Origin of the sequence: Sphingobium sp. 15-1, assembly GCF_013375535.1 — a bacterium.
GTDB lineage: Bacteria > Pseudomonadota > Alphaproteobacteria > Sphingomonadales > Sphingomonadaceae > Sphingobium > Sphingobium aromaticivastans.
The window spans coordinates 56401-114071 of record NZ_JABXJG010000002.1; the positions used below are offsets into that span (position 1 = coordinate 56401).

Annotated in this window: 45 protein-coding genes, 1 pseudogene and 3 riboswitches (2 of these 49 only partly in view); of the genes and pseudogenes, 23 read left to right on the plus strand and 23 right to left on the minus strand. The window is 66.3% G+C overall.

Annotated elements, in window-relative coordinates; all coding sequences use genetic code 11:
- On the plus strand, nucleotides 1-328 hold the 3' portion of the coding sequence (locus HUK72_RS16640) for a MarR family winged helix-turn-helix transcriptional regulator (protein ID WP_176597939.1). The gene continues 86 nt to the left of window position 1, outside the view; only the last 328 of its 414 coding nucleotides appear in the window; the start codon falls outside the window, past its left edge; the stop codon is at nucleotides 326-328.
- 54 nt (nucleotides 329-382) lie between these two features.
- Here HUK72_RS16640 and HUK72_RS16645 read toward each other — a convergent pair whose 3' ends face one another.
- Complete coding sequence (locus HUK72_RS16645) at nucleotides 383-1699, minus strand: DUF3422 domain-containing protein (protein WP_176597940.1); 1317 nt, start codon at nucleotides 1697-1699, stop codon at nucleotides 383-385.
- 178 nt (nucleotides 1700-1877) lie between these two features.
- Nucleotides 1878-2327 (minus strand): annotated as a pseudogene (locus tag HUK72_RS16650) (MgtC/SapB family protein); the annotation flags it as partial.
- 486 nt (nucleotides 2328-2813) lie between these two features.
- Nucleotides 2814-3006: riboswitch (cobalamin riboswitch) on the plus strand.
- Between the two features lie 191 nt (nucleotides 3007-3197).
- Between HUK72_RS16650 and HUK72_RS16655 the strand changes: the two are divergent.
- Genes HUK72_RS16655 through cobU form a run of 7 tightly spaced genes read left to right on the plus strand, consistent with a single transcriptional unit; the run spans nucleotide 3198 to nucleotide 8311 of the window.
- Entirely contained in the window at nucleotides 3198-3605 is a 408-nt protein-coding gene (locus tag HUK72_RS16655; protein ID WP_176597941.1) for a DUF1636 domain-containing protein, read from the plus strand.
- Nucleotides 3602-4618 carry a nicotinate-nucleotide--dimethylbenzimidazole phosphoribosyltransferase gene (gene cobT / locus HUK72_RS16660; protein WP_176597942.1) on the plus strand — a complete coding sequence of 339 codons (1017 nt, stop codon included), beginning with the start codon at nucleotides 3602-3604 and terminating at the stop codon, nucleotides 4616-4618. The genes HUK72_RS16655 and cobT overlap by 4 nt, the downstream gene beginning before the upstream one ends.
- Nucleotides 4615-5193, plus strand: a complete 579-nt coding sequence (locus HUK72_RS16665) for a histidine phosphatase family protein (RefSeq protein WP_176597943.1) — start codon at nucleotides 4615-4617, stop codon at nucleotides 5191-5193. The genes cobT and HUK72_RS16665 overlap by 4 nt, the downstream gene beginning before the upstream one ends.
- A complete protein-coding gene (locus HUK72_RS16670) occupies nucleotides 5190-5900 on the plus strand; it encodes an adenosylcobinamide-GDP ribazoletransferase (protein WP_176597944.1) in 711 nt (236 codons plus the stop codon). Before HUK72_RS16665 ends, HUK72_RS16670 begins: the two co-directional genes overlap by 4 nt.
- Nucleotides 5897-6874 (plus strand): aminotransferase class I/II-fold pyridoxal phosphate-dependent enzyme, encoded by a 978-nt coding sequence (locus tag HUK72_RS16675; RefSeq protein WP_176597945.1) that lies wholly within the window; start codon nucleotides 5897-5899, stop codon nucleotides 6872-6874. The genes HUK72_RS16670 and HUK72_RS16675 overlap by 4 nt, the downstream gene beginning before the upstream one ends.
- Complete coding sequence (cbiB, locus tag HUK72_RS16680; RefSeq protein WP_176597946.1) at nucleotides 6867-7802, plus strand: adenosylcobinamide-phosphate synthase CbiB; 936 nt, start codon at nucleotides 6867-6869, stop codon at nucleotides 7800-7802. Before HUK72_RS16675 ends, cbiB begins: the two co-directional genes overlap by 8 nt.
- Nucleotides 7799-8311, plus strand: a complete 513-nt coding sequence (cobU, locus tag HUK72_RS16685) for a bifunctional adenosylcobinamide kinase/adenosylcobinamide-phosphate guanylyltransferase (protein ID WP_176597947.1) — start codon at nucleotides 7799-7801, stop codon at nucleotides 8309-8311. Before cbiB ends, cobU begins: the two co-directional genes overlap by 4 nt.
- 172 nt (nucleotides 8312-8483) lie before the next feature.
- On the opposite strand, the gene HUK72_RS16690 is transcribed toward cobU, so the two are convergent.
- From HUK72_RS16690 to HUK72_RS16700, 3 genes are read right to left on the minus strand one after another with little or no spacing between them, the layout of a single operon-like run.
- Nucleotides 8484-9860 carry an efflux transporter outer membrane subunit gene (locus HUK72_RS16690; protein WP_176597948.1) on the minus strand — a complete coding sequence of 459 codons (1377 nt, stop codon included), beginning with the start codon at nucleotides 9858-9860 and terminating at the stop codon, nucleotides 8484-8486.
- On the minus strand, nucleotides 9857-13000 hold the full coding sequence (locus tag HUK72_RS16695) for an efflux RND transporter permease subunit (RefSeq protein WP_176597949.1): 3144 nt from the start codon (nucleotides 12998-13000) through the stop codon (nucleotides 9857-9859). Before HUK72_RS16695 ends, HUK72_RS16690 begins: the two co-directional genes overlap by 4 nt.
- A gap of 12 nt (nucleotides 13001-13012) precedes the next feature.
- On the minus strand, nucleotides 13013-14161 hold the full coding sequence (locus HUK72_RS16700) for an efflux RND transporter periplasmic adaptor subunit (RefSeq protein ID WP_176598840.1): 1149 nt from the start codon (nucleotides 14159-14161) through the stop codon (nucleotides 13013-13015).
- A 242-nt stretch (nucleotides 14162-14403) separates the two neighbouring features.
- On the opposite strand from HUK72_RS16700, the gene HUK72_RS16705 reads away from it, so the two are divergent.
- From HUK72_RS16705 to HUK72_RS16735, 7 genes are all read left to right on the plus strand, one after another.
- On the plus strand, nucleotides 14404-15138 hold the full coding sequence (locus tag HUK72_RS16705; protein WP_176597950.1) for a response regulator: 735 nt from the start codon (nucleotides 14404-14406) through the stop codon (nucleotides 15136-15138).
- Nucleotides 15135-16505, plus strand: a complete 1371-nt coding sequence (locus HUK72_RS16710; protein WP_176597951.1) for an ATP-binding protein — start codon at nucleotides 15135-15137, stop codon at nucleotides 16503-16505. The genes HUK72_RS16705 and HUK72_RS16710 overlap by 4 nt, the downstream gene beginning before the upstream one ends.
- A 175-nt stretch (nucleotides 16506-16680) precedes the next feature.
- Entirely contained in the window at nucleotides 16681-16971 is a 291-nt protein-coding gene (locus HUK72_RS16715) for a hypothetical protein (protein WP_176597952.1), read from the plus strand.
- A complete protein-coding gene (locus HUK72_RS16720; RefSeq protein WP_176597953.1) occupies nucleotides 16958-18901 on the plus strand; it encodes a PrkA family serine protein kinase in 1944 nt (647 codons plus the stop codon). The genes HUK72_RS16715 and HUK72_RS16720 overlap by 14 nt, the downstream gene beginning before the upstream one ends.
- 35 nt (nucleotides 18902-18936) lie before the next feature.
- Nucleotides 18937-20244: a YeaH/YhbH family protein gene (locus tag HUK72_RS16725; RefSeq protein WP_176597954.1), complete on the plus strand. Its 1308-nt coding sequence runs from the start codon at nucleotides 18937-18939 to the stop codon at nucleotides 20242-20244.
- 13 nt (nucleotides 20245-20257) lie between these two features.
- Complete coding sequence (locus tag HUK72_RS16730; protein ID WP_176597955.1) at nucleotides 20258-21799, plus strand: SpoVR family protein; 1542 nt, start codon at nucleotides 20258-20260, stop codon at nucleotides 21797-21799.
- Nucleotides 21800-21963: 164 nt separating this feature from the next.
- Entirely contained in the window at nucleotides 21964-22167 is a 204-nt protein-coding gene (locus tag HUK72_RS16735) for a hypothetical protein (RefSeq protein ID WP_176597956.1), read from the plus strand.
- A 5-nt stretch (nucleotides 22168-22172) separates the two neighbouring features.
- On the opposite strand, the gene cobF is transcribed toward HUK72_RS16735, so the two are convergent.
- The 5 genes from cobF to cbiE are packed head-to-tail and all read right to left on the minus strand — an operon-like array spanning nucleotide 22173 to nucleotide 26590.
- Complete coding sequence (gene cobF, locus HUK72_RS16740) at nucleotides 22173-22928, minus strand: precorrin-6A synthase (deacetylating) (protein ID WP_176597957.1); 756 nt, start codon at nucleotides 22926-22928, stop codon at nucleotides 22173-22175.
- Entirely contained in the window at nucleotides 22925-24244 is a 1320-nt protein-coding gene (locus tag HUK72_RS16745) for a cobyrinate a,c-diamide synthase (RefSeq protein ID WP_176597958.1), read from the minus strand. The genes cobF and HUK72_RS16745 overlap by 4 nt, the downstream gene beginning before the upstream one ends.
- Nucleotides 24241-25023, minus strand: coding sequence for a precorrin-4 C(11)-methyltransferase (gene cobM / locus HUK72_RS16750; protein ID WP_176597959.1), 783 nt, complete (start codon nucleotides 25021-25023; stop codon nucleotides 24241-24243). The genes HUK72_RS16745 and cobM overlap by 4 nt, the downstream gene beginning before the upstream one ends.
- A complete protein-coding gene (locus tag HUK72_RS16755; protein WP_176597960.1) occupies nucleotides 25020-25385 on the minus strand; it encodes a cobalamin biosynthesis protein in 366 nt (121 codons plus the stop codon). Before HUK72_RS16755 ends, cobM begins: the two co-directional genes overlap by 4 nt.
- Complete coding sequence (cbiE, locus tag HUK72_RS16760) at nucleotides 25382-26590, minus strand: precorrin-6y C5,15-methyltransferase (decarboxylating) subunit CbiE (protein ID WP_176597961.1); 1209 nt, start codon at nucleotides 26588-26590, stop codon at nucleotides 25382-25384. Before cbiE ends, HUK72_RS16755 begins: the two co-directional genes overlap by 4 nt.
- Here cbiE and HUK72_RS16765 point away from each other — a divergent pair.
- The gene (locus tag HUK72_RS16765) at nucleotides 26589-27338 is read left to right on the plus strand and encodes a cobalt-precorrin-6A reductase (RefSeq protein WP_176598841.1); all 750 of its coding nucleotides are present in this window, start codon (nucleotides 26589-26591) and stop codon (nucleotides 27336-27338) included. The two genes, cbiE and HUK72_RS16765, sit on opposite strands and share 2 nt — an antisense overlap.
- On the opposite strand, the gene cobJ is transcribed toward HUK72_RS16765, so the two are convergent.
- The 10 genes from cobJ to HUK72_RS16815 all read right to left on the minus strand — a co-directional run bounded on the left by cobJ (nucleotide 27314) and on the right by HUK72_RS16815 (nucleotide 39589).
- Nucleotides 27314-28063, minus strand: coding sequence for a precorrin-3B C(17)-methyltransferase (cobJ, locus tag HUK72_RS16770; RefSeq protein ID WP_176597962.1), 750 nt, complete (start codon nucleotides 28061-28063; stop codon nucleotides 27314-27316). The two genes, HUK72_RS16765 and cobJ, sit on opposite strands and share 25 nt — an antisense overlap.
- Nucleotides 28060-28779 (minus strand): precorrin-2 C(20)-methyltransferase, encoded by a 720-nt coding sequence (cobI, locus tag HUK72_RS16775; protein ID WP_176597963.1) that lies wholly within the window; start codon nucleotides 28777-28779, stop codon nucleotides 28060-28062. The genes cobJ and cobI overlap by 4 nt, the downstream gene beginning before the upstream one ends.
- Entirely contained in the window at nucleotides 28776-29405 is a 630-nt protein-coding gene (locus HUK72_RS16780) for a precorrin-8X methylmutase (RefSeq protein ID WP_176597964.1), read from the minus strand. Before HUK72_RS16780 ends, cobI begins: the two co-directional genes overlap by 4 nt.
- Nucleotides 29405-30469: a cobalamin biosynthesis protein CobG gene (locus HUK72_RS16785; protein ID WP_176598842.1), complete on the minus strand. Its 1065-nt coding sequence runs from the start codon at nucleotides 30467-30469 to the stop codon at nucleotides 29405-29407. The genes HUK72_RS16780 and HUK72_RS16785 overlap by 1 nt, the downstream gene beginning before the upstream one ends.
- 170 nt (nucleotides 30470-30639) lie before the next feature.
- Nucleotides 30640-30852, minus strand: a riboswitch (cobalamin riboswitch).
- Between the two features lie 99 nt (nucleotides 30853-30951).
- Nucleotides 30952-31581 carry a 5,6-dimethylbenzimidazole synthase gene (gene bluB, locus HUK72_RS16790; RefSeq protein WP_218036219.1) on the minus strand — a complete coding sequence of 210 codons (630 nt, stop codon included), beginning with the start codon at nucleotides 31579-31581 and terminating at the stop codon, nucleotides 30952-30954.
- Nucleotides 31578-32183 (minus strand): cob(I)yrinic acid a,c-diamide adenosyltransferase, encoded by a 606-nt coding sequence (gene cobO, locus HUK72_RS16795; RefSeq protein WP_176597965.1) that lies wholly within the window; start codon nucleotides 32181-32183, stop codon nucleotides 31578-31580. Before cobO ends, bluB begins: the two co-directional genes overlap by 4 nt.
- A gap of 1 nt (nucleotide 32184) precedes the next feature.
- A complete protein-coding gene (gene cobN, locus HUK72_RS16800) occupies nucleotides 32185-36039 on the minus strand; it encodes a cobaltochelatase subunit CobN (protein ID WP_176597966.1) in 3855 nt (1284 codons plus the stop codon).
- Nucleotides 36039-37079 carry a cobalamin biosynthesis protein CobW gene (cobW, locus tag HUK72_RS16805; protein WP_176597967.1) on the minus strand — a complete coding sequence of 347 codons (1041 nt, stop codon included), beginning with the start codon at nucleotides 37077-37079 and terminating at the stop codon, nucleotides 36039-36041. The genes cobN and cobW overlap by 1 nt, the downstream gene beginning before the upstream one ends.
- The gene (locus tag HUK72_RS16810; RefSeq protein ID WP_176598844.1) at nucleotides 37076-38107 is read right to left on the minus strand and encodes a HoxN/HupN/NixA family nickel/cobalt transporter; all 1032 of its coding nucleotides are present in this window, start codon (nucleotides 38105-38107) and stop codon (nucleotides 37076-37078) included. Before HUK72_RS16810 ends, cobW begins: the two co-directional genes overlap by 4 nt.
- Before the next feature lie 201 nt (nucleotides 38108-38308).
- Nucleotides 38309-38537: riboswitch (cobalamin riboswitch) on the minus strand.
- 128 nt (nucleotides 38538-38665) lie between these two features.
- Entirely contained in the window at nucleotides 38666-39589 is a 924-nt protein-coding gene (locus tag HUK72_RS16815) for a LysR substrate-binding domain-containing protein (protein ID WP_176597968.1), read from the minus strand.
- A 350-nt stretch (nucleotides 39590-39939) separates the two neighbouring features.
- On the opposite strand from HUK72_RS16815, the gene HUK72_RS16820 reads away from it, so the two are divergent.
- Genes HUK72_RS16820 through HUK72_RS16830 form a run of 3 tightly spaced genes read left to right on the plus strand, consistent with a single transcriptional unit; the run spans nucleotide 39940 to nucleotide 45707 of the window.
- Entirely contained in the window at nucleotides 39940-43134 is a 3195-nt protein-coding gene (locus HUK72_RS16820; RefSeq protein ID WP_176597969.1) for an efflux RND transporter permease subunit, read from the plus strand.
- On the plus strand, nucleotides 43127-44323 hold the full coding sequence (locus HUK72_RS16825) for an efflux RND transporter periplasmic adaptor subunit (protein ID WP_176597970.1): 1197 nt from the start codon (nucleotides 43127-43129) through the stop codon (nucleotides 44321-44323). Before HUK72_RS16820 ends, HUK72_RS16825 begins: the two co-directional genes overlap by 8 nt.
- A complete protein-coding gene (locus tag HUK72_RS16830) occupies nucleotides 44313-45707 on the plus strand; it encodes an efflux transporter outer membrane subunit (protein ID WP_176597971.1) in 1395 nt (464 codons plus the stop codon). Before HUK72_RS16825 ends, HUK72_RS16830 begins: the two co-directional genes overlap by 11 nt.
- A 118-nt stretch (nucleotides 45708-45825) precedes the next feature.
- Here the strand turns inward: HUK72_RS16830 and HUK72_RS16835 are convergent, their stop codons facing one another.
- The 3 genes from HUK72_RS16835 to HUK72_RS16845 all read right to left on the minus strand — a co-directional run bounded on the left by HUK72_RS16835 (nucleotide 45826) and on the right by HUK72_RS16845 (nucleotide 49577).
- Complete coding sequence (locus HUK72_RS16835; RefSeq protein ID WP_176597972.1) at nucleotides 45826-46068, minus strand: hypothetical protein; 243 nt, start codon at nucleotides 46066-46068, stop codon at nucleotides 45826-45828.
- A gap of 21 nt (nucleotides 46069-46089) precedes the next feature.
- A complete protein-coding gene (locus tag HUK72_RS16840; protein WP_176598845.1) occupies nucleotides 46090-47013 on the minus strand; it encodes a formylglycine-generating enzyme family protein in 924 nt (307 codons plus the stop codon).
- Between the two features lie 125 nt (nucleotides 47014-47138).
- Entirely contained in the window at nucleotides 47139-49577 is a 2439-nt protein-coding gene (locus HUK72_RS16845; RefSeq protein ID WP_176597973.1) for a TonB-dependent receptor, read from the minus strand.
- Between the two features lie 367 nt (nucleotides 49578-49944).
- Here HUK72_RS16845 and HUK72_RS16850 point away from each other — a divergent pair, with 367 nt between their 5' ends.
- The 4 genes from HUK72_RS16850 to HUK72_RS16865 all read left to right on the plus strand — a co-directional run.
- On the plus strand, nucleotides 49945-53013 hold the full coding sequence (locus tag HUK72_RS16850; RefSeq protein ID WP_176598846.1) for a CHAT domain-containing protein: 3069 nt from the start codon (nucleotides 49945-49947) through the stop codon (nucleotides 53011-53013).
- Nucleotides 53014-53018: 5 nt separating this feature from the next.
- On the plus strand, nucleotides 53019-55070 hold the full coding sequence (locus HUK72_RS27600) for an adenylate/guanylate cyclase domain-containing protein (RefSeq protein WP_176597974.1): 2052 nt from the start codon (nucleotides 53019-53021) through the stop codon (nucleotides 55068-55070).
- Nucleotides 55057-55806, plus strand: coding sequence for a hypothetical protein (locus tag HUK72_RS16860; protein ID WP_176597975.1), 750 nt, complete (start codon nucleotides 55057-55059; stop codon nucleotides 55804-55806). The genes HUK72_RS27600 and HUK72_RS16860 overlap by 14 nt, the downstream gene beginning before the upstream one ends.
- A gap of 135 nt (nucleotides 55807-55941) precedes the next feature.
- Nucleotides 55942-57671, plus strand: partial view of a ShlB/FhaC/HecB family hemolysin secretion/activation protein gene (locus tag HUK72_RS16865; protein ID WP_176597976.1) — the 5' portion only. It continues 43 nt past the right edge of the window; the window shows 1730 of its 1773 coding nt (coding positions 1-1730); its start codon is at nucleotides 55942-55944; the stop codon falls past the right edge of the window.

Below are 57671 nucleotides of genomic sequence, written 5' to 3' on the forward strand. Positions count from 1 at the left end.
CAGCAGCGAAAGGGCCGCGCAGATGGGGCTGACGCCGCAGCAGCATCAGGCGTTGCTGGCCCTGCGCGCCGCGCCTGCGGAGGATGCGACGGTCGGCTATATTGCGCGGCGCCTGCTGCTGAAACCGCACAGCGCCACGGGCCTGGTGGACCGGCTGGAAAAGCTGGGACTGGTGACGCGCCATGCCAGCGCGGCCGACCGGCGTCGGGCCCAGTTGCAACTGACGCCGAGCGCGCTGGACCTGCTGGCGAAGCTGTCGGCCACGCATCGCGCTGAAATCCGGCGGCTGCGGCCGTTGCTGAACGAGTTGCTGGCCCGTTTCGCCTGAAGGGATGCTGGTTCTGGAGCGCGCCGCGTCAAACCGGGCGCGGGACGCGCGCTCTCATTCTTTGGCGCCGCCACCGGCGGGCGGCTTCTTCGCCTTCCTGATCTGGCGGATGCCCAGGAATACCGCCGCGATCGTCGCCGGAAACAGCAGGATGTCGACCCAGCCGGGCAGATGCAGCCCCTGATGCTCCAATGCTTCCTTGAGATGGTGCCATAGGCCCAGCGCATAATAGCTGATGGCGACGACCGACAATCCCTCCACCGTATGTTGCAGCCGCAATTGTAGTCCGGTCCGCCGGTCCATGGAGGCCAGCAGGTCCCGGTTGCGACGGGCGAGCGCGGTGTCCACGCGGGTGCGCAGCAGGGCGCTGGTCCAGGCGGTGCGCTGCGCCAGGTCTTCCAGCCGCCTGGTGAAGGCGTCGCATGTGCGCATGGCCGGCAGCAGCCGCCGCTCCGTGAAATCGTCGAGCGAGCGATAGCCGCGCACCGGCACGACGGCCAGGCGGCGGATTCGGTCGCGGCAGATTTCCGCATAGGCCTGCGTCGCGCTCATGCGATAGCGGGTGCGGGCGACGATCTCCGCCAGTTCGGCGCTGAGGGCCGAGAGTTGCTCCAGTACCTGATCGGCGTCCGCATCCTTTTGCGCCACCCGGCCGGTGATCGCCGTCAGGCGTTGCTCCAGCGCGGTCAGCAGCGGTGTCGCCTGCTGCGCTTCGGGCAGGCCGAGCAGGGCGATCTTGCGGTAATTGCCCAGTTCCTGAAGCCGCTGGACCAGTTGGGAGCTTTCGCCGCCCTGCAATCCCCTGTCCTGGATGAGCAGGCGGCCGAAGCCGTCGGCATGAAGCCGGAAATCGCTCCAGATCCGGGCATGACCATCCGCCACGTCGGAAATGATGAGATCGTCGGTGGAGAAATATTGGGCGATGGCGGCGGCCGCCGGCTCATTCATGACCATGGAGATATGGGTCGAGCGGATGATGCGGCCGGGCAATCCGGCCAGCCAGCGCGGCACATCGCCAAAGGGGGCAAGATCGAACAGCGTTCCGCCCTTGACCGGGGCGAGGAAGCTGTAGGTCATGAATTCGGTATGCCGCTCCCAGGAAAAATGAAGCTCATCCAGGCGCGCCGTCAGAAAACGGTCGGCCGGTTGCGGGACGGTTCCATGGGGCGCAAGCAGGCCAGCCAACGCCGCCAGACTGTCGCGCGCCTGCTGCTCGTCGACCAGCAGGACGAATTGCATGGCCTGAGCGGGCGCATCGAAGCGGGGCAGGCCGCGTATGTGCATTTCCCGCGACAGCGACGCCCGCAGGGGATGATCGCGCTGGACCAGCCCCCTGAAGGGATTGGTCGAAATGGATGTCCGTTCGTCCATCGGCCGTTTTTTCCGCCTCGCCCAGTTGCCATCCCGCCATGACGGCCATGCCGGGGCCTGGCGTTCGGTTTAGCCTGGCGCGGCGGACGCGTGCAATTGGACCTGTCCGAAAGGATGATCGGTTCCGGCTATCGGGGCGCGGCGATGATGCTTGCGATCATGGCGGTCCAGCCCTTGGTCAGCGCTCGCGGTCCGGGACGGCCGAACCGCGGCGGTTGGGCATGGCGATGCTGTCATCGCCCGGTTCCTCCCGCTTTTCCTTGCGGCCCGCGATATGCTTTTCGAAGACGAGCAGCAGCAGCGCGATGAACGATACGGCAAGGACCAGCACATATTGCCCCGCGCCCGCGGTGATTCCCACGGCGGCCGCCATCCACAGGCTGGCCGCGGTCGTCATGTTGCGGACGTCCCCGCCGCGCACGAAGATCAGGCCGCCCGCGATGAAGCCGATCGCCTGGGCCAGCCCCTGGACCACGCGGATCGGATCGCTGTCGGGATGGATTTCCGCCAGTTCCAGGGCGGACAAGGTCAGCATCGCGGAACTCAGCGACACCAGGCCATGGGTGCGCAGGCCCGCATCATGGCCGTTCCGTTCCCGCTCGAACCCCAAGGCGAGGCCCAGGAGCGTGGCAAGGCAGAGGCGGACGAGGGTGGTTCCTAGAGCGCGCTGCGTTAATTCGGACGCAGGCCGCGCGCTCTAAGCTTTTGTTGTCGCATCGTTTTAAGCGCAAAACCGGTTCCCACTTTTACGCACGATGCTCTAGATCATTGGCCAGCATGGCCATAATAGCCGCGAAAGACGCCGCCGTTCCATCCGGCGTGCCAGGGGTGGGCAGGAGCGTTGAAGCGCTGGCCGTTCAGCGGTCGCTGACGTCCGAGGGGATATGCGCGATCAATCTGTTGACCCGCATGTCGTTTTCCGCCGTGCAGGCGAACAGCCGGCAGAACCAGTCCACACAGCGCGTTAGAATCGCCATGACCCTCTCCCTTATTATGACCGGATAATAGCAGTTCGGAGGGATGAAGAGAAGCGTAACCATGCTGCCCTTTCCCGCGCCTTGGCGCCGGAAAGGCGGTGTTTCCTACCCACTTGCGGTAAAGCGGAACGGCCTTTATCAGCGTCGGCGCGACGGGTTCCCCGCAAGGGGATGAAAAGGGAAGACGGGTGGAATGCCCGCGCTGCCCCTGCAACTGTAAGCGGCGAGCCATCCGGCCATCATGCCATTGGACCCATCAGGTTCCGAGAAGGCGGCTGGAGAGGCATCGACCCGCGAGCCAGGAGACCTGCCTGACGCAGTCGTTCTTCGACCGGACAGGGTGTGCCGGCCGAACGGGGTTTCCCTCGCTGAGCGACAGCCATCGCCTTGCCGGTGCGGCCGTGCAGGGGGACTTCTGTCGCCTGTCCGGCGCCGGCACGTCTTCCTCTGCCCGTTCTCCCGTCAGGGCATTTGCCGTCGGGCGGGAGTATGGGCATGACTGATTTGCGGAGTTGTCGCTGATGTTGCGGGCGGTCGGGCACGGGGCGTCCGTGGTCGTCTGTTCGACCTGCCGGCTGTCGGCGGAGAGCAGGGATGATGAGGCCGGGCGGCGCGGCGGCGCGTTGCTGGCCGAGGCGCTTCACAAGATACGCGACGGCGATCCGGCCTATGCCGGGGTCGCGGTGCAGGACATGCCCTGCCTCTTCGCCTGCCAGCGGCATTGCACGGTGCATATCCGGGGGACCGGCAAGGTCGGCTATGTGCTGGGCGATTTCACGCCGGACGAGCAGGCCGCCCGCGCGATACTGGACTATGCGGTGCGCCATGCCGCGAGCGAGGAAGGCGTGGTGCGCTATGCCGACTGGCCGCAGGGGGTGAAGGGGCATTTCATCGTCCGTACGCCGCCGGAAGGCTTCGTCTGCTCATGATGCGCTTCGACGATCGCGCAGCCTTCGCCGCCGCGCTGGCCGATCTGCCCGTGCGGGACGAAAGCGCCGTCGCAGCGGCGGCGGCGCGGCAGGCGGTGCTGACGAAGCCTGCCGGATCGCTGGGGCGGCTGGAAGAGATCGCCCTGTTCATGGCGGGCTGGCAGGGCCGGGAGCGGCCCCGGGCCGAGCGCATCCGCGCCGCGATCTTCGCGGGCAATCATGGCGTGGCGGCGCGGGGGGTCAGCGCATTCCCAGCGGAGGTCACGGCCCAGATGGTCGCGAATTTCCGCCATGGCGGCGCGGCGATCAATGCCCTGGCGGAAGCCTGCGGCGCAGAGTTGACCGTGGTGGCGCTCGATCTGGAACGGCCGACGGGCGATATTTGCGCCGAAGCGGCGATGAGCGAGGCGGAATGCCTGGCCGCGATCAATGCCGGGGCGGCGGCGGTCGAACCCGGTCTCGACCTGCTGCTGCTGGGGGAGATGGGGATCGCCAACAGCACGCCCGCGGCGGCGCTCTGCGCGCAGGCCTTTGGCGGCGCGGCGGAGCATTGGGTCGGGCGCGGGACGGGCGTGGACAGCCATGGGCTGGCGCGCAAGGCCGATGCGGTGGCGGCGGCGCTGGCCTTGCATGGGGCGCATTGCGGCGACGCCTTCGAGACATTGCGGCGGCTGGGCGGGCGCGAGATCGCGGCGCTGGCGGGCGCGGTGATGGCGGCGCGGAGGCTGCGCGTGCCGTTGATGCTGGACGGCTTCATCGGCTGCGCGGCGGTCGCTCCGCTGGCGAAGGACAATCCGGCGATAGTCGGCCACTGCCTGGCGGCGCATATGTCGGCCGAGGCGGGGCATGCGCGGCTGCTGGCGGCATTGGGACTCGACCCGCTGCTGCGGCTGGACATGCGGCTGGGCGAGGGCAGCGGCGCGGCGGTCGCGGCGCAGATCGTGCGGTCGGCTCTGGCGGCCCATGCGGGCATGGCGACCTTCGCGGAAGCGGCGGTGGCGGGCGCCTTGTGAGGGCTGTCCCGCTCCACCTGATGCGCCATGGCGCGCCGCAGCTTGCCGGGCGGTTGCTGGGCCATCTGGACGCCCCGCCGGAAGCGGATGGGGTCGCGCTCTGCGTCGAGCGGGCGCGGGGACTGGATTTTGCGCGGGTGGTGACGTCCGACCTGTCGCGGGCAAGGGCGCCGGGCGCGGTCATCGCGGCGGAGCGGGGCGTTGGCCATGTTGTCGACGGGCGCTGGCGGGAACTGCATTTCGGGCGTTGGGAAGGGGTTGATCCCGCGACTCTTCCTTCCGCCGATCTGGCCCGCTTCTGGGACGATCCGGACGGCTTTCCGCCGCCGGAGGGGGAAAGCTGGGCAGACCTTTGCGCCCGGATCAGGCAGGGGCTGGGCAACGTTGGCGAACCGGCGCTGGTGATCTGCCATGCCGGGGCGATGCGGGCGGCATTGGCGGTCCTGTGCGGTTTCGACGTGCGGCAGGGCTGGGCGGTGGACCTGCCCTATGGCGCGGTGCTGAGCCTGCGGGTCTGGCCGGGGGAGCAGCCGTCGCAATGGGCGGGCGCGCAGATTACGGGGCTGATCGCATGAAGCGGCTGGCGCTGGCCCTGCAATTGATGACGCGGCTGCCCTTGCCCGCGCTGGAGGTCGATGAAGCGGATTTCGCCGCCGCGATCCGCTGGTTTCCCGCCACCGGACTTGCCGTGGGCCTGATCGTGGCGGGCGGGGCGGGACTTGGCGTCAGGATCGACCCCTGGGCCGGCGCCTTGTTCGGCCTGCTGGCCTGGGTTGCCGTGACCGGCGCGCTGCATCTGGACGGGTTGGGCGACATTGCGGACGCGGCGGGGGCAGCGCATGGCGACCGGACGCGCTTGTCGGCGGTCCTGGCCGATCCGCATATCGGCAGTTTCGGCGTGGTCGCCATCGGCCTGCAATTGCTGGCCAAGCTGGTGCTGCTGCGGCTGTGGGTGGAGCATTTTCCGCCATGGATGCTGGTGCCCGTGCCGATGGTTGCGCGCATCGGGCCGCTGGTCTGGACGCGATGGCTGCCGCCGCTGCATGAAGGGCTGGCGAGCCGGTTCCGGGCTGGCTGGCGCGTTGCTCCGCTCATCCTTTGGGCGATGCTGGGGCTGCTGCTGAGCTTTTGGATGCCGGGCTTATGGGCTGTGGCCGTGCTGATTCCGCTGTGGGGCCTGTGGCTGCGGTCGCGGATCGGCGGCATTTCCGGGGACGGGCATGGCGCGGGGATCGAGCTGCTGGAAAGCGGCTTGCTGGCCGTGATGGTGTTGATGCGATGAGCGGCTTCACCTGGCATGGCGGGCGGCTGGCGGAAGCGCGGGCGGTTTATGGCGGTGCTGACTGGATCGACCTGTCGACCGGGATCAGCCCCATGAGCTGGCCGGGGAGAGACCGCATTGCCGTGGATTGGCGATGCCTGCCCGATCCGCAGGAACTGGCGGCGCTGGAGGCGGCGGCGGCGGCTCATTTCGGGGTCGATCCCGGCCATCTCTGCACCGTGCCGGGCAGCGAGGCGGGTTTGCGGCTGGTCGGCCGGATGCTGGACATGCCCGGCCGCTGGCTGGTGCCGAGCTATCGCACCCATGGCGAGATTTTCGCTTGTGGCCGCGCCATGGCCGCCGGAGAGGCCGCGCCCCGGGAAGCGGTCGCCCTGTTGCTCGCCAATCCGAACAATCCCGATGGCCGCGTCCTGCCGCCCGCCCGCCTGCTGCAATGGCTGGACGGGCTGGAGCGGGCAGGGGGATGGCTGATCGTCGACGAAGCCTATGCCGATGCCATGCCGTCCTGCAGCCTGGCGGGGGAGGTGGGGGATGGGCGGCGGCTCATTCTGTTGCGATCCTTCGGCAAATTCTTCGGGCTGGCGGGGGTGCGGCTGGGCTTTCTCATCGGGCCGCGGGAGATAGTAGCGCAGGCGCGGCGGATGCTGGGGGAATGGCCGGTCTCGGCGGCGGCGATCGCGTTCGGACGGGCGGCCTATGAAGACCGGGCGTGGATCGAAGAGACGGTTGGCGCTTTGGCGGAGCGGGCGGCGCAACTGGATGCGGTGCTGGCCCGGCATGGGCTGGCGGCGCGAGGGGAATGTCCGCTGTTCCGGCTGATCGAGGTGGAGGATGGAGCGGCCCTGTTCGACCGGCTGGCGCGGCGGGCGATCCTGACGCGGCCCTTTGAGGGGGAGCAGCGCTGGCTGCGGCTTGGCCTGCCCGGCGACGCGGCGGCGCTGGCGCGGCTCGACCGGGCCTTGGCCGATGGCTGAGCCGGTGGCGCTGGCGGCGCTGGTGCTGGATGCCGGGCTGGGCTGGCCGGGTTGGCTTTATGCGCGGGTCGAGCATCCGGTGGGCGGCTTTGCGCGGATCATCGGCGCGGTGGAGCGGCGGTGGAACCGGGAAGCCTGGAGCGGCCCGAAGCGGCGAGGGGCTGGCATTGGCCTGTTGTTGCTGTTGCTGGGCGTCGCGGGGGGTTGCGGTCTTGCGCTGGAATGGGCGATCCGCAGGTGGGCCGGAGATATGGCGTGGCTCTGGCTGGCGCTGGCGGCGTGGCCGGCGCTGGCGCAGCGCAGCCTTTATGTGCATGTGGCGCCCGTGGCGCGGGCTCTGGCGAGGGGGGAACTGGATGCCGCAAGACAGGCTGTCGGCCGGATCGTGGGGCGCGACACGGATACGCTGGACGAAGCGGGCGTCGCCAGGGCCGGGATCGAGAGTTTGGCCGAAAGCTTCTGCGATGGAATTGTGGCGCCGCTCTTCTGGCTGCTGTTGCTGGGGTTGCCGGGCATCTGGGCCTATAAGGCCGTGAACACCGCCGACAGCATGGTCGGACACAAGGAGGCGCCCTTCACCGACTTCGGCTGGGCAGCGGCGCGGTTCGACGATCTGCTGAACTGGGCGCCTGCGCGGCTGGCGGCCCTTGTCCTTTGCATCGCGGGCCGGGGAGGATGGGTCGTGATGTGGCGGGACCATGGACGCCATGCCTCGCCCAATGCGGGTTGGCCGGAAGCGGCCATGGCGGGGGCGCTGGGGATCAGGCTGGCCGGGCCGATCCGCTATGACGGCGTGCTGCATGACAAGCCATGGATCGGGACGGGCGGCGCTGCGGATGTCCGCGCCATGCGGGCGGCGCTGCGGATCTATGCATGGGCCTGCCTGATGCTGTGGGGCCTGACCGCGATTGGGGAGGCAATGGGATGACGACTTTGCTGGTGCTGGGCGGATGCCGTTCCGGCAAGAGCCGTTATGCGCAGGAGCGGTGCGAGGCTATTTCGGGCGGCAGGCTGGCCTATATCGCGACGGCGCAGGCTTTCGATGCGGAGATGGAGGAGCGGATCGCGCGCCACCGGAGCGAACGCGGCAGCCGCTGGCTGACCATCGACGCGCCCATGGACCTGGGGGCGGCCCTGGCCGAAGCGGCGGGGCGGGCCGACGCGATCCTGATCGATTGCCTGACGCTGTGGCTCACCAATGTGATGCTGGCGGAGGCGGATATGGCGGCGGCTCGCGCTGCTTTGGCGGAGGCGGTGGCGGCTTGTGCTGTGCCGGTCGCTTTGGTGGCCAATGAAGTGGGGTTGGGTATCGTGCCCGACAACGCGCTGGCCCGGCGGTTCCGGGACGAGGCGGGGTGGCTCAACCAGCAGATGGCGGCGCTGTGTCGGGAAGTCGTGTTGCTGGCGGCGGGGTTGCCCTTGAGGCTGAAGGGGTGATGGTGCGCCAAGCATTGTTGGCCAATTGCTGCCGTTAAACGCGTCGTGCTCCTGCGAAGGCAGGAGCCCAGTCCCGCCCTCAGTGTGTCATCGCAACACCTGAACTGGGCTCCTGCCTGCGCAGGAGCACGGTATGTTGCATGAGCAGACAGTCCGCCCGGCCATCACCCAATCAACCGCCAGCAAAATCGGCGCCGATGACGCGGTAGAGCAGGATGCGGTTGCGGATCAGCGTCAGGTTGGTCGCGATGGCGCTTTGCTGGGCGTTGTAGAGGCTGCGTTGGCTGGTCAGCGTGTTCAGGAAAGTGTCGATGCCCGCGCGATAACGTTCGTCGGCCAGGGCGTAGCTGCGCTGGCTGGCGAGGACCAGGCGCTGCTGGGCGGCTTGCTGGTCGTCGATCGTGCCTTCGCGGGCCAGGGCGTCGGACACCTCCTGAAATGCCGTCTGGATCGCCTTTTCATATTGGGCCAGATACAGGTCGCGTTGCGCCTTGCTGTAATCGAGATTGCCGCGCGCGCCGCCGCCGAAGATTGGCATGCCGGCCGACGGCACGGCGGACCAGGCGAAACCGCCGCCGGTGAAGAGCGAGGACAGGGCCGAACTCGCGACGCCGATGGCGGCCGTCAGGCTGATCTTCGGGAACATGGCCGCGCGCGCCGCGCCGATGTCGGCATTGGCGGCCTTGAGCTGATGTTCCGCCTGCAGCACGTCGGGGCGCTGGAGCAGCACGTCGGAGGAAAGGCCAGCGGGCGTCTTCGCGATGCTGCCGGTCAGCGCTGCGAGCGATTGGGGGAGCAGGGCATCCTCGACCGGCGTGCCCGCCAGCAGGTCGAGCGCGTTCCGGTCCTGCGCCACCTGCGTCACATTGGCGGCGATGTCGCTGCGCGCCTGTTCCACCGTGGTTTCGGCCTGGCGCACGTCGAGCTTGCCGGTCAACCCCGCGCCGTTCAGCGACTGGGTGAGGGCCAGCGTGCGTTCGGCGCTGGCCAGGGTCTGGCGGGACAGCGCGAGCAGTTCCTGATCGGCGGCCAGGGTGGCATAGGCGGTGGCGGTTTCCGCGATCAGGGTGATGCGGGTCGCCCGCGCGCCTTCCTCGGTCGCGAGATAGGATTCGAGCGCCGAGCGGGTGAGGTTCTTCACCCGGCCGAACAGGTCGATCTCGAACGCGCTGAAACCGATGTCCGCGCTGTAGCTGTTCTGGCGGTCGTCGTTCCGCCGGATGAAACTGGCTGCCGCCTCGCCCGTGACGGCGGGAAGCTGGGTGGCGCGCTGGACCCGATATTGGGCGCGGGCGGCCTCCACATTGGCGAGAGCGGCGCGCAGGTCGCGATTATTGGCGAGGGCGCGTTCGATGACTGTCCTTAAGCGTTGGTCGCCCACCAATGCGGTCCAGGGCAGGCCGGGCTTTTCCGTGGCGACCGTCGGCGCATAGGCCTGGCCGCTGGGGAAGCTGGCGGGCACGGGCGGCGCGGGGCGGACATAGTGGGGCGCCATGTTGCAGGCCGACAATGCGGCGGCCGAGGTCAGGGCGAGGAGGGCGCGCTTCATGCCGGAACCTCCGTGGCGGGGGCAGTGGCGGGCGGCGGACTCTTGCGGTTGAAGATGCGCATGATCGTCAGGAAGAAGAGGGGTACGTAGAAGATGGCGAGCACGGTCGCGGTCAGCATGCCGCCGACTACCGCCGTGCCGATGGCGATGCGGCTTTGCGCGCCCGCACCCGTGGCGATGGCCAGCGGAATGACGCCCGCGATGAATGCCAGCGAAGTCATCAGGATCGGCCGGAAGCGCAGGCGCGCGGCCTCCAGCGCGGCGGCCGTGGCGTCCTTGCCTTGCAGATAGGCGAGTTCCGCGAATTCGACGATCAGGATCGCGTTCTTGGCGGCCAGGCCCATGGTGGTGAGCAGGCCGACCTGGAAATAGATGTTGTTCTCCAGCCCGCGCAGCGTCACCGCCAGCACCGCGCCGATCAGGCCGAGCGGGATCACCAGCAGCACGGCGAGCGGGATCGACCAGCTTTCATAAAGCGCGGCAAGGCACAGGAACACGACCAGCACCGACAGGCCATAGAGCAGCGGCGCCTGCCCGCCGGAAAGCTGCTCCTGATAGGACAGGCCGCTCCAGGCATAGCCGGTGCCTGCGGGGAGCTGCTTTTGCAGCTTCACCATCTCGTCCATCGCCTCGCCCGAACTGGCGCCCGGCGCGGCCTGGCCCTGGATTTCATAGGAGGACTGGCCGTTATAGCGGGACACGGTGGTCGGCCCCATCGTCCAATGGGTGGTGGCGAAGGCGGAGAAGGGCACCATTTCGCCGGTCGTGCTGGACCGCACTTGCCAGTTGTCGAGGTCCGTCGGCAGCGCGCGGTAGGGCGCGTCGGCCTGCATATAGACGCGCTTCACTCGGCCGCGGTCGACGAAATCATTGATATAGGTGCTGCCCCAGGCGGCGCTCAGCACATTGTCGACGCTGTTTTGGGTAAGGCCGAGGACGGCGAGCTTTTCCGAATCAACGTCGACCTTGAGCTGCGGCGTGTCCTCCAGCGTGGCGGCGCGCACGCCCGCCAGCTTCGGGTCGTTTGCCGCCGCCTTCATAAGCTGGTTGCGCAGCGCGAGAAAGTGCTCGCGGCTGAGGCCGCCGGTGTTCAGCAGCTCGAAGGTGAAGCCGTTGGACTGGCCCAGGCCGCGAATGGAGGGCGGGGTCATGGCCAGCGCCTTGGCATCGCGGATCGCGGCGAGTTGCTTGGTGGCGCGGTTGGCGATCATCGTCGCGCTGTTGGCCGCCCCCTTGCGCTCGTCCCATGGGGCCAGGTTGATGAACCCCTGCGCGGTATTTTCGCCCTGTCCCGCGAAACTGAAGCCCTGGGTCACGAAGGCGAAGGCGACATTGTCCTTTTCATCGCTCATGAAATAATTTTGGACGCGCTCCACCGCGGCAGCCGTGCGGGAGGATTTTGCGCCGGCGGGCAGGGTGATCTGAACCATCACCTGCCCCTGATCCTCCACCGGCAGGAAGCTGGTCGGCAGGCGGACGAACAGCAGCCAGAGCAGGGCGAGGATGACGGCATAGCCGATCCAGAAAAAGGTCCGGCGGCCGATGAAGCCGTTGAGCCGCGTCATATAGCCGTTGGTGACGCGGCTGAACCAGCGGTTGAACTTGCCGGTCCAGCCATGGTCGCGATGCTCGTGGGAAATCGGCTTCAGGATCGTGGCGCAGAGCGCGGGGGAGAGGATCAGCGCGACCAGCACCGAAAGCAGCATCGAGGAAACGATGGTGATCGAGAATTGGCGATAGATGACGCCGGTCGATCCGCCGAAAAAGGCCATGGGCAGCAGCACGGCGGACAGGACAAGGGCGATGCCGATCAGCGCGTTGCCGATTTCCTCCATCGACTTGATGGTCGCGTCACGCGGGGAAAGCCCTTCCTCCTCCATGATGCGCTCGACATTTTCGACCACGACGATGGCGTCGTCGACCAGCAGGCCGATCGCCAGCACCATGCCGAATAGGGTCAGCGTGTTGATCGAATAGCCGAACAGCGCCAGCACGCCGAACGTGCCGAGCAGCACCACCGGCACGGCGATGGCGGGCACCAAAGTGGCGCGCCAGCTTTGCAGGAAGAGGAACATCACCACCACGACCAGCCCGACCGCCTCGATCAGCGTCTGAACGACTTCCTCGACCGATAGCTTGATGAAGGGCGTGGTGTCGCGGGGATAGGTGACGGTGTAGCCGTGCGGCAGGTTGGTCGACAGTTCCGCCACTCTGGCCTTGACCAGCTCCGCGGTCTTGAGCGCGTCGGCGCCCGGCGCGAGCTGCAGCGCCATGCCGGATGCGGGATGGCCGTTCAGCCGCGCGGAGGAGGTGTAGCTTTCATTGCCCAGCTCGACCCGCGCCACGTCGGACAGGTGTACGACCGAACCGTCGCCCTGCGTCTTGACGATGATGTTGCGGAATTGTTCGGGCGTCTGCAGGCGGGCGCGGGCGGTGACGGTGGCGTTGAGTTGCTGCCCCTCCGGCGCGGGATCGGCGCCGATCTGGCCTGCCGACACTTCGACATTCTGGCTGGCGATGGCGCTTTGCACGTCGGAAGGCATCAGCTTGACGGTGGCGAGCTTATAGGGGTCCAGCCAGATGCGCATCGCATATTGCGATCCGAAGATCTGCGAGGAACCCACGCCGTCGACGCGGGCGATGGGATCCTGGAAATTATTGACCAGATAGTCGGCAATATCAGCCTGCGAAGCCGTGTCGGTCCGGTCGTAGAGGCCCACCACCATCAAAAAGTCATTTTGCGACTTGGTGACGGTCAGACCCTGTTGCTGCACGGCATTGGGCAGGCGGCTCAGCGCCTGCTGCACCTTGTTCTGCACCTGCACCTGCGCGGTGTCGGGATCGGTGCCCTTCTTGAAGGTGACGGTGATCCGCGCCTGACCGTTGGCGGTCGACGAGGAGGAGAAATACATGAGGCCGTCAATGCCGGTGAGCTGCTGCTCGATGACCTGGGTGACGCTGGTCTCGACGGTTCCGGCGGACGCGCCGGGATAGTTGGCGCTGATATTGACCGACGGCGGGGCGATGTCGGGATATTGGGCGATCGGCAGGGTCAGCATCGCGCCAAGGCCGGCCATCATGATGCCGATGGCGATGACCCAGGCGAAAATGGGCCGTTCGATGAAAAAGCGGCTGAGCAAGGTCCGGCTCCCTTACTTTCCAGCCTGGACGGCGGGAGCGGCCTGATCGATGGCCACGGCCTTCACCGCGTCGCCGGGCTGCACCTTGTCGGTGCCCTCCACGATCAGCCGTTCGCCCTTCCGAAGTCCGCTGGTGATCAGCCATTTGTCGCCCACCGCCTGCGCGGCGGCGACGATGCGGCGCTCAACCTTGCCGGATTTGTCCACGATCAGGGCGGTGGCTTGGCCCTTGGGATCGCGGCTGATGCCCTGTTGCGGCACGAGGATGGCGTTGGGGACGACCGATTGCGGCGCCACGACGCGGACGAACATGCCGGGCAGGAGCAGGCTGTCGGGATTGGGGAAGCGGGCGCGCAGCGTGACGGTGCCGCTGTCCGGATCGACGATCGGTTCCGCGAACTCGATGCGGCCCTCCAGCGGATAGTCGGTGCCGTCGTCCAGCTTCAGGCGGATGGTGGCGCTGGCGGGCAGCGCCTTGCCGGCGGCGAGGGCGCGGCGCAGTTGCAGCAGCTTGGCGCTGGATTGCGTCACATCCACGAAGATCGGATCGAGCTGCTGGATGGTGGCGAGCGCGGTCGCCTGGCTGGCGGTCACCAGCGCGCCGGGCGTGACCGAGGAGCGGCCGATGCGTCCGCTGATCGGGGCGCGGACCTGAGTGAAGTTGAGGTTGATGCCGGTGGTCTGGAGCGTGGCGCGCGCCTGCTGCACGGCGGCGGCGGCCTGACGGGCGGTGGCGATCACATCGTCGCGGTCCTGCGCGCTCACCGCTTCGCTCTGTCCCAGGGTGCGGTAGCGACTGGCCCTGGCCTGGGCGGCGGCGGCGGTCGCCTGCGCGCTCGCCAGCGTCGCCTGGGCTTCGTCGCGGGAGGCGCGGTAGAGCGAGGGATCGATCTGGTAGAGCGGCTGGCCCGCCATCACATAGGAGCCCTCCGTGAACAGGCGCTTCTGGACGACGCCCGCGACCTGCGGCCTGACCTCCGACATCATGGTGGAGGCGGTGCGCCCCGGCAATTTGGTCGATACCGTCACATCCTGCGTCGTCAGCGTCACCACGCCGACTTCGACCGGGCCCTTTTTCGGCGGTTCCCTGTGACCGCAGGCGGCGACCAGGGCACAAAGCGCGATGGGGGCGATCCGGAGGGCAGAGAGGCGGCTGGGCATGGTCGACGGACGGGTCCAAATCACGGGAGGGATCTTCGCCCGGCGCAGGGGGAGGGGAGGGACGCGCCGGGCGAAGGTCGGCTCCATCGCTGGCGCCGACCTTGTCCTCATGATCGCTTGGCCCGTACCATGGTAGCGCGACTGTTTGTCCCGATGGTTCAAACTGTAGCACATTGTATCTTTATGTATCGGCGCTGGCGGCGGGCGCAGACGCGGCGCGAAAATGCGGTTAGAAGGCGATCATGCCCGATCTGTCCCGTCCGCCCCGCGTGATTGTCGTCGATGATGATGAGGATATACGGGATCTGATCGTCGGCCAGCTCGCGCAGGAGCATTATGAGGTGCTGGCGGCGGGCAGCCTGGGCGAATTGCAGGCGCTGACGGCGGCGCGGCCAGTCGACCTGATCGTGCTCGACCTCAACCTGCCCGACGGCGACGGCCTGTCGCTGTGCCGGGAATTGCGGGCGCAGGGCAACGGCGTTCAGATCATCATGGTGACGGCGCGGGGCAGCGCCATCGACCGGGTGCTGGGGCTGGAGCTGGGCGCGGACGATTATCTGACCAAGCCGTTCGAGCCTCGCGAGCTGCTGGTGCGGGTCCGCAACCTGTTGCGGCGGTCCCGGAACGAGGAACCGGCGCGGCAGAAGACGGCGCGGATCGCGCGTTTCGGACCCTGGCGGCTGGACCTGTTCCAGCGCCGCCTGATCGCCAGCGACGACCGGCTGATCATGCTGTCTTCCGCCGAGTTCCGCCTGCTTTCGCGCTTTATAGAGGAGCCCAATGTCGTCCTGTCGCGTGAGGCGCTGGTGCCGGAACGGCGGGCGACGGCGGCGTTCGACCGGTCGATCGATCTCCAGGTCAGCCGCTTGCGGCAGAAGCTGGCCGGGGATTCAGGCGATGGGCCCGGCGGCGGCGGCCTGATCCTGACGGTGCGCGGCGAAGGCTATGTGCTGGCCAGCACGGTGAATTACGAATGATGGTGTCGGTCGTGGCGCGCGCGCGCAATTTCTTCCGGTCGCTGGTGGGGCAGATTTTCCTGCTGCTGACGGTCGGCATGACGATCGCCGCCGTGTTGGCGCTATTGGTCGCTGAACAGGCCCGGCATCTCGATTTCGAACGTTGGCGCCTGCAGCGAGTGGTGGCGAGCGCCGTCGACATCGCGCAGCGCCTCAGCCATGACCCGGTGCGGATCGAGGCGATGCTCAAGGACCAGCAGATCATGGGCGCCAGGACGGCGCCGAGCGGAATCGCCCTGACCGATCCGGACCCCGCGCTGGCGCATGCGCTGGAGGCGCGGTTCGGGCCGCACTCCAGCCCGGAGGCGGGGCAGGTGCCCGTCGGGCTCTGCTTCCCCGCGAGCAAGGCCGATCCGAACAACCGTGCGGCTGGACTGATCGGCGCGCCGCGGCCCGATTGCTGGGTCGTCCGCTTTACCGACAGCACGGGCGAACGGCGGTCGCTCGCGCTCTATCTGCCGCGCCTGGTCAAACCGCCCAGCAATCTCGCCAAGCCGGTCTATCTGCTGCTGATCCTGCTGTCTTCGGCAGGTCTGGCGATCGTCGTGGCGCGTTTCGTCGCCAAGCCGCTGCGCCGGCTGGAGCGGGCGGCCGAGGCTTTCTCGGTATCGATCGACCCGGAGGAAATTCCTGAGCGCGGGCCGGAAGAGGTGCGGGCGGCGCTCTCGACCTTCAACCTGATGCAGCGCCGGGTGCGGGCGGGCTTTGCCGAGCGGACGCAGTTGCTGGCCGCGATCAGCCACGATCTCCAGACGCCACTCACCCGCCTGCGTCTGAGGCTGGAACTGGTGGAGAATGAGGAATTGCGGGCGCGGCTGCTACAGGATCATCAGGCGATGATGACGCTGGTGCGCGAGGGGCTGGACCTGGCGGCCAGCACCGAAGCGCAGGAGGATTGGTCGATGATCGACATCGATTCGCTGCTCATCAGCATGGCGGAGGACGCGCAGGATCTGGGATCGCCGGTGCGTTTCCTGGCGGGCTGCGGCGGGACCGTGCGGGTCAAGCCCAATGCGTTGACGCGCTGCATCAGCAATCTGGTGAGCAACGCGGTCAAATATGGCGGCAGCGCGGACGTCAGTTGCGCGCGGCAGGGGGGACGCGTGCTGATCGAGGTGCGCGATCATGGGCCGGGAATCGCGCCGGACCAACTGGATCAGATGTTTGAGCCTTTCACGCGGGGGGCGGCCGGGCAGCCGGGCGGACGGCCGGGGACGGGCATCGGTCTGACCATCGCGCGGTCGCTGGCGCTGAGTTTTGAGGCTTCTGTGCGGTTGGCGAATGCGCCGGATGGGGGGCTGGTGGCTACGATCGATATGAAGGCCTGAAGAATCGATTCAGAAGGCGAGCATTATTGTGTTTGAAGCGCCTCGTGCAGGAGCCTAGTTCCGCCGTTTGAACTGGGCTCCTGCCTACGCAGGAGCACGGGGCGCAATGGAACCATCGCCGCTTTGGAGAGATTATCTCTTTACCCTCTTCCCTCTGACGGCCTCAGGTGACACTATGCATTCGATCGCGGCGGGGGCACGTCGCGCCGATTTGAAGATGCCGCAAGGCGACGGCGTGGCAATGGTGATGCCAGCCTTAGAAGACCCTTGTGCGAATACCGGAAATGCTCTTGCGTCGCCGGATAAGCATCGTGCGTTCTTTTGCGAAGAACTTGGCGGATTAACTTTTGGAAAGATTAAAAGTTTTTCATCTGCCACGGTTGTATTACGCTGTTTTTACAGACCATATGGGTCTATACTGCATAACACGGCTACTTTAGCGGGAGTCGCCAGTGACAAAGAATGAGCTGTTTTCCAGCTTTACGCGGAAGTTCGATGATCGGCGTCAGGCCGAAATGTCCATCGAAGATTATCTGCTGGGATGTCGCAACGATCCATTGATGCATGCATCAGCGCCGGAGCGATTGCTGGCGGCGATCGGTGAGCCGGAGATCATCGACACCTCGCGCGATCAGCGGCTGGGCCGGATCTTCATGAACCGGACGATCCGGCGCTACAAGAGCTTCACCAATTTCTACGGCATGGAAGGGACGATCGAGCATATCGTCAGCTTCCTGCGCCATGCCAGTCAGGGATTGGAGGAGCGCAAGCAGATACTCTACCTGCTGGGTCCGGTCGGCGGCGGCAAATCGTCGCTGGCGGAGCGGCTGAAGGCGCTGATGGAGGCGCATCCCATCTATGTGCTGAAGGCGGGGGACGAGGTCAGCCCGATCTTCGAAAGCCCGCTCGCGCTGTTCGATGCCGATCAGCATGGCGACTTCATCGAGGAAAATTACGCCATTCCCCGGCGGCGGCTGACCGGCATGATCAGCCCCTGGTGCCGCAAGCGGCTGGACGAGTTCGGCGGCGACCTCTCCCAGTTCAAGGTCGTGCGCATGATGCCCTCGCGCATGCGGCAGGTGGCGATCGCCAAGACCGAGCCGGGTGACGAGAATAATCAGGACATCAGCTCGCTGGTCGGCAAGGTCGACATCCGCAAGCTGGAGATGCTCTCGCAAAATGATCCCGATGCCTACAGCTATTCCGGCGGCCTCAACCGGGCCAATCAGGGCATGCTGGAATTTGTCGAGATGTTCAAGGCGCCGATCAAGATGCTCCACCCGTTGCTGACCGCGACGCAGGAGGGCAATTATATCGGCACGGAGAATATCGGCGCCATTCCCTACACCGGGATCATCATGGCCCACAGCAATGAATCGGAATGGGCGAATTTCAAGAACAACAAGAATAATGAAGCGTTCATCGACCGCATCTACGTCATCAAGGTGCCCTATAGTTTGCAGGCCACCGAAGAACGGCATGTTTATGAGAAGTTGCTGAGGGAATCCGATCTCAGCAAGGCGCCCTGCGCGCCGGGGACTTTGGACATGCTGGCGCGCTTTTCCGTGCTGACACGGCTGCGGGAGCATGAGAACAGCAATCTCTATTCCAAGATGCGCGTCTATGACGGCGAGATGCTGCGGGAGATCGATCCCAGGGCCAAGAGCCTTCAGGAATATCGGGATTCCGCGGGCGTGGATGAAGGCATGTCGGGCATTTCCACCCGCTTCGCTTTCAAGGCGCTGTCGGCCACCTTCAACCATGACACTATCGAGATTGGAGCCGATCCGGTCCACCTGATGTATGTGCTGGAAGGCATGGTGCGGCAGGAGCAGTTCCCGGCCGAGGTCGAAGCACGCTATCTGGAGTTCATCAAGGGCGAGCTGGCGCCGCGCTATGCCGAGTTCATCGGCAATGAGATTCAGAAGGCCTATCTGGAATCATACCATGATTACGGCCAAAATCTGTTCGACCGCTATGTCGCCTATGCCGATGCGTGGATCGAGGATCTGGATTTCAAGGACCCGGATACCGGGCAGTTGCTGGACCGGGAGGTCATCAATCAGGAACTGTCCAAGACCGAAAAGCCGGCCGGCATCGCCAATCCCAAGGATTTCCGGAATGAGGTCGTGAAATTCGCGTTGCGCATGCGGGCGAACAATGACGGGCGCAACCCGTCATGGACCAGCTACGAGAAAATCCGCGATGTCATCGAGAAGCGGATGTTCAGCCAGGTCGAGGATCTGCTGCCGGTCATCAGCTTCGGATCGAAGAAGGACGGCGACACCGCGAGCAAGCACGACGAATTCGTCGCGCGGATGATCGAAAGGGGCTATACTGAGCGCCAGGTCCGGCGGCTTGTCGAATGGTATATCCGGGTCAAGCAGGCTGGATGACGGCAGGCCGATTGATGGAGGGCCTATAGGGCACCATGCACATAGTCGACAGACGGCTGAATCCAGGAGGCAAGAGCCTGGTCAACAGGCAGCGCTTCCTGCGGAGGGCAAGGGCCTATGTGCAGCAAGCGGTGCGCGACAGCCTGAAGGACCGCAGCATCAAGGATCTGGACAAGGAAGGCCAGATTTCCATCCAGCGCGACGTCATCCACGAACCGACGCTGCACCGCGCCGCGCAGGGCGGCAATCGGGAACGCGTCTTTCCCGGCAATCACGACTATATGGAAGGCGACCGGATCAAGCGGCCCGATGGCGGCGCGGGCGCGGGGTCGAAGGCCGGGCAGGGCGAGGGGAATGACGATTTCCAGTTCGCGCTCAGCCGGGAAGAGTTTCTGGATCTGTTCCTGGACGATCTGGAACTGCCGGACCTCGCCAAGCGGCGGCTGATCGGCGGTGCGGTCGACGGCATCCGGCGGGCGGGCTATTCAACCGCGGGCAACCCATCCAACCTCTCCGTGCCGCGCACCATGCAGAAGGCGATGTCGCGGCGGCTGGCGCTGCGTCGTCCCAAGGGCGCCGACCTTGCCCGGATCGAGGAGGAGATCGCGCTGATCGAGGGGCGCGATCCTGCCTTGCCCGACGATGCCGTGCGGCTGGAGGCGTTGCGCGAGGAACGCTCGACCATCATCCGGCGGCGCAACCTCATCGCCTATATCGATCCCGTCGACCTGCGTTACCGCCGGTTCGAAACGGTACCGAAGCCCGTTGCGCAGGCGGTGATGTTCTGCCTCATGGACGTTTCCGGCTCCATGACAGAGCATATGAAGGATTTGGCGAAGCGTTTCTTCGCGTTGTTGCACTTGTTCCTGACGCGCTGCTACGAGCATGTCGAGGTGGTGTTCATCCACCATACCGACCGGGCGGCGGAGGTGGATGAGCAGACCTTCTTCTACAGCACGGTCACGGGCGGCACTTTGGTGTCGAGCGCGCTGGAGAAGTTGATAGAGGTGGTGCAGGAACGTTTCCGACCCGACGACTGGAACATCTATGTGGCGCAGGCGTCCGACGGCGACACCATGCAATCCGACAATGGCCGGGTGGTCAGCCTGATGCAGCAGGAAATCCTGCCGTTCAGCCAATATTTCGCCTATCTGGAAGTCGGGCGCGAGGAATTTGCCGACATAGAGGCGATCGGGACGGCGACCGGGCTGTGGCAGGCTTATGCCCCGGTAAGCGAGGCCAACCGCAATTTCGTGATGCGCAAGGTGCATCACAGGCGCGAAATCTACCCCGTTTTCCGCGAGTTGTTCCAGCGCAAGGGCGTGGCGGAGCGGAGTTCATGATGATGGAGTTGGCATGACGGTCGCTCTCGCACCGGCCCCGCTGTTCACGGGGAGCGATTGGGATTTTTCCCTCATCAACCGCATCCACGACACGATCGAACCGATCGCGCTTCAGGAAATGAAGCTGGACATCTATCCCAACCAGATAGAGATCATCAGCGCGGAGCAGATGCTGGACGCTTATTCGTCCATCGGCATGCCGCTTTTCTACAAGCATTGGTCCTTCGGAAAGCAGTTCGTGACCAATGAGATGATGTACCGCAAGGGGCTGCGCGGCCTGGCCTATGAATTAGTCATCAACAGCGATCCCTGCATCAACTATCTGATGCAGGAAAACAGCGCGACGATGCAGACTTTGGTCATCGCGCATGCCGCCTTCGGGCATAATCATTTCTTCAAGAATAATTATGTCTTCAAGCAATGGACGGACGCTGAAGGGATTCTCGACTATCTGGAGTTCGCCAAGCGCTATATCGCGCAATGCGAGGAGCGCTATGGCCAGTTGCCGGTCGAGCGGGTGCTGGATGCCGCCCATGCGCTGATGAACCAGGGCGTGCATCGCTATCCGCGCATCCGGCCGAGGGATTTGAAGGCGGAGGCGGCGCGGGAAGCGGAGCGTCAAGCCTATCGCGACCGCATCTATGACGATCTGTGGCGCACGGTGCCCACTGGCGCGAAGGCGGACGCGATCCCCAGCGATGCAAGGCGGGCGGCGCTTGGGCTGCCGCAGGAGAATATCCTCTATTTTCTGGAGAAAACCGGGCCGCGGCTGGAAAGCTGGCAGCGGGAAATATTGCGGATCGTGCGGCTGATCGCGCAATATTTCTACCCGCAGCGCCAGACCAAGGCGATGAATGAAGGGTGCGCCACCTATACCCATTACCGCATCATGACGACGCTGCATGAACGGGGCTGGATCACCGACGGTTCGTTCATGGAATTCCTGTCATCCCATACCAATGTCGTCTATCAACCCACTTATGATTCAGGACATTTTGGCGGATTCAACCCCTATGCTCTGGGGTTCGGCATCATGTCGGACATTGAACGCATCTGCCGCGAACCGACAGAGGAGGACCGGGAATGGTTCCCGGAGATCGCCGGATCGGGCGATGCGATAGAGGTGCTGAAGGACATCTGGGCCAATTATCGGGACGAGAGCTTCGTTTCGCAGTTCTTGAGCCCCCATCTGATCCGGCAATGGCGCTTGTTCAAGATACTCGACAAGCAGGGTGAGTCGGAATTGCGGGTCGACGCCATTCATGACGAGCGCGGTTATCGGCGGATTCGCCGCTCCCTGGCGCGGGAATATGAGATCGGGCGGCAGGAACCGGACATCCAGGTGGTCGACGTCGACCTGGCCGGCGACCGCAAGCTGATCGTGGAGCATGCCGTGCTGGACGGTGTGCAACTGGATGCGGGCGATGCCGCCATGGTATTGCAAAATCTGGCGAATCTGTGGGGTTATGAAGTGCTGTTGAAGGAGGTCGACTCCGAGACGCGCAAGGAGCTCAAGAGCCACAGCGCGCAGCCCAATGCGGGGTGGTTGCGCTGAACCGGTGCGGAGGAAAGGCCGGCGTCGGAGGCGCGCAAGATTCCGTTTTCAATCCACGATGGGAACGGCTAAGTTGTCCGCCGGTTTTTCGTGGGCGGACTCTGTCTGTCGCTCTGACAAAGCGATGGAGAGGATGAGCCCCGCGACAGGCAGGAGTTCGATTCATGACGAATGCTCTTACTCCAGAAGAGTGTCTTGACCGGGCAAGAATGCATGATCAGTTGGCGGCGACGACCGCCGACGCCTCGGCACGAATGATGCATCAGGCCATGGCCGCCGAATTCCGCCGCCGGGCCGAAATGGCGGTCGACGGCATGCGGCAGGTGGCCAGCAGGCCTATCATCGAATTGATGCCCAACGTCGCCTGACGGCTTCAGGGCTGTTCGCCCCGGCCGCGTCTGCGCAGAAGGTAGATGTCCATGATCCAGCCATGCTCCTTGCGGAGCGTGGCGCGGCTTTGGATGATTTCCGGACCGGCCGTGGCCAGTGGGCCATGCATTAGCGCCTCTTGCGGCATGGCGAGATAGGCGCCCCACCATATGTCGATGCCATCAGTAGGCAGGGTCTGGAAGGCGCAATCGCCGTCCAGCATGACGACGATGCTGTCCGCGCCGTCCGGCCAGCCCTGCTCGCGCAGCCGTCTGCCCGTGGTGATCAGCACGGGTTCGGCCAGATCGTTGAGGCAGATGCCGTGGGCGGCGGTCAGCGCCTGGACGCTGGTGATTCCGGGGATGACCTGGACCTGCGTGTCGGGCAGACGTCCGGCGATGCGCAGGCTGCTGTCGTAGAGCGACGGATCGCCCCAGACCAGCAGCGCCAGCGTGCCGCCATTGGGAAGATGCCGGGCGATCTGTTCCGTCCAGAGCGTTGCGATGGCGTCATGCCAATCGAGGACGGCGCCGACATAATCATGCTGGCCCGCACGCTGGGGCATGTCGAATTCCGCGATCTGGACGGGGTTGGTCAGCAGTTGCGCGCAGATGGCGCGGCGCAGGTCGATAAGGTCCGATTTCTCCCCGCCCTTGCGGGGCAGCAGGATCAGGTCGGCGGCGTTCATCGCCTTCACCGCCGCGAAGGTCAGATGGTCGGGATTGCCCGTGCCGATGCCGATGAGGTTGAGGGTGATCATGCGGAGGCTTCCGATGCGGGGGCGATGAGGTGGAAGAAGCTGCCGGTGACGGGGCCGCGATGCGATCCGGTGGAGGCGACGGGGTTGCCCTCCGCATCGGTGACGCGGGCGAGCGGGCTGTCGGGCTGCTCGATGATGGTGGAATAGTGGAATTCATGACCGTTCAGCGGGGTGCCGGCGGGCATGCCGCCCATGGGTGCCAGCAGGTGCGCCCGGCGGTAACCAAGATGCAGGCGGCGCTCCGCAAAGCTGGTGACGAGGCCCAGCAGGCCAGCCATGGCGTGCGCCTGGCTCTGCGCGTCGATCAGGGCTTGCCCCAGCACCATATAGCCGCCGCATTCGCCATGGACGGGGCGGTTCTGTGCATGGCGGCGCAGGCCCGACAGGAAATGTCCCGCATGGGCGATGCGCGCCGCGTGCAGTTCGGGATAGCCGCCAGACAGCCAGACGGCGTCGGCATCGGCGGCGGGGGCTTCATCGGCCAGCGGCGAGAAGGGCAGGATTTCCGCGCCTGCGCCGCGCCAGTCCGAGAGAAGATGCGCGTAGGTGAAGGAAAAGGCATGATCCTGGGCGATGGCGATGCGCTGGCCCGGCGGGGGGACGGGTGGAACCGGGCGATGGTCTTGTGGCGCGGCCGGGCGGGCAGCTTCGCGGATCGCGGTGAGGTCCACATGTGCGGCAATGATGTCGGCCATGCGTTCTATCGTCTGGTCGAGATCGGCTTGTTCGGCGGCCTGGACCAGCCCCAGATGCCGTTCCGGCAAGCCCAGCTCGGCAGAGCGCGGGATGGCGCCCAGGACGGATATGCCTGCTTGCGCCATGGCGGCGCGGATCAGCCGTTCATGGCGCTCGCTGGCGACATGGTTCAGGATCACGCCCGCCATGGCGACGTCGGAACGCAATGTGCGGAAACCGCTGGCGATGGCGGCGGCGGACTGGCTCTGGCCCGACACGTCCATCACTAGGACGACCGGCCAGCCGAACAGCGCGGCGATGTCGGCGCTGGAGCCGGTGCCCGCTTCGCCGCTCGTGGGCGCGCCGTCGAACAGGCCCATCACGCCTTCCGTCAGGATAATGTCGGCGTCTGCTTGCCCGGCGATGGCGGCGATCCGCGCTGGTGGCATGGCCCAGCTATCGAGGTTGAAGGACGGGCGGCGGCTGGCTGCCTGCTGGAAGGCGGGGTCGATATAGTCGGGGCCGGATTTGAACGGCTGGACCCTGAGCCCCATGCGGGTGAAGGCGCGCAGCAGGCCGAGCGTGACGGTGGTCTTGCCCGATCCGGACCGGGGGGCAGCGATGAGCAGGCCGGGCGTCATGGCTTGTTGATGAAGACGGAATCGGCGCTGGACGGGCGGAACCGGCGGTCATAGCCGGGCGCGTAGAGGCTGCTTTCCGCGAAATCCTGACTGCTCAGGACCGGGCCGACCAGGATGATGGCGGTGCGTTCGGGGCCGTCGGCGGCGGCATCCGCGATGGTGTGGAGCTTGGCGCGGACGATGCGCTGGTCCGGCCAGCTTGCGCGCCAGATAATGGCTGCGGGGCATTCCGCGCCATAGAGCGGCGTCAGGTCGCTGACCACCTGCGCCAGATTGTGGATCGAAAGATGGATGGCGAGCGTGGCGCCGGTCGCGCCGAAGGCGGTCAGGCTTTCGCCTGGCGGCATGGCGCTGGCGCGGCCGGGCGTGCGGGTGAGGACAAGGGACTGGCCGAGTTCGGGCAGAGTCAGCTCCGCGCCGATGGCGGCGGCGGCCGCGGCGAAGGAGGGGACGCCGGGCGTTATGTCATAGGGGATGCCGAGCGCCTTGAGGCGGCGGAGCTGCTCGCCCATGGCCGACCAGACCGACAGGTCGCCGGAATGGAGGCGGGCGATGTCCTGCCCTGCTGCATCGGCCTCAGCCATGATGCCGATGATTTCGTCCAGAGTGAGTGGCGCGCTGTTCACGATCCGCGCGTCGGGCGGGCAATGATCGAGCAGGGCGGAGGGCACGAGCGATCCGGCATAGAGGCAGACGGGGCAGCTTGCGATCAGGTCGCGGCCGCGCAGGGTGATGAGGTCGGGCGCGCCGGGGCCTGCGCCGATGAAATGGACGGTCATGGGAGGAGGCTTTCGGCTAGGGCGCAGCTTGCGAGGCGGTCGGGCGAGAGGGAGCGGGGGGCCAAGAGGCGGGCGTTAGAGGCCAAGGCGGCCAGGGCGGCGGCTTCGGCCACGCTGCCCGTGCCATGGGCGGCGAGGCTGGCGGAGGATTGGGTCAGTGTGGGTTGATCGATTAACCGGTCCGCCGGGATGGGGATGAGGGGGAGGGCGAGCTTTTGCGCCAAGGGTGCGAGCTGGTCCGCCTTGCGGTCGAGGGTGGCGAGCGCGTCGACGGCGATTGTCGTGCCGGCCGCCTTCTCCAACGCGGATTCCAGCGAGGCGAGGGATGCGCTTTGGCGGAAGCCGAAACCGGCGACGATCATAGGGCGATGCTCCACTGCACCAGCGGATAGGCGGCGTGCCAGCCGCGACGGGTGCCGAGGGGAGCCGCCTGCGCAAGTTCGATGCGCAAGAGGTCGCCGCCTTTGAGGGCATGCCATTGGGCGAGCAGCGCTTCGGATTCGAGCGTGACGGCGTTGGCGACGAGGCGGGTCGGGCCGCCGGGAAGGGCGAACAGGGTTTCGAGCAAAGACTGGCTGAGACCGCCGCCAATGAAAATGGCATCGGGACGGGTGCGCCCTTCCAGAATATCCGGCGCTCTGCCTTCGATGACGGTCAGGCGGTCCACGCCCAGGGCCAGGGCGTTGGCGCGGGCGCGTTCTGCGCGTTCGGGATCGGCTTCGAAGGCGATGGCGGCGGTCGACGGATGGCTGAGCAGCCATTCTATCGCAATCGACCCGGACCCCGCCCCTATGTCCCACAATGTTTCGCCGGGGCGAGGAGCCAGCGCGGACAGGGTCAGGGCGCGGGCGGGGCGCTTGGTGATCTGGCCGTCATGATCGAACCAGTCGTCCGGAATGCCGCTGGAGCGAGGGAGCGTCCGGCCTTCTCCTGCCACGGACAGGCCGACGGCGACCGGATGGGCGATGTCGGTAAGGTCCAGCGTCTCCGCCGTGCACTGGCGGATGCGTTCGCGCGAGCCGCCCAGCGCTTCCAGCACATATAGGGTTGAGGCGCCGAAGCCTTGCTCTGTCAGCCAGGCGGCCAGTTCGCCTACCGCCGGGCCGTCGCGCAGTAGCAGGATGGCGCGGCGGCCCGGCACGAGGCATGGGCGCAACCGCGTCAACGGCGCGGCGTGGAGGCCGTGGCATTCTATATGCTGAATCGCCCAGCCGAGCCGGGCGGCGGCAAGGGCGAAGGTGGAGGGTGCGGGATGCGCCGTCCATTCCCGCTGCTCCAGATGCCGTGTGACGCTGGTCCCCGCGCTGAACCAGAAGGGATCGCCCGAGGCGAGCATGACGGTGGGCTTTCCGCGACGGGACAGCAGCATCCGCACGCCCTCTTCGAACGGGACTGGCCAGCTCAGCCTTTCCGCCTTAAGGGCGGGCAGCAGCGCAAGATGGCGCGCAGCTCCCATTACGAGCGCGGCGTCCTCGAGCGCGGCGCGGGCGGCGGACGACAGGCCATGCAGGCCGTCTTCCCCGATTCCGACGATCGTCAGCCAGTGACCTTCAGGAGCTTCGGGCATTTCCAATATCCTCATATTGGGCGGGACGACCGAAGCCAGCGCGCTCGCCGTGGCGTTGGCGGAGCGGCGCGTGCGCGCTGTGTTGAGCTATGCCGGGCGGACGGACAGGCCGCGAGCGCAACCGGTGCCGGTGCGGGTCGGGGGCTTTGGCGGCGTGGCGGGGTTGGTTCGCCATCTGCGGGAGGAAAGCGTCACGCATCTGGTCGACGCGACCCATCCCTTCGCCGCGACGATGAGCGAGCATGCCGTGGCCGCCGCGCAAGAGGCTGGGGTGGCGCATATCATGCTGACCCGGCCGCCCTGGATTGCGGCGGAAGGAGACCGCTGGACGCATGTGCCGGACATCGCCGGAGCGGTCGCCGCGTTGGAGGGGCCTGCGCGCAATGTCATGCTGGCGCTCGGGCGGATGCATGTGGACGCCTTCGCTGCGCAGCCGCAGCATCATTATCTGTTGCGCTTTGTCGATAAGCCGGCCGTTGCGCCGGGACTGCCGCGTCATGCTCTGGTGGTCGACCGGGGGCCTTTTTCCGTGGAGGGGGACATGCGGTTGATGCGCGATCACGGCATTGGCTGCATCGTCTCGAAAAATGCGGGCGGCAGCGGTGCGGAAGCCAAGATCGTCGCGGCGCGGATGCTGGGATTGCCGGTCGTGATGATCGACCGCCCGCCCTGTCCCGCCGCGCAGGTGACGCATCAGGTCGCCGGGGTGCTGCAATGGCTGGGTCATGCGGCGGAGCGTGGGGTATAGAGGATAGGCTGGCCGAGACGCTCGATCAGGCGGGTGCGGCTGGAACCGAGGATGACGACGGTGCGCATGTCGGCCATGTCGGGGGTGGCCTGGCTCAGTGGGACGATGCGCAGATCCTCCTCCGGCGTGGAGACGGCGCGGGCGAAGAGGATGAGGCGGTCCTCGCCGCACTCTTCCCGCAATATGTCCAGGGCGCGGCCGAAACCCTCCGGGCGCGACCGGGAGCGCGGATTGTAGAAGGCCATGGCGAAATCGGCCTGCGCCGCCAGACGCAGGCGGCGCTCGATCAGCGGCCAGGGCTTGAGATTGTCCGACAGGTTGATGGCGCAGAAATCATGGCCAAGCGGCGCGCCTGCCTTCGCGGCGGCGGCGAGCATGGCGGTGATGCCGGGCAGGACGCGGATGTCGAGGGCGCGCCAGTCCTCCGGGCCTGCTTCGAGGGCTTCGAACAGGGCGGAGGCCATGGCGAAGACGCCGGGGTCGCCGGAGGATATCACGGCCACTCGCTTCCCCTGGGCGGCGAGGGTCAGGGCATGCGCTGCCCGCTCCAGCTCGACGCGGTTGTCCGTGGCGTGGAGCATCAGGCCGGGCCGTGGGGCGATGCGGGCGACATAGGGGATATAGCCGATGACGTCGGTCGCCTCCGCCAGCGCATCGGACACTTCCGGGGTGATGAGCGCCTCCGCGCCGGGGCCCAGGCCTGCTATGGCGACCCAGCCCGTCATGGACGGCGGCCCTGCCCGTGGATGAGCAGGATCGAGAAATAGGCAGTAACGTCGGTCGCTTCGGCCAAAGGCGTGATGCGCTGATCGGCCATGGTCGCATATTCGACCAGCCAGGCGCAGTCCTGCTTGCCCGCCGCATCGACGGCGCGGCGGAGCTTGGGCAGGTTGCGGCCGATCTTCATCACGACCAGCGCATTGGTGTCGTGGATGCGGCGGGCCAGTTCCTCTTCGGGGAGGGTGGCCATCAGCACCGTCATGACATCGTCGCCCCAACTGATCGGCGTGCCGCTGGCGGTCCAGGCGCCGGACATGCCGGTGATGCCGGGGACGATCCTGACCGGCGCGGCCAGGCGGCTGTGCAGGTGCATGAAGCTGCCGTAGAAGAAGGGATCGCCCTCGCAGAGCACTACGACATCCTCGCCCCCGGCGGAAAGCCCGTCCAGATGGGCGGTGCAATCGGCGTAGAAGGCCGACAACAGGTCGTTATAGCGCGGGTCGGCCAGCGGGATTTCCGTCGTCACCGGATATTCCATGGGGAATTCGATGATGTCGGGGCGCAGCATGCCCTCCACGATCCGGCGGGCCTGGCCGGACTTTCCCCTCTTGCGGAAATAGGCGATGTGGCGGGCTTCGCGGATCAGGCGGTCGGCGCGGACACTCATCAGGTCCTGCGCGCCGGGGCCGAGGCCTACGCCGTGGATGGTGCCGTTGGTCATTCCGCCGGGCTCGCTATCGCATTGATCGCCGCGACCGTGATGGCGCTGCCGCCCAGGCGGCCCTCCACGATGCAGCAGGGCACGGCTTGGCTCTGCCAGAGCCCCTGTTTGGACTCCGCCGCGCCGACGAAGCCGACCGGGCAGCCGATGATCGCGGCGGGGCGCGGGCAGGTGGGGTCTTCCAGCATGTTGAGCAGGTGGAACAGCGCCGTCGGGGCGTTGCCGATGGCGACCAGCGCGCCTGCCAGATGAGGCCGCCAGAGTTCGAGCGCGGCGGCGGAGCGGGTGTTGGACATGCGCGCCGCCAGCGCGGGCACCTGGGGATCGTTCAGGGTGCAGAGGATCGGATTGGCGGCGGGCAGGCGCTTTGTGGTGATGCCTTCGAACACCATGCGCGCGTCGCAGAGGATCGGCGCGCCTGCCTCCAGCGCGGCGATGGCGGCCTGCGCGAAGCTTGGGGAAAAGCGGATATGCGGCGCGAGGGCGACCAGTCCCGCCGCGTGGATCATGCGGACGGCGATGCGTTCCTCTTCTGTGGAGAAGCGGGCGAGATCGGCTTCGGCGCGGATGGTGCGGAAGGACTCGCGGTAGATGGCGGCGCCGTCGGTTTCGTAGATATGGGGCATCAGGGGCTTCCGAAGAGAGCGAGAATCTGGCGGGGGGTGAGGTCCGTCCTGTCCGGAGGCGATCCGGCGCGGGCCTTGCGGGCGAGGTCGAAGCGGCCGTGGCGGCCGGTAAGGACGATGTCGGCGGGTCTGGGTCGCGCGCAGCCCTTGGCGCAGCCGGAAATATGCAGCGATCCGTCGACGAGAGGGGCTAGGCGCGCTGCCAGTTCGCGGGTCGGGACGCTCGCCTGCGGGCAGGCTGGCGCGCCGGGGCAGGCGTCGACGAGGAGCAGCGGGTCCGTGGGGGCGTGATCGTGGCTGGCGGTGCCGCCTTCAAGGATCAGACCGCGCCAGGGGGTGAGGCGCAGTGCGATGAGGCCTTGCTGTCCGGCCAGGGCGGCGAGGCTGTCGGCGCTGAGTTGGCCGAAGGGAATGCCATGGAAGGGGCCGGGGGCTTGCGCCAGAAGCTGCGGGAGCGAGCGGGAAGGGGCCGGCGCCACTTCCGGGGTCAGGGGCAAGGGGGCCTTGTGCCGGGCCATGCGGCCGGAACTGGCGCCGCCGGTTGCGACGAACCAGCGGGTCATGGCGATCAGGTCTTGCGCGGCCGTTTCGGGGCTGGTCGGGGCACCGAGGGCGTGGCCTTCGGCGCGGAGCAGCAAGCCGCCGGATACGCTCCGCTCCAGGCGGAAATCGGCGGGGACATAGGTGAGGCTGGGCGCGGGGCCGGTGTCGATGGCGATGCCGATCTTCGGCGGAAGTTCGGGGAAATCGTCGATATGGTCGAGAAGGTCTTGTGCGATGCGGGCCGTGTCGTCGGACGGTTCCCAGTCGGGCGTCAGGATGAAATTGCGGCGCGCTTCGCGAATGGGGTCGGGATCGGTGAGGCCGAGGGCGATGAGCTGTTCGAGCAGGGGTTTGTGGCTTTGCTCCGTCACGCCCCGGATTTGCAGCGCGGCGCGGTTGGTGAGATCGATCCGGCCGTTGCCGTGACGGCGGGCGGCATCGCTGAGCGCCATGTCCTGCGCGGCGGTCAGGCGGCCGAGCGGAGGGCGGACGCGCACCAGCAGGCCGTCGCCCGCCAGCATCGGGCGCCATGCCGTCGGACACCAGCCGCGAATGGCGGCGCTATGGACGCTTGGCGCGTCTGGCACTGGACTTCACCTCCCACGTCGCAACGACGACTGGAGGACGCCCCAGCCGCATTTCCGTCGCTCGTGCGGAGAACCGAGCCGTGACCATCCCCTGGACCATGGCTAGAGCGACCTTTGCGTCCGGCAGGTCTCCTGGCTTGCGGGTCATAGCCTTGGCAGGGGCCTTCCCGGATTGCTCCAGTGGCTGGCCTTTTCGGGGCCGTCCTTGCCTAGCTCGCCGCTCACAGTTGCAGGGACAGCCACGGATTAGGGAGTCGCCTCCCGCACCGCGTTCCCATTTAAGCCCCTTGCGGAGCACCGACGCGATCGATGGAGCGGGCGGAGCCCGTTCCGGATGCGGTTCATAGGCGGAGTGGAGGGGAAAGGGAAGTGGGGAGAATTTACGCCCCTCCCGTAGACGGGAGGGGGACTATGCGTCATCTTGTCACGATCGTCGAATGCCAGTCGGTGCGATGTTCCCAGCCGCGCCGTTCCAGTTCCGGCGTTGCTTCCTCGCTGACCGGATAACCCAGGCAGAGCAGACCGAGGCAGCGCCAATTTTCCGGAATCTCCAGCATCGCGTCGACCGTGGGGCGATCCAGGATCGAAACCCAACCCATGCCGATGCCGCGGGTCCGGGCGGCGAGCCAGATCGTGTGGATCGCCATCACGCAGCTATAGCGGCGCGCTTCGGGCATGGTGATCGCGCCCAGCTTATGGCCGGTTTCGGTGCCTTCATCGCAATAGACGGCGAACAGCACCGGCGCTTCGCGCAGGCCGTGCAGCTTCAGGCTGCGGTAGAGCTTGTCCTCATCGCCCTCGTAGATCCGCCCGGCCTTGACGATCTGCGCATCGACATGGACGGCGAGCTGCTCGCGCAAGGCGGGTGTCGCGATCCGGACGAAGCGCCAGGGTTGCGACAACCCGACCGACGGCGCGCTATGGGCGAGGGCAAGCAGTTGCTCGACCTCCCGTTCGTCCAGCGGGTCGGTCAGGAAATGGCGCACGTCGCGGCGAAGGTGGACCAGTTCCTCGAAGGCGGCGATGTCGAAGGTGGTGCGTGTCAGAATTCGATTCCCGGCTGTGCCTTCACGCCGCTGCGGAAGGGATGTTTGACAAGGGTCATTTCAGTGACGAGATCAGCCGCCTCTATCAATGCGTCGGGCGCGTTGCGGCCTGTGATGAGGACATGCTTCATGGCGCTTCTGGCGGTCACGGCTTCCAACACCTCTTCGACCGGCAGATAATCGTAGCGCAGGACGATATTAAGCTCATCGGCCAGGACCATATCATAGGCCGGATCGTCAATCATCCGCTTTACCTCGTCCCACGCCTCGCGGGCGAGGGCGATGTCGCGGGTGCGATCCTGCGTGTTCCAGGTGAAGCCTTCGCCCATGGGCTTGAATTCGACATTCTGCGGAAACGCGTCGAAGACGGTTTTTTCTCCGGTGGTCATGGCGCCCTTCACGAACTGGACGACGCCGACCTTTTTGCCATGGCCGATGGCGCGGACGACCATGCCGAGCGCGGCGGTCGTCTTGCCCTTGCCCTTGCCGGTGTGGACGATGAGAAGGCCTTTTTCCTGCGTCTTAGTCGCCATGATCTTGTCATGGGCGGCCTGTTTCTTCTTCATCTTTTCGCTGTGCTGTTCGGGCGTGCGTTCGATCATGTCAGGCGTCCTTGAGTTGGGTGAGGAGCATCGCGGCGCTGTTCGACCGGGGTTTCCACAGGCGCCGGTCGAGCGCTTCGTGGAGGCGGGCGGCGGTTTCGCGCAGGGCGGCGGGGTTAGCCTCCGCCATGAAGGCGCGGACCTTTTCATCCTCGATGAAAGCGGCGTGGACGGCGTCGAAATGATGGTCCTTGACCGCATGGGTGGTGGCGGCGAAGGCGAAGAGATAATCGACCGAGGCGGCGATCTCGAACGCGCCCTTATAGCCATGGCGCATCATGCCCGCGATCCATTTGGGGTTGGTGACGCGGGCTCTTACGATGCGGCCGATCTCATCCTCCAGCGTGCGGATGACAGGGCGTTCGGGGCGGCTGTGGTCGTTATGATAGCTGAGCGGCTTCTTGCCGGAGAGATGTTCGACGGCGGCGGCGATCCCGCCCTCGAACTGGTAATAATCGTCGCTGTCGAGCAGGTCATGCTCGCGATTGTCCTGATTCTGGATGAGCGCGTCGGCCTGGGTCAGACGTTCCGCGAAGAGGCTGCGTTCGGCATCGCCCTCGACCCCTCCGCCATAGGCATAGCTGCCCCAGTCGAGATAGACGTTCGCCAGGTCGGCGCGGTCGTGCCAGATTTTCTCGTCGATCATCGCTTGGAGGCCTGCGCCATAGGCGCCGGGCTTCGAACCGAAGATGCGGGCGCCTGCGCGGCGGTGGGCGGCCTTTTCGGGCGTGCCCTCCGCGATCAAGGCGGCGGTTTCGGCGCGGTGGCGGGCGGCGGCAGGATTGTCCTCCTCCGGCTCGTCCAGCGCCATGACGGCGCGGGCGGCGCTGTCAAGCAGGTCGATCTGTTCCGGGAAGGCGTCGCGGAAAAAGCCGGAGACGCGGAAGGTGACGTCGACGCGGGGACGGTTCAGTTCCGCGATCTTCATGACCTCGAAGCCGATGACCCGGCCCGAAGCCCAGTCCCAGCGCGGGCGGACGCCCATAAGCGCGAGGGCCTGGGCGATGTCGTCGCCGCCGGTGCGCATATTGGCGGTGCCCCAGGCGGACAGGGCGATGGCGCGGGGATAGTCGCCCTCTCGCTGGAGATAGTCCTGCACGATAAGTTCGGCGGAGCGCTGGCCGAGATTCCAGGCGGCAACCGTGGGGATGGCGCGGGTGTCGACCGAATAGAAATTGCGGCCGGTGGGGAGGACGTCGGGGCGGCCCCTTGTGGGGGCTCCGGAGGGGCCGGGGGGGACGAAATGGCCGTTGAGGGCTTTCAGGAGTGCGGTTTTTTCGGCCGCTCCGCAGGCGTCGACGCGGGGCGCGAGGTCTTGCTCGATCACGGTGAGGACTGCTTCGGTCCGGGGACCGGGGATACCTTCCCGCCTCCTGTCGTCATCCCCGCGAAAGCAGGGATCCATCTCCTGAGCGTTCCGCTTGGGGCTGCTTATGGGAGATGGGTTCCCGCTTTCGCCGGAATGACGGGCGTGCGAGAGTGGGTCTACCAATTCAATGGCGTAGAGTTCCAGCCTTTCCACCGTATCGCCGGTGGTACGCCAGGGAGCAGAGGCGACGTGCTGGAGCGCCTCCGGGCGAGGACCGGTCCAAGGCGTGCCCAAGGTGCAATCGAGAGGGTCGAAGCCCAGGGCAAGGTCATCGGACAGGGCGCGGAGCAGCGATTGCTGGCCTTCCTCCATCCCCCTCGGACAGCGCGCAAGGGCGATCAGCAAATCACGGCGGAGCGTGCCTTCCGGGCTTTGGGTAAAGACATGCAGGCCGTCGCGTATCTGCATTTCCTTGAGATCGCAGAGATAATTGTCGATGGCGGCAAGGGCGTCATCTCCGCTTCCCTGCGCGCCTGCGTCCTTGTCCAACCCTTGCGAAGCGGCGAGGGCGAGTATGTCCTTGCGCAGCGTTTCCAGCCTGCGCGGGTCCATGCCGGCGGCGAGATAATATTCGTCGACCAGCGCCTCCAGTTCTTTCAGCGGACCATAGGTTTCGGCGCGGGTCAGGGGCGGCGTCAGATGGTCGATGATGCAGGCGCCGATGCGGCGCTTCGCCTGCGTGCCTTCGCCGGGATCGTTGACGATGAAGGGGTAGATTTGCGGGATCGGCCCGGTGCAGATTTCCGGGAAGCAGCTTTCCGACAGCGCGATGGCCTTGCCGGGGAGCCATTCGAGATTGCCGTGCTTTCCGACATGGACGACGGCATGGGCGCCGAACGCCTGCGCCAGCCAGATGTGGAAGGCGAGATAGGCGTGGGGCGGCGGCAGGGCCGGGTCGTGATAGCTGCCCTTGGGGTCGATATGATAGCCGCGCGAGGGCTGGACCGCGACCGCGATATTGCCAAAGCGGTGGACGGGCAGGTGGAAGGCGCCGTCGCGGAAGAAGGGGTCGGTTTGGGGAGGGCCCCAGCGGGTGGCGATGGCTTCCTGGGCGGTTTGGGGCAGGGCGGCGAAGGCGGCGCGGTAATCTGTAAGAGGGAGGGAAGGGAAAGGCTTCGACAGGCTCAGCCCGAACGGGGGAGGAGTGGGTTTGGTCAGGTCGTTGGTCGTGCCGCTGGTCAGGTGGCGCATCAGGGCAGCGCCATCGGTTGGCGCGTCGGCGGTGGTGTAGCCGGACCCCGCCAGGGCATTCAGGATCGCGGCGGCGCTGGCCGGGGTGTCGAGACCGACGCCATTGCCGATGCGGCCATCCTTGTTGGGATAGTTGGCTAGGATCAGAGCAATGCGGCGCTCTGCGACTGGAGTTTTCCGAAGTTTCGACCAATTTACAGTCAGTTGAGCAACAAAGCTGATACGATCCGCCAATACACGTGGGACGATGATGCTGCATTCGGTCCGCTCATCGAAGCGGGCGGCCGCCTTGAAGGCGACGGCGCGGGTGAAGAGGCGGCCGTCCACCTCTGGGAGCGCGATGTGCATGGCGAGGTCGCGGGGGCCGAGACCCCGGGCACTTGCTTCCCAAGCACCCTGTTCCGCGCTGGCGAAGATGGTCTGGAGGATCGGGCAGTCCGCTTGTTCAAGGATTGAGGGCGTGCGGGGTTCTCCTGGTGCGCTGGCGGCGAAGGCGGTGGCGTTGAGGATGACGTCGGGGGGCGTCTCCGCCATCAAGGTCTGGAGGAAATCCCTGGCGAAAGGTTCGCGCAGCGCCCGCACGTGGACGGGAAGGACGTTGAGGCCCGCCGCTTCCAGACCGGCGATCATCGCGTCGACCGCTTCAAGCGTCCCGGCGACCAGCAGGGCGCGGTAGAAGAGGAATAGCGCGGTCGGCTGGTCTGCCGTCCAGCGGGCTTTCACCTGCTCCAGCGTGGGACGGTCGGCGCCGGGGAGATAGAGGCCTGCATCGGCCACGGGGACAGGAGCATCGGGCGTGCCCGCATCCAGGCCCGCCAGACGGGAGGCGGTCTTGAGGAAGGCTATGGCATTGGCAATGCCGCCCTGACGCAGATAGTCGCGCAACCGGTCGCAAGTCTCCGTAGGCAGGGTAGAGGCGGCGCGCAGGTCGGGATCGTCTTCGCGACCATCGGCTATGGCGGCGAAGGCGATGCCCTTTTCGCGCGCCATATTGGCAATTTCATCAATGCCATAGGGCCAATAGCTCTTACCTCCTAACAGGATCACGCAGACGAATTTGGCCTGGGCGATCACCTTCTCGACATAGAGGTCGACCGAATAGGGGTGCTTGAGCTGGAGGAGGTTGGCGAGGCGGATTTTCGGGCCTGCCTCGCCCAATGCAGCGGCGGCGCTGGCGAAGCAGGCGAGTTCGCTGTCCGCCACGGTCAGCAGCACGATGTCGCCCGGCGACTGGCCGAGGTCGATCGCTTCGTCGCCATTGGAGACGGTGCCGGGCGTGGCGGTCAACAGATGCATCAGGCAGCGACCGTCTGCGCCTTGAGCGTCGCCTCTATGGCGGCGCGGTCGAGGCCGGTCTGGCCGATCACGACGAGGCGGGAGGCGCGCTGCTCGCCTGCCTGCCATGGGCGGTCATAATGATGCTGGATGCGTGGGCCGACGGCCTGGAGCACGAGGCGGGCGGGACGGCCCTCGATCGCGAGGAAGCCCTTGACCCGCAAAATGTCGTGCGCGGCGATGGCTTCGCCCAGGGCTGACAGCAGCGCTTCGGGGTCGTCCACTTCGCCCAGATCGACGATGAAGCTCTCGAAATCGTCATGGTCATGATCCTCCTCATTGTCGTGATGGGAAGGGCGGGCGTCGATCTGGTCCTCCACGCCCGCATCCAGGCCGAGCAGGATGGCGGGGTCGATTTCGCCCTTCGCCGTGCGGATGATGCTGACGCCCGGTCGGATTTCCCCGGCCAGATCGCGTTCCAGCGTGGCGAGGGTGTCGGCATCCACCAGATCGGTCTTGTTGAGCAGGACGAGGTCGGCGCAGGCAAGCTGGTCCTCGAACAATTCCTCGATCGGGCTGTCATGGTCCAGCGTCGGATCGGCGGCGCGGGCGGCGGCGAGCGCGGCTTCGTCATGGGCGAAACGGCCCGCCGCCAGCGCGTCGGCGTCGATCAGGGCGATCACGCCGTCGACCGTGGCGCGGGTGCGGATGTCGGGCCATTGGAAGGCCTTCACCAGCGGCTTGGGCAACGCAAGGCCGCTGGTTTCGATGATGATGTGATGGGGCGGCGTCGGCCGGTCGAGCAGGCGCTGCATGGTCGGCAGGAAATCGTCCGCTACGGTGCAGCAGATGCAGCCGTTCGCCAGTTCGATAATGTCCTCGTCCGGGCAGGCTTCGTCGCCGCAGCCCTGCACCAGCGCGCCGTCGACGCCGACATCCCCGAATTCGTTGATGATGAGGGCGAGGCGGCGGCCGCCCGCATTTTCGATCAGGTGGCGGATCAGCGTGGTCTTGCCGGCGCCGAGGAAGCCGGTGATGACGGTAGCGGGAACCTTGTTCATACGGGATTTCCTTGGGGTTCGAGAGCGACTTCGATCTCGTCGAAGCCTTTCCAGCGGTAGATGGCCCAGCTCGCCAGCCAGCAGGCGGCGAACAGGCCGACGATGAAGAAGCCGAGACTGTTGAAATGCTCGCCCAGGTCGGCGGCGAGCGTCCAGATGCCGCCGGTGAGGCCAAGCTTGTCGCCCAGCAGCGCGGTCGCCTCGATCCCGCCGATCAATATGGCGACCAGCGCCGAGACCAGCGTGATGGTGATGTTGTAATAGAGTTTGCGGATCGGCTTCACGAAGGCCCATTGATAGGCGCCCATCATCAGCGCCCCGTCAGCCGTGTCGATCAGCGCCATGCCCGCCGCGAAGAGCAGCGGGAAGATGAGGACGGTCGAGATGGAAAGGCCGCTCGCCGCTTGCCCTGCGGACAGGCCGAGGATGGCGACTTCGGTGGCGGTGTCGAAGCCAAGGCCGAAGAGGAAGCCGAGCGGCGCCATGTGCCAGCTTCGCGTCACCAGCCGGAACAGCGGGCGGAAGATGCGGGCGAGGAAGCCGCGATTGCCCAGGAGAATATCCATGTCTTCATCGACATAGGCTCCACCTTTGCGGACATGGTTGAAGGTCTTCAGAACCGATCTCAGGATGATGAGGTTCATTGCCGCGATGGTGAACAGGAAGGTCGCGGACACGATCGTCGCGACGGTGCCGCCGATCGCGCCCACGGCCTCCACGCGGCTCAGCGCATTGGCGGCGATGGCGATGGCGACGGCGGCGATCAGGACGATGCCGCTATGGCCGATGGCGAACCAGAAGCCGACCGTCAGCGGGCGCTGGCCGTCCTGCATCAGCTTGCGGGTCACATTGTCGATGGCGGCGATATGGTCGGCGTCGACGGCATGGCGCAGGCCCAGGCTCCAGGCGAGCAGCGCCGTGCCCAGCATCATGCTGTTGCCCGCGAAAAGGGTGAAGGCCCAGCCCCAGGCGACGAGATTGGCGGCGATCAGCGCGGCGAACATGCCGGACGCGCGGCGGCGGAGCATACTGGATTGGTGGCTGGGCGGGGCCAGCGATTGGGAAACAGGACTCATCAGGGTCTTCCCCCGTCGGCGTCAGCGAAACCGGACGGAAGCCGCCTTCATGCCGGGCGGACGCTCTTGCGCCCGGCATGCGGACAGCAGCTCCCGCTGCGTGAAGCGTCGCTCAGACGGAGTACCGTGCCGCGGCCATCCCCTGGACCAAGGCAAGAGCGACCAGACGCAGGCAGGTTTCCTGGCTTGCGGGTCGCAGCTTGGCGCATGGCCTTCCCAGGCCTCGCAGGATTTAGCGTCCGGCCCAGTGGCTGATCCCCCGGCGATCCGGGGAATCGATATGCGTCTCGCTCACCGCTTACAGTTGCAGGGACAGCCGCGGATTCATCACCGCATTCCCTATTAAGCCCCTTGGCAGGGCACCGGCGCGATCAGTGAAAGCCGGCCAAGGCTGGCTTTCATGGGCGTGCATAGAGAATGAGGAGGGGAATGGGAAGGGGGTGCTTCCATGTACGAAGATCGCCTGGCACCCCATGACGGGTTTCTGAGGGGCAATCCAGTCGCGTAACGCTATGCGGGTTCCGAAGTGGTAACCGTCTCGGCCGATTGGCGTTCTTCCAGCAGCGTCTTGAGGAAGGCTTGGCCGGTCGGAGACAGATCCTCATTGTGGATCAGCCAGAGCGAACTCATCACCGGCACGTCGAAGGGGCGGTGGATCACATTGTCGACATGCAGCCGCGCCATGGACTGGGCGATCACCGTGGGGCCGAAACCCGCCGCGACCAGGCCGAGCAGGGTCGCGAGGCTGCGGGCCTCATGAGAGATTTTGGGCGCGAAGCCCGCCTTCTCGCACAGGGCGAGCAGATGTTCGTTGAAGCCGGCGCCGTTGGGCGCGCCGTACAGCACCAGCGGTTCGTCGGACAGGTCCGCGATGCTAGGCGGGGCGGCCCGCAGCGCCAGGGGATGATCGGCGCGCAACGCCAGCACCATCTCCTCCCTGAGCAAGCATTGCGACACCATGCCTTCGGGCATGACCGGCGCCTCATAGTCGCGCACGATGCCGAGGTCGAGCTGGCGGCTGCCCACGCTTTCGACCTGCTCGTCGCGGCCCTGTTCGCGCAGGATCAGCTCGACATTGGGGTAGGTCTGGCGGAAGCGGTAGAGGGCGCGGGCGACCGGGGGAACGAAGGGGCCGGAAGTGGTGAAGGCAAGGCCGAGATGGCCGATCTCCGCGCGCTGCGCCATGCGGGCGATCTGGGCGGCGCGTTCGGCCTGGGCGATGGTCTGGCGGGCTTCGGGTTCGAACAACTGGCCTGCTTCGGTAAGGCGCACGCGGCGGCTGGTGCGGTCGAACAGGCGGACGCCCAGCTCCTCCTCCAGAGCGCGGATCTGCTGGCTGAGCGGCGGCTGGGATATGCCCAGGCGCAGCGCGGCGCGGCCGAAATGCATCTCCTCAGCGACGCATAGAAAATAACGCAGATGGCGAAGGTCCATGGATCATGTCGCTGAAGCTATCGATCATGCCATATTATATATTAGACGCAGAATGTCCAAGGGCGCATGGGCAGGTTTGAATGTGGCGGTGTCTCATGGCTGCCGGGTGGATGTGCGCGGGTTATGCCCCCTCATTGCCGCAGCACTCCGCTCAAGGCCGGGGATGCCGTCGCATTCTAGAGCATTTTCACGTTGCCCTTTGGGGGGTGACGGCCCGGAAAATGCGGCAAGCAAAAGATGCGCATTTCCTGGCGCGCTTCGTCTCTGGTCCCAGGCGGCGAAAATATCTGGAGAGGTTGCGTTGTCATGTGCGGCAGGGGTCCCCCGGCAGCGCATCCGTGGAGTCGTGAATGATCGCTATCGTCAAGGTTGCCCTGCATCGCCCGCTCACCTTCATCGTGATGGCGATCCTGATCGCAATCGCGGGCGTGCTGGCGGCGGCGCGCACGCCGGTGGACATGTTCCCCAATATCCGCATTCCGGTGGTGGCGGTCGCCTGGCAATATTCGGGCCTGTCGCCGGAGGATATGGCGAACCGCATCGTCAATCCCTATGAGCGGGTGCTGACCACCACGGTCAACGACATCGAGCATATCGAGAGCCAGTCGCTCCAGGGTATCGGCATCATCAAAATCTATTTCCAGCCGGGCGCCGACATCCGCACGGCGACCGCGCAGGTGACGTCGGTGTCGCAGACCGTGCTGCGCCAGATGCCGCCGGGCATCACGCCGCCGCTGGTGCTGAACTACAGCGCGTCGACCGTGCCGATCCTTCAGCTTGCGCTGTCGGGCAAGGGGCTGTCGGAGCAGCAGCTATTCGACATGGGCATGAACCAGGTCCGTCCGCCGCTGATCACCGTGCCGGGCCTGGCCATGCCTTTCCCGTCGGGCGGCAAGCAGCGGCAGGTGCAGATCGACCTCAATCCGCTGGCGCTCCAGTCCAAGGGGTTGTCGGCGCAGGATGTGGGCGCGGCCATCGCGGCGCAGAACCAGATCAACCCCGCCGGTTTCGTGAAGATCGGGGAGACGCAGTATAGCGTGAAGCTGAACAACGCCCCGGCCTCCATCGAGGCGCTTAACGACTTGCCGGTCAAGGTGGTGAACGGCGCGACCATTTATATGCGCGATGTCGCCCATGTCCGCGACGGCAGCGGGCCGCAGCAGAATGTCGTGCATGTCGAGGGCAGCCGGTCCGTGCTGCTGACAATTCTCAAGAACGGCGCGACCTCCACGCTGGCGATCGTGGACGGGGTGAAGGAGAAGCTGCCGCAGATTGCGGCGGGCCTGCCCGATACGCTGAAGATCCTGCCCATCGGGGACCAGTCGCTGTTCGTGAAGGCGGCGGTGGAGGGCGTCATTCATGAAGGCGCCATCGCGGCGGCGTTGACCTCGCTGATGATCCTGCTGTTCCTGGGGTCGTGGCGGTCGACGGTGATCATCGCCCTGTCGATCCCGCTCGCCATTCTGACGGCGATTGCGGCGCTCGCGGCTTTCGGCCAGACGCTGAACGTCATGACGCTGGGTGGGCTGGCGCTGGCGGTCGGCATATTGGTCGACGACGCCACCGTGACCATCGAGAATATCAACTGGCATCTGGAACAGGGCAAGAGCGTCTGGGATGCGATCCTTGACGGCGCGGCGCAGATCGTGACGCCCGCCTTCGTGTCGCTGCTGTGCATCTGTATCGTGTTCGTGCCGATGTTCTTCCTGCCGGGCGTCGCCGGATTCTTGTTCGTGCCGATGGCGCTGTCGGTCGTGTTCGCGATGATCGCGTCCTTCATCCTGTCGCGGACGCTGGTGCCGACCATGGCCATGTATCTGCTGAGGCCCCATGTGGAGCAGGGCGACGCGCATATGGCCGGGGCGCCCGCCTCGCGCAATCCGCTGGTCCGCTTCCAGCGCGGGTTCGAGCAGCGGTTCGAGAAGATACGCCACGGCTATGTCGGGCTGCTGCATCATGCCCTCGATGCGCGCAAGCCCTTCCTGCTGGGCTTCATGGCGATCACGCTGCTGTCCTTCGGGCTGTTGCCGATGCTGGGCAGCAATTTCTTCCCCTCGGTCGATTCCGGGCAGATCGCCATGCATGTCCGCGTGCCTGTGGGCGCGCGGATCGAGGACAGCGCGGCGCGCTTCGATCATTTTGCGCGGGAGGTCCGCAACCTGATTCCGGCGGAGGAACTGGCCTCCATCACCGACAATATCGGCCTGCCGGTCAGTTCCATCAACACCGTCTATAATAATAGCGGCACCATTGGCCCGCAGGACGGGGACATGATGATCGCGCTGACGAAAGCGCATCGGCCCACGGATGAGCTGGTCGCCATGCTGCGGCGGGAACTGCCGCGCCGTTTCCCCGGAACCAGCTTCGCCTTCCTGCCCGCCGACATCACCAGCCAGATCCTGAACTTCGGCGCGCCTGCCCCCATCGACGTGCAGATCGCGGGCAAGAACGCGGCGGGCAATCGCGCCTATGCGCAGAAGCTGCTGGCGAAGATGGCGGCGATTTCGGGGGTGGCCGACGCCCGTATCCAGCAGCCGGCGCGCTCGCCGCAGCTCGATGTCGAGGTCGACCGGTCGCGCGTCGGGCAATATGGCCTGTCGGAGCGGGACGTGACGACCAGCCTGGCGAGCCAGCTTGCGGGTACGTCGCAGACCGCGCCGCTCTTCTTCGTGAACCCGGAAAATGGCGTGCAATATCCGGTCGTGGCGCAGGCGCCGGAATATCTGGTGGGATCGATGAGCGAGCTGAGCAACGTGCCGGTGTCGGGTTCGGCGGCGGGGGCTTCGGTGCAGCCGCTGGGCGGCCTGGCGACCATCAGGCGGTCCAATACCGTGCCGGTCGTGTCGCATTATGACATTGCGCCGGTACTCGACATTTTCGCGACGACGCAGGGGCGTGATCTGGGCGCGGTCGCGGGCGACGTGCAGCGGGCGATCCAGTCGCTGGAGAAGGAACTGCCCAAAGGCACGACCGTCACCATCCGGGGCCAATATGCGACGATGAATACCGCCTTTTCCGGACTGGGCTGGGGACTGGCGGGGGCGATCGTGCTGATCTACCTGCTGATCGTCGTCAATTTCCAGAGCTGGGTCGATCCCTTCGTCATCATCACAGCTCTGCCGGCGGCGCTGGCGGGGATCGTGTGGATGCTGTTCACCACGGGCACCACCCTGTCCGTGCCCGCGCTGACCGGAGCGATCATGTGCATGGGCGTGGCGACCGCCAATTCCATCCTGGTGGTCAGCTTCGCGCGGGAGAAGCTGGCCGAGCTGGGCGACGCCACCCAGGCGGCGCTGGAGGCGGGCATGGTCCGTTTCCGCCCGGTGCTGATGACGGCGCTGGCCATGATCATCGGCATGGGGCCGATGGCGCTGGGCCTGGGCGACGGCGGCGAGCAGAATGCGCCGCTGGGCCGGGCGGTCATTGGCGGCCTGATCTGCGCGACCATCGCCACCCTGTTCTTCGTTCCCACCATCTTCGCCTTCGTCCATCGCAAGCATGGACAGCAGGCGCCCTCCATGGAAATGCAGCCAAGCCATGTCTGAGCATCATGTTTCGATCGACAATCCCGGAACACAGGGGCCGGACAGCCGCACGTTGAAGCGCGTGGGGATCGGCGCAGCGGTCGTCGCGCTCGCCATAGTCGGCCTGGGCGTGGCGTCGCGGATTCACGCCACCAATGAATTGCAGCAGGTCGCGGCCGATGCCGCCATCCCGACCGTCGCGGTGGTGACGCCAGCGACCGGTGGCGAGGGGGATGCGCTGGTGCTGCCGGGCAATGTGCAGGCCTATAACAGCGCGGCGATCTTTGCGCGGACCAACGGCTATGTGCGGCGGTGGCTGGCGGATATTGGCGATCATGTGCGGGCGGGGCAGCCGCTCGCCATTCTCGACGCGCCAGAGGTCGACCAGCAATTGGCGCAGGCGCAGGCAGATTATCAGACGGCGCTGGCCAATGAGCGGCTGTCCGCGACCACATCGAAGCGCTGGGCCTCCATGCTGGCGCAGGACGCCGTGTCGCGGCAGGAGGCGGATGAGAAGGCGGGCGACCTTGCCGCGCGCAAGGCGCTGTCCAACGCGGCGCTCGCCAATGTGAAGCGGTTGCAGGCCTTGCAGGGCTTCACCCGGCTGTCCGCGCCGTTCAGCGGGGTCGTGACCAGCCGTTCGGCGCAGATCGGCGCGCTGGTAGTGGCTGGCAATGCGGCTGCCCAGCCCTTGTTCACCGTGTCCGATACGCACCGCATGCGCATCTATGTGCGCGTGCCGCAGGGCTATTCGGCAGCGATCAAGCCAGGCATGGCGGCGACGTTGACCCTGCCGGAATATCCGGGGCGCAGCTTCAACGCGGCGCTGACCAGCAGCTCGGGCGCGGTCGATGCGCAATCGGGTGCGGTGCTGGTGCAGTTGCAGGCGGATAATGGTGACGGCGCGCTGAAGCCGGGCGCCTTTGCCCAGGTCCGTTTCAAGGTGGCGGCAGGGTCCGGCAATGGCGTGACCTTGCCGGGCAGCGCGATCCTCTACGGCAATGACGGGCCGACGGTGGCGGTCGTGGGCGGGGACGGGCGCGTGACCGTGAAGCCGGTGATCATCGCGCGGGACGAGGGCAATGTCGTGCAGCTTTCCGGCGGCGTGCTGCCGACCGATCGGGTGATCGACACGCCGCCCGACGCCATCCGCAGCGGCGACAAGGTGCATGTGCAGGCCGCTGCCAAGGGTGCCGCCCATGGGCGTTGATCGCAGGGCGGCGGCCCTGTTGCTGGCGGGACTGGCGGGATGCTCGATGGCGCCCGCCTATCAGCCGCCCGCGACCGCCGTGCCGCAGAATTTCAAGGAGGTGGAGGGCTGGGCCGCCGCCACGCCGATGGATGGCGCGTCGCGGGGCAAATGGTGGGAGGCCTTTGGCGATCCGGTCCTGAACGATCTGGAGGTGCGGGCGGGGCAGGCCAGCCCGACGCTGGCAGCGGCGCTGGCGCGGTACGATCAGGCGCGGGCGGCGGCGCGCGGCGAGACGGCGGACCTGTTCCCGCAAGTCAGTGCGGACGGCAACGCCGGCCGGCAGCGGCTGTCGGGCTATCGCTTCGGCGGCAATGGGACGGCGCCGACCTATAACGACTTTTCCGTCGGCGCGACGCTGGATTATGAGCTGGACCTTTGGGGCCGCATCCGCAACGCCGTGAAGGCGGCTCGGGCTGACGCGCAGGCGAGTGAGGCCGATCTGGCTTCGGCGCGGCTCAGCCTGCAGGCGGCGGTGGCGGATGCCTATGCCCGGCTGCGCGGGCTGGATGCCGAGGCGGAATTGCTGCGGCAGACGGTGGAGGCGTTCGGCAAGGCCTATCGGCTGACGGCCACGCGGCACGATGGCGGCATCGCGTCGGGGATCGACGTCAACCGGGCGAAGACCGTGCTCGACAATGCGCGGGCGCAGATTTCCGCCATCGCCAATGAGCGGGCGGCGACCGAACATGAAATCGCCGCGCTGGTCGGGGCGGTGGCGTCGGATTTCAGCATTGCCGCGCGGGTGCAGCCTCTGGTGGCGCCCGGATTGCCCGCTGGCGCGCCTTCGGAACTGTTGCAGCGGCGGCCCGATGTCGCGGCGGCGGAGCGGCGCATGTTCGCGGCCAATGCGCGGATCGGGGTAGCGAAGGCCGCTTTCTTCCCGACGCTGACGCTGGGGCTGTCAGGGGGCTATCAGACCACCCGTGGCGAGTTGTTCAGCAGGCCCAGCAGCTTCTGGGGGTTGGGACCGGCTTCGGCGGTGCTGGCATTGTTCGACGGCGGGCGGCGCAGGGCCGAGGTCAAGATGTCTCGCGCCGAATATGAGGAGTTGAGCGCAGGCTATCGCGAGACGGTGCTGGGAGCGTTCCGCCAGGTCGAGGATGCAATCGCGGCGAACCGCCATCTGGCCGATCAGGCGATGAGCCAGCGTGGGGCCGCCACGGCGGCGGGGCGGACGAGTGAGCTGGCCTTGACCCGCTATCGCGATGGCGCGTCCGATTATCTGGAGGTGGTGACGGCGCAGGCCGACGCGCTGGAGGCGCAGCGGGCGTTGCTGGCGGTGGAGACGCAGCGGATGCGGGCCAGCGTTGCGCTGGTGAAGGCGTTGGGCGGCGCGGTTTAGCGGTTAACACAACATCGTGGTCGTTCCCGCGCAGGCGGGAACCCATCTCCCCCGCCTTGCTGCTTGGAACTTCTTATGGGAGATGGATCCCCGCCTGCGCGGGGATGACGATCATATTTTAATGCACCTCCGCTTTCATCCGTTCCACCAGCTTCTCGATCTCCCAGGGCTCCAGCACCCAGGTCCGCGTCTTGCGGCCCTCGCGGTGGACCGGCTGGGTCAGCAATATGCGCGCCTGTTCCTTTGCATGGGCCTTGAAGATCGCGAAATGCTGGGCGCAATCGCGGATCGTGCCGATGATCGGCGCCTTGCCGTCCAGGTCGATCATGGTGGCGGGCTGGTCCCAGGGGATGTTGAGCATGACGTCTTCCCGTTCTTGAATTCAGCGTCCCGGCTCGCGGATGATGCAGCGGAAGCCGATATGGCTGGTGGAACTGTCCACCGCCTGCGGGTGGCGGGCGGCGGGGCGGTAGCGCTGGCAATAGCTTGGCGCGCAGAGATGGGAACCGCCTTTCAGCACTTTTCTTGGGATCGGCGCATGCGGGGCGGCTGGGTCCAGGCTCTCCCGCTTCGTGCCGCCGCGCGGATTGGCGGGGATGCAGCAGCTTCCCTTCGTCTTGCGCTCCACTTTGGGCTGGGCATACCAGTCGGTCGTCCATTCCCAGACATTGCCGATCATGTCGTAGAGGCCGTAGCCATTGGCCGCATAGGCCCGGACGGGCGAGGTCCGTTCATAACCGTCCTCCAGCAGATTGCTGTAGGGGAACAGGCCCTGCCAGTAATTGGCGAGCATCGCTCCGCCGGGCGCGAGGTCGTCGCCCCAGGCATAGTCGGCGCCCTTCAGCCCGCCCCGCGCCGCGAACTCCCATTCCGCCTCGGTCGGCAACGCCTTGCCCGCCCATCGGGCATAGGCCTCCGCATCCTGAAAAACGACATGGACCACGGGATGATCCCACAGCTCGTCCAGATTGCTGTCGGGGCCGTGGGGATGGCGCCAGTCCGTGCCGAAACGGAAATGCCACCATTGGCTGACATCGCTGAGGTCGACGGGCATCGCCGTGCGCTGGAACAGCAGCGACCCGGCCCGCGCCATGTCCGGTGGCATGCCGGGATAATCCTTCGGATCGGGGGCGATCTCTGCAAAGGTGCGGTAGCTGGTGGCCTCGACGAATTGCGCGAATTGCCGGTTGGTGACGGGGGTTTCGTCGATCCAGAAACTGTCCACGCGGACCTGCCGCACCGGGGCTTCCTCCGGATAGAAACGGTCGGAGCCCATGGCGAAGGCGCCGCCTTCGATGAAGCGCATCTCGTGCGCGATGGCGTTCCCGGTCTCGATCACCGGGCGAGCATAGCGGCGGATCGGCCCGGTGTATCGCGTAAAAAAGCACGCCGGAAGCGGCTTGGCTTCCGGCGTGCTTACCGACTTGAGTGTTAGAAGTCCTTGCGGACGGTCACGCCGATCTTGCGCGGCGTGCCGATGTTATAGCCAAGCCGTCCCCGCCCGCCGCGCTCGCGGTCGAGCGAGTAGAGCGCATTCTCGTCGAACAGATTGTTGACGTAGAGCGTGACCGACAGGCCGCTGTCCCAGCTTACGCCGGTCGACAAGTTGACCAGATTATAGGCGCCAAGCTTGTAGGAACCGAAGTTGAATGCCCCGGTGCCATAAGCGCCCGTGGCCGGGTCATAATAGATGGAGTTGGTAAAACTGCCTTTGCCCGGCTCCTGATCGTCCAGTTGGGTATAGCGGTCGCCCACATGCTGGAAGCTGGCGGTGAAGGACCAGTCGGTCTCCGCCGCGATCTCCATCGTATAGGTCGCTGCCGCCGCCATCTGGAACTTCGGCACGGTGGGCAGGCGGTTGCCCTTGCGGATGCCCGCGATGATCGCGCCGCCTCCGTCGGTGACGTTGCTGTCGATCTTCGAGTCGATATAGCTGCCGCTCAATGACAGATCGAGGTTCGGGGAGACGCGGGCGCTCAGTTCCGCTTCCAGACCCGCCGTATGCGCCTTCGGCACGTTGAAGAGGATGCGCGAGGAACAGCTTCCCGCATCCGCCGTGACCTGAAGATTCTTGATGTCGTTGTAGAAGGCCGCTGCGTTGAAGGTGATGCCGCTGCCCGACGCCTTCACCCCGGCTTCATAGTTCCACAGCGTTTCGTCCTCGAAGGTCGGACGGTTGCCATAGGTGGCCGCGTCCGGCCCGGTCGCGCCGCCATTACAGAGCGGCAGGTTCAACGGATCGTTGACGCCGCCCAAGCGGAAGCCCTTGGACGCCTGGACGTTGAAGGTCAGGTCGCGATTGGCTTCATAGCTGGCGATGAAGCGGGGGGAGAAGCCGGTCGATCCGGTCTTGTCGCCCACCCGGTTGTCGCCATTGGGGAAGACGCCGCCGGTCTTGAAATCGCGCTCTTCCTTGAAGTCGTAATAGCGGCCGCCGGCTGTCAGCTTGAACTGGCCAAGCTTGTAGCTCGCCTCGCCAAAGGCGGCATATTGCTTGATGATATAGGGAATGTCGGCATTGTAAGGCGAGTTGAGCGGGAAGCCATTGGCCGCCCCTGCCGATGCGCCCGGTCCGAATGGCGCCGGCGCCGCGTCGATGAAGGCGTCATAGCCGGGAGTTGGCAGCCGTTGCTCATAGTTGCGGTCGACATGGCTGTAGAAACCACCGAACACCCATTGGAACGGCCCCGCGCCGGTCGAGGCGAGGCGCAATTCCTGCGTCCATTGCTTGAGCTTGGTCGTATCGCGCAAGTTCGACGGCAGGTTGGCGATGGCGGGATTGACGCCAAATTGCACCACAAAGGGCGTAACGGACACCGAACCGGTCAGCGCCGACGCGTCGCGGCTGACCAGAATGTCGCGGTGGATATAGGTGGTGATCGACGTCAGCGCGACGTCGGCGCCTATATCGACATTGGCCGTGAAGTCCGCCAGCGTGGTCTTGTCGCGGAATTCCTCCCGCAGCTTCAGATATTGGGTCCGCTCGGGCAGAATGTCGAAGGGGCTGATCAGCTCGTTATAATAGAGATGATAGCTGTCCTCGCGGTTGAAGCCGTTGGTGCGGATGTCCTGATAAATGATGCGCGGGGTCAGCTTGATCCCCGGCGCGGGTTCCCAGAGGAGGCTGAGACGCCCGCCATAGCGGCGGCCGTCATTGATGTTCTTTCCGGCAGCCGGGCCGATGGCGTCGATGAAGCCGGCATAATGTTCGGCATAGCCGACCGCGCGGATCGCCGCCGTCTCGCCCAGCGGCAGGTTGATCGCGCCCTTGCCGGAATAGCCGACATCGCCGCCCTTCAGGACATTGGCGCCCGCCTCGACCGTGCCTTCGGTCTGGCCGAGCTTGGGCTGCTTGGTGATGTAGCGGACGGTGCCGCCTTCGGAGCCGGAGCCGAACAGCGTGCCCTGCGGCCCGCGCAGCGTTTCCACGCGGTCAAGGTCGAACAGGTCGAAATCCGGCGTGAACAGCGACATGGAGATGACGGATTCGTCGAGATAGACGCCGACCTGTTCCTTGACGCCCGGCTGGTCGCGGACGACCTGGCCCGCCGACACGCCGCGTACGGACACCTGGCTCTGGCCCGGCCCCAGATTCTGGACGGTCAGACCCGCGACGCTGCGCGAAACGTCCTCGATCGAGGTGGCGCCCATGCGCTGCATCGCTTCGGCGGTCTGCGCATTGATGGAAAAGGGAACGTTCTGGATCGATTCATTGCGCTTCGTCGCAGTGACGATGATCTCGTTGCCGTACCAGTCGGAGGCACTGTCCGTTTCCTGCGCGTAGGCTGTAGTAGAGAGGCCCGTCAAGGCCAGAACAAGACATGATGCGGACAGGCACAATACGGATTGGTGGTGGGGAAATTGGTTCATTTCATCCTCCCTGCAGTGAATTTCCTATTATGTTTATTCAGGCGATCCGGCATTGATCTTGCCATGCCGGTCGATATTCACTTGACGCTAATCTAGATCATGTTTTTTGCCCGATGCAATGAAAATTGCGTGGTGGAGATTGAATCTTACTCAACTGTAGCTTCCTTGCCTCACCCGGCTGGAGGAGAATGTGCGAAGGGCCGCCGTTCCGCGCCTTTCGCCTTGCGGCGCACCATCGGGCGGCGTTATGACGGCCGCGGGTCATGGCTAAGGGGAAGCCTTGCACGGACATATCCGGCAAGCTTTGGGGGATAAGCCTTTGAGCGCTTTGGGGAAGTTGGTTTGCGGGCTCGTCGGCTGGGGCGCCTTGAGTCTGTCCGTCGCGTTGCATGCCCAAGCGGCGAGCGATCGCCCGTTGCTCAAGGACAGTTTTCGCATCGGCAGCGAAGGCGGCGCTTTGTGCCAGGCCCAGAGCGCGGCCGGCGATCCCGCAGCGCGCACCATGTTCGATCGCGCATGGACGCTGGTGTGCCGGGACGCGGCGCGGCCGGTGGGGCAGATCTATGCTTTGCGGCGCGGTTCTGGCGATCAGGACGCGGCATTGCTGGATCGATTGGCGGCTTCGCGCAAGGCGGCCGTCGAATGCGGCGCGCCGGGCGGCGTCAGCCTGCCGGGTATCGGCGCGGCGCTCATGCGCAACTGCACCGGCGAGGTCGGCGCCTATCGCATCCTGAGCGTCGCCCGCGGCAAGACGGTCTATGTCGCCCAGGGCTATGCGGCTTATGCGAGCGCGCTTGATCTTGGGCTGCGGTCCGTCATGGCGGGGCGGACGGTGCCGGGCAAGATCGACATCGCGACGGTGGGCACTGCTGAGGCGGGTTTCGCCCGGTTGCAGGCCGCGACGCTGGACCCGCAGACCGTGCTGGCCGAGGGCTATCGGCGCAATGCGTCGGGCAATTATGCCGAGGCAGCGGAGTTTTTCGACAGCCTGACCGACCGGCTGGCGCGTGATCCCGATGCGGCGAAGCTCACCCCGACGGAACGGGCGAACCGGGCCCATGAATATCTGGTCAATCGGGGTCTGCAACTCTCTAATCTGGGGCTGTTCGATCAGGCCGATGCGGCTTTCGCCCAGGCGCGGGGGATCGCGACCGCCGATGCGGTGCAGCTTCGCCTGCGCCGCAATTTCGAGGCAATGCATCATATCAACCGGCAGGATCTGAACGGCGCGCTGGCGATCCTCGACCGTCCGCTGGCCAGCGAGGCGGGCGCGGCGACCGGTGATGACGGCGCGGTGTCCCTGCCGCCCGAGGTCGCCGCCGAAATGAGCAGCGCGGCGTCCCAGGCGCGGGCTTTGGGCGTGCGGCAGGACACGACGCTGGCTCCAGCCGAGCGGGCGGCGATCATCGACGCGCAGGCGCAGCAGTTGCGCGGGACGATCCTGCGGCTGTCGGGCCAACCGGGACCGGCGCGGGACGTGCTGACCAGGGCGCTGGCGAGCGCGGTTGCGATCCGCGACGGACGGGTCACGTCGATCACCCGCCTGCGCGCCCAATTGCTGGGCGAAATCGCGCTCACCTATGAGGCGCAGGGCAATTTCGGGCAGGCGGAAATCAATCTGAACCAGGTGCTGGCGCTGCTGGGCGCGCAATATCCCGAAACGGTGGCGCTGAATGGCGCGCGGGCGCGGCTGGGGGCGTTCCTCATCCGGCGCGGGCGCAATGAGGATGCGCTGAAAATCTATCGCGGCATCATGGCCTCCACCATGGAGAACCGCGCGACGCTGACGGGGATGGCGAACCAGCTTCAGCCATATTTCAACCTGTTGGCACAGGAAATTCCCAACCGGCCGGAACTGACCGCCGATCTGTTCGCGGCGTCCCAGATGCTGTTGCGGCCCGGTGCCGCCGACACGCTGGAGCAATTGAGCCGCGAACTGTCCGCCGGCAATGGCGAGGCGGCGCGGCTGTTCCGCCAGTCCGTCTCCCTTTCCCGCGACATCGAGCGAGGGCGGATCGCGCTGGCGCAGTTGCGGCAGACGGCGGAAGGGCAACAGGCGTTGCTGCCCGAGGTCGCGCAGGCGCAGGCGGACATCGACCAGCTTGCCGCCGACCAGGCGACGACGCTGGCGGCGTTGGCGGCCTATCCGCAATATCGGGCGATCAGTCCGCAGGGGCTGACCCTGGCCGAGATGCGGGCGACGCTGAAACCGGGCGAGGGCTATTACAAGCTGGCTCAGTTGGGCGACGCGCTCTATGCGCTGTGGATCGACGGCGCAGGCGCGACCGGATACCGGCTGGCGGCCAGCGCATCGGACGTGGCGGGGAAAGTGGCCGCGCTGCGCGAGACGATCTCGATCGAGGTGAACGGCGCGCAGACCACCTATGCGCTGGACGTGCCGGTGGCGCGGGAGCTTTATGTGGACCTGTTCGGGCCGGTGGAGCAACGGCTGGCCGCGGTGCGACACCTGATCTTCGAACCCGATGGGGCGATGCTGCAACTGCCGGTCAATCTGCTGATCGCGGGTCAGACGGGCGTCGACGCCTATGAGGCGCGGGTGGCGCAAGGGGGCGACGAATTCGATTTTCGCGGCATCGACTGGCTGGGCCGCGACCATGCGGTGAGCACGGCCCTGTCGGCGCGGGCCTTCCGCGATGCGCGGGCGGCTGCGCCCTCCAGCGCGGCGCAGAGCTATATCGGCTTTGGCGACAATGCGCCTCTGGCCGGGCCGGTGCTGGCGGCTTCCAGCCGTGGAACCTTGTCCAATGTGGCGGTGGATGATTGCGGCTGGTCGCCCTTGCAGTGGAACCGGCCGATCCCCGCGACCGAATTGCGGGAGGCGGCGCAAGCGATTGGCGGGCAGGGCAGCGAACTCATCACCGGCGCAGCCTTCACCGACGAAGCCGTGATGGCGCGGGGCGATCTCGACCGCTTTCGCATCCTGCATTTCGCCACGCACGGCCTGGTGACGCCGCCGCATCCGGGTTGCCCGGCGCGGCCCGCGCTGCTGACCAGCTTCGCGCCGGACAGGACGTCGGACGGACTGTTGCAGTTTAGCGAGATTTTCGACCTGCGGCTGAACGCCGATCTGGTGGTGCTGTCGGCCTGCGACACGGCGGGCGCGGCGGGCGTGGAGACGACGCGTGCGGCCGGGCTTTCGGGCGGCGGCGGGGCGCTGGACGGGCTGGTGCGCGCCTTCATCGGCGCGGGCAGCCGGGCCGTCATCGCCAGCCATTGGCCCGCGCCGGAGGATTATCACGCCACCGAAAGGCTGATGAGCGGCCTGTTCGCGGCTGGTGCGGACCAGCCCGTGGCGGAGGCGCTGCGGGAGGCGCAGGTCAAGCTGATGGACGATCCGGAGACGTCGCATCCCTTCTACTGGTCCGGCTTTGCCATCATCGGTGATGGTGCGCGCCCGCTGATCGCGCGCCGCTGAACGCCATGCCGACGCGGGGCCTGCTGCGCCGCGGTGCGCGACTGGTGCGGGATGCGGGGCGCTGGCGGCTGGCCGCGACCGGCGTGCTGCTGCTGGTGGCGCTGTTCCTGGCGGGGTGGGACTGGAACCGGCCGTTGGGCGATGGCGCGGCGCGTGAGATTCCCACCGCCGATGCGGAGCGGGGGCTGTATGACTGGCGGGCAGCGACGTTTGCGCCGCGGGTCGGGCAGGACCAGCGCATCCTGATGCTGGTCTATGATGATCAGACGTTGATTGCGACCCGCAAACGGTCGCCGCTGGACCGGGGGCTGCTGGCGCGGGCGCTCCGCAACATCGATGCCATGGGGGCCAAGTCGATCGGCATCGATATTTTGTTCGACCAGCCGCAGGATGAGGATGCGGAGCTGCTTTCCACGCTGCACGGCATGCGGACGCCGGTCTGGTTGGGTTACGCCAATCTGGGCGACAATCAGGAACAGATCATCTTCGAACAGCAGCAATATCTGGATCGCTTCATGAAGGAGGCCCGGACGGACCGGGTGCGTCCGGCGAGCATCCGGCTGGAAACCGACGCCGATAATGTGGCGCGGAGCTGGCCAGAAAAGACATCGGGGCCCACCCTCGGCCAGCCGCCATTGCTGACGCTGGCGATGCAGCCGTCCCCTTCTTTCAGCGGCTATCGCGGGGCGATCCGTTTCCGGCTGCCGATCAAGCAACCCGACGGTTCGGAAGAGCCGGTGATCCCCAGCCTGCAGATCGACACGCTGGCCGATCCCGCCATGGCCCCAGCCCTGGCGTCGATGGTGCGCGGGCGGCATGTGCTGATCGGCGGCGACATTGTCGATATAGACCAGTTCGAAACGCCGCTGTCCGGGCGGCAGGCGCGGTCGACCATGATCGGGCTGGAAGTGCATGCGACCATGCTGGCGCAATTGCTGGACGGAGCGCGCCTGCCTCCCGTGCCGGAGGGGTGGCGCTGGCTGGCGGCGCTGCTGGTCGTCGGCGCGGCGGGGCTGACCAGCCTGGCGGAGTTGCGCTGGTTCGCGCTGGTTCCGGCGCTGGTGGCGCAGGCGACGGCGATTGCGGGCGTGCCGATCTGGTTGCAGGCGCGGGGCTGGGATACGAAGGGTTTGCCCGCCGTGGGCTGGGGATTGGGCTGGGTGCTGGCCTTCACCGCCATCGGCGTGGCGGCGCGGGCAGTGACGTCGCAGCAGCGGCGGTTCGCGCAGGCGGCGCTGGGCAAATATCTGCCCCGCGACATCGCCGCGCAGATATTGGCTGAGCCGGAGAAGCTGGCGCTGCATGGCGAAAAGCGGCAGATTTTCACGCTGTTCACCGATCTGGAGGGTTTTACCAAGCTTAGCCATGCCATCGCGCCGGAAATGGTCGCGCAATTGCTGAACCGCTATCTCGACATGTTGAGCGATGTGGTGCTGGCCCATGGCGGGACCATCGACAAATTTGTGGGCGATGCGGTGGTGGCCTTTTGGGGCGCGCCGATCGCGCGGCCCGATGACGGGCGCAATGCCGCGCTGGCGGCCTATGCGATGTGGCGGGCGGGGGAGGCGTTTCGCCAGGATTTGCCCCCCGGCGTGCCGCCGATCGGGCGGACCCGCGTCGGGCTGCACCATGGCGATGCGATCGTCGGCAATTTCGGCGGCGAGGGGCGCATCCAATATACCGCCCTGGGCGACAGCATGAACACCGCATCGCGGCTGGAGGCGGCGAACAAGGCGCTGGAGACGAGCGTGCTGGTGAGCCGGGAAGCCATGCTGCTGTCCGGCCTGGACTGGTGGCGGCCGATGGGACGGGTAAGGTTGAGGGGGCGGTCCACGCCGGTCGACCTGTTCGAGCCAGCGCCCGATTTCCCGGTGGATGATGCGGCGGCTTTGGGCGAAATATTGGCGGCATTCGACAGCGAGGATGCGGCGGCGCAGGGCGCGGCGCGGGAACGTCTCAAAGAAATGGTTAACCATCATCCTGATGATGCGGCCATCGCCAATCTACTATATCGTTATGAGTATATCGGGGAAGGAGGAACCTATGGTCTGGGGTAAGCTTGTCGCGCGGTGCGCGCTGGCCGGATGGGTCGTGGCCGGCATGGGCGCGCAGGCTTCAGCCGAAACCATGGTGGTCCGCGCAACCGGCCCGTCCGCCTCCACCTACAAACCGGGGAGCAAGCTGGCCGATGGCGGGGCGCTGGTGCTGAAGGCGGGGGACGTGGTGACGCTGCTGGACGCGAAGGGAACGCGGACCTTGCGCGGGCCGGGAAGCTTCGGCGTCACCGCTTCGGCCAGCGCCGCGCCTGCCAATGGCGTGATGCTGTCGGCGCTGCTCGATACCAAGCGGGTGCGGCGGGCCAGGACCGGGGCGGTGCGTGGCAGTCTGGGTGAAGCGCCTGCCGCACCGCCGCGCCGGCCCAATCTCTGGATGGTGGATGTGGCGCAATCCGGAACGCTTTGCATTGCCGATCCGGCGGCGGTTCGCCTGTGGCGCGCCGATGCCGCCAAAGCTGCGACGGTCAGGATCAGCGGTGAGGGCATCCAGGCGACAGCGAACTTCGCGGCGGGCGAATCGGTGGCCGCATGGCCCGCCGTTGCACCGGTGCGCGAGGGCGCGGCCTATCGCCTGAGCGATGGGGCGCATGCCGCCGACATCCGCTTTGCGCTGGTCGGCACGGTGTCGCCGGGGCTGGATGGCGTGGCTTCGGGCTTGTTGGCGCATCAATGCACGGCGCAGCTCGATCTGCTGGTGGAAACGGCGGCCCTGAAGGACGCGCCGGCGCGGAATTGATTGTCGCCGCGTTGATGCGCTGTTAACCGGCGACGGGTCGCGGGGATGGGGATGACGGGCAAAAAGGCCCGCGCCTGAAGGAAGACAGGGAGTGGCGGCCGAGAGGGAAGGCCGCCTGACGCTTTGGGGACGTCTATGGGGATGAAGGGGCAGTTGCGGGCTTCCGGTTTCGGGCGATCGTCGGCTTTGGCGCTAGCGATGCTGATGCCGGTGACCGCCATGGCGCAGGTTGCGCCGCGAGCGCCGACGCGCGAGGAATTGTCGCCCGGCCAGGCGGCGGGCGAAGCGGCCCGGCAGGGTAGCCGCCTGACGGTCGTCGGCGGGGTCGAACGTGCGCCCTGTCCGCTGGCCGATCCCCGCTATGCCGATGTCACCGTCAATTTCACGGATGTGCGGTTGGACGGGCTCCGCATCGTCGATCCTGCCGCGCTGGAAGATAGCTGGCGGGAATTTGCTGGCCGTGAGGTGCCGATCGCCAGCCTGTGCGAAGTGCGCGACCGGGCGGCGACGGCGCTGCGGCAGATGGGCTATCTGGCCGCCGTGCAGGTGCCGCCGCAGCGGATCGAGAAGGGCGGGACGGTCCGCTTCGACATCTTCATGGCGCGGCTGGTCGCGATCGAGGTGCGCGGCGACGCGGGCAATAGCGAGAGGCTGATCGCCGCCCATATGGAGGCGCTGAAGGGCCAGCCGGTCTTCAACGTGCGTCAGGCGGAGCGGCATTTGCTGCTGGCCCGCGACCTGCCGGGCTATGATGTGCGGCTGGCGCTGCGCCCGGCGGGGACGGCCCCGGGCGAAGTGGTGGGCGAAGTGCAGGTGGTGCGCCAGCGGGTCGAGCTGGACGTCAATGTCCAGAATTTCGGCAGCAATGCGGTCGGGCGCTTCGGCGGGCTGGCGCGGGTGCGGTTCAACGACATGACCGGCCTGGGCGACAGCACGGTGTTCAGCATCTTCAACACCGCGCAGCCCAGCGAGCAGACGGTGCTCCAAGTCGGGCACAGCATGGCGTTGGGCAGCGACGGGCTGCGGCTGTCGGGCGACCTCACCTATGCGTGGAGCAAGCCGGGGATCGATGGCGTGCCGCTGTCGTCCGAAACGATGATCGCGACGGCGGCGCTCGCCTATCCGCTAGCGCGGCGGCAGGTGCATACGCTGCTGGCGACGGGCGGGCTGGATGTGGTCAATCAAGACCTGCGCTTTGGTTCGGGGACGCAAAAGGTGCCATTGTCGCGCGACCGGCTGCGCGTGCTGTTCCTGCGGCTGGAAGGCGAACTGATCGATCCGGACAGCGTCGTCAGCACCACCGGCTATTCAGGGGTAGAGCCCCAATGGCGGCTCGGCGGCGCGGTGGAAGTGCGCCAGGGCCTTGACGGACTGGGCGCGAGCGAGCCCTCCACGCCGATCAGCCAGTTGGACGGCGATCCGTCGGCCTTCGTCATCCGGACGAGCGCGCAGGCCGAATATCGGCCAGTACCGGACTTCACCTTCGCGCTGGCGCCAAGGGCCCAATATAGTCCGGACGTGCTGCTCTCCTATGAGCAGATGAGCGCGGGCAACTATACCGTCGGGCGCGGCTATGATCCGGGCGTGCTGACCGGCGACAGCGGCGTCGGCGTCGCGGCGGAACTGCGTTACGGCAGGATCACGCCGCGCGGGCCGGGGGCCTTCGCCTTGCAGCCCTTCGTCTTTTTCGATGCGGCATGGATGTGGCACCAGAGCGCCAATTTCGCCGGGCTCGATCCGCAGAAGCTTTATTCGGCGGGCGGTGGCGTGCGCGCCACCTGGGACAATCATGCCCGGCTCGACCTGACGCTGGCGACGCCGCTGCGCAAGGCCGGTTTCCAGACCGAACGGGGCGGCACGCGGCT

Excerpts from the sequence above, each read along its gene's own strand:
- HUK72_RS16645 (WP_176597940.1), bottom strand. The coding sequence starts at position 1,699 with ATGGACGAACGGACATCCATTTCGACCAATCCCTTCAGGGGGCTGGTC.
- HUK72_RS16655 (WP_176597941.1), top strand. The coding sequence starts at position 3,198 with ATGTTGCGGGCGGTCGGGCACGGGGCGTCCGTGGTCGTCTGTTCGACC.
- cobT (WP_176597942.1), top strand. The coding sequence starts at position 3,602 with ATGATGCGCTTCGACGATCGCGCAGCCTTCGCCGCCGCGCTGGCCGAT.
- HUK72_RS16670 (WP_176597944.1), top strand. The coding sequence starts at position 5,190 with ATGAAGCGGCTGGCGCTGGCCCTGCAATTGATGACGCGGCTGCCCTTG.
- HUK72_RS16675 (WP_176597945.1), top strand. The coding sequence starts at position 5,897 with ATGAGCGGCTTCACCTGGCATGGCGGGCGGCTGGCGGAAGCGCGGGCG.
- cbiB (WP_176597946.1), top strand. The coding sequence starts at position 6,867 with ATGGCTGAGCCGGTGGCGCTGGCGGCGCTGGTGCTGGATGCCGGGCTG.
- cobU (WP_176597947.1), top strand. The coding sequence starts at position 7,799 with ATGACGACTTTGCTGGTGCTGGGCGGATGCCGTTCCGGCAAGAGCCGT.
- HUK72_RS16690 (WP_176597948.1), bottom strand. The coding sequence starts at position 9,860 with ATGAAGCGCGCCCTCCTCGCCCTGACCTCGGCCGCCGCATTGTCGGCC.
- HUK72_RS16700 (WP_176598840.1), bottom strand. The coding sequence starts at position 14,161 with ATGCCCAGCCGCCTCTCTGCCCTCCGGATCGCCCCCATCGCGCTTTGT.
- HUK72_RS16705 (WP_176597950.1), top strand. The coding sequence starts at position 14,404 with ATGCCCGATCTGTCCCGTCCGCCCCGCGTGATTGTCGTCGATGATGAT.
- HUK72_RS16710 (WP_176597951.1), top strand. The coding sequence starts at position 15,135 with ATGATGGTGTCGGTCGTGGCGCGCGCGCGCAATTTCTTCCGGTCGCTG.
- HUK72_RS16715 (WP_176597952.1), top strand. The coding sequence starts at position 16,681 with ATGCATTCGATCGCGGCGGGGGCACGTCGCGCCGATTTGAAGATGCCG.
- HUK72_RS16725 (WP_176597954.1), top strand. The coding sequence starts at position 18,937 with ATGCACATAGTCGACAGACGGCTGAATCCAGGAGGCAAGAGCCTGGTC.
- HUK72_RS16730 (WP_176597955.1), top strand. The coding sequence starts at position 20,258 with ATGACGGTCGCTCTCGCACCGGCCCCGCTGTTCACGGGGAGCGATTGG.
- HUK72_RS16735 (WP_176597956.1), top strand. The coding sequence starts at position 21,964 with ATGACGAATGCTCTTACTCCAGAAGAGTGTCTTGACCGGGCAAGAATG.
- cobF (WP_176597957.1), bottom strand. The coding sequence starts at position 22,928 with ATGATCACCCTCAACCTCATCGGCATCGGCACGGGCAATCCCGACCAT.
- HUK72_RS16745 (WP_176597958.1), bottom strand. The coding sequence starts at position 24,244 with ATGACGCCCGGCCTGCTCATCGCTGCCCCCCGGTCCGGATCGGGCAAG.
- cobM (WP_176597959.1), bottom strand. The coding sequence starts at position 25,023 with ATGACCGTCCATTTCATCGGCGCAGGCCCCGGCGCGCCCGACCTCATC.
- HUK72_RS16755 (WP_176597960.1), bottom strand. The coding sequence starts at position 25,385 with ATGATCGTCGCCGGTTTCGGCTTCCGCCAAAGCGCATCCCTCGCCTCG.
- cbiE (WP_176597961.1), bottom strand. The coding sequence starts at position 26,590 with ATGCCCGAAGCTCCTGAAGGTCACTGGCTGACGATCGTCGGAATCGGG.
- cobJ (WP_176597962.1), bottom strand. The coding sequence starts at position 28,063 with ATGACGGGCTGGGTCGCCATAGCAGGCCTGGGCCCCGGCGCGGAGGCG.
- cobI (WP_176597963.1), bottom strand. The coding sequence starts at position 28,779 with ATGACCAACGGCACCATCCACGGCGTAGGCCTCGGCCCCGGCGCGCAG.
- HUK72_RS16780 (WP_176597964.1), bottom strand. The coding sequence starts at position 29,405 with ATGCCCCATATCTACGAAACCGACGGCGCCGCCATCTACCGCGAGTCC.
- HUK72_RS16785 (WP_176598842.1), bottom strand. The coding sequence starts at position 30,469 with ATGCTGGCGGGCGACGGCCTGCTGGTGCGCGTCCGCCCTCCGCTCGGC.
- cobO (WP_176597965.1), bottom strand. The coding sequence starts at position 32,183 with ATGATCGAACGCACGCCCGAACAGCACAGCGAAAAGATGAAGAAGAAA.
- cobN (WP_176597966.1), bottom strand. The coding sequence starts at position 36,039 with ATGCATCTGTTGACCGCCACGCCCGGCACCGTCTCCAATGGCGACGAA.
- cobW (WP_176597967.1), bottom strand. The coding sequence starts at position 37,079 with ATGAACAAGGTTCCCGCTACCGTCATCACCGGCTTCCTCGGCGCCGGC.
- HUK72_RS16810 (WP_176598844.1), bottom strand. The coding sequence starts at position 38,107 with ATGCTCCGCCGCCGCGCGTCCGGCATGTTCGCCGCGCTGATCGCCGCC.
- HUK72_RS16815 (WP_176597968.1), bottom strand. The coding sequence starts at position 39,589 with ATGGACCTTCGCCATCTGCGTTATTTTCTATGCGTCGCTGAGGAGATG.
- HUK72_RS16820 (WP_176597969.1), top strand. The coding sequence starts at position 39,940 with ATGATCGCTATCGTCAAGGTTGCCCTGCATCGCCCGCTCACCTTCATC.
- HUK72_RS16825 (WP_176597970.1), top strand. The coding sequence starts at position 43,127 with ATGTCTGAGCATCATGTTTCGATCGACAATCCCGGAACACAGGGGCCG.
- HUK72_RS16830 (WP_176597971.1), top strand. The coding sequence starts at position 44,313 with ATGGGCGTTGATCGCAGGGCGGCGGCCCTGTTGCTGGCGGGACTGGCG.
- HUK72_RS16835 (WP_176597972.1), bottom strand. The coding sequence starts at position 46,068 with ATGCTCAACATCCCCTGGGACCAGCCCGCCACCATGATCGACCTGGAC.
- HUK72_RS16840 (WP_176598845.1), bottom strand. The coding sequence starts at position 47,013 with ATGCGCTTCATCGAAGGCGGCGCCTTCGCCATGGGCTCCGACCGTTTC.
- HUK72_RS16845 (WP_176597973.1), bottom strand. The coding sequence starts at position 49,577 with ATGAACCAATTTCCCCACCACCAATCCGTATTGTGCCTGTCCGCATCA.
- HUK72_RS27600 (WP_176597974.1), top strand. The coding sequence starts at position 53,019 with ATGCCGACGCGGGGCCTGCTGCGCCGCGGTGCGCGACTGGTGCGGGAT.
- HUK72_RS16860 (WP_176597975.1), top strand. The coding sequence starts at position 55,057 with ATGGTCTGGGGTAAGCTTGTCGCGCGGTGCGCGCTGGCCGGATGGGTC.